54 protein-coding genes (2 of these 54 cut by a window edge) are annotated in these 56,471 nt (G+C 66.2%); 35 read left to right on the top strand and 19 right to left on the bottom strand.

The window, feature by feature from the left end:
- From ACSQ1X_RS09945 to ACSQ1X_RS09985, 9 genes are all read left to right on the top strand, one after another.
- Positions 1-1,187, top strand: partial view of an NAD(P)/FAD-dependent oxidoreductase gene (locus tag ACSQ1X_RS09945; RefSeq protein WP_436057548.1) — the 3' portion only. Its footprint begins 121 nt before the window's first position; only the last 1,187 of its 1,308 coding nucleotides appear in the window; its start codon lies off the left edge, out of view; the stop codon is at positions 1,185-1,187.
- 28 nt (positions 1,188-1,215) lie between these two features.
- Positions 1,216-1,953: an HD domain-containing protein gene (locus ACSQ1X_RS09950; RefSeq protein WP_436057549.1), complete on the top strand. Its 738-nt coding sequence runs from the start codon at positions 1,216-1,218 to the stop codon at positions 1,951-1,953.
- On the top strand, positions 1,950-3,476 hold the full coding sequence (locus ACSQ1X_RS09955) for an aldehyde dehydrogenase family protein (protein ID WP_436057550.1): 1,527 nt from the start codon (positions 1,950-1,952) through the stop codon (positions 3,474-3,476). The genes ACSQ1X_RS09950 and ACSQ1X_RS09955 overlap by 4 nt, the downstream gene beginning before the upstream one ends.
- Before the next feature lie 157 nt (positions 3,477-3,633).
- Complete coding sequence (locus ACSQ1X_RS09960; protein WP_436057551.1) at positions 3,634-4,809, top strand: acyltransferase family protein; 1,176 nt, start codon at positions 3,634-3,636, stop codon at positions 4,807-4,809.
- A 59-nt stretch (positions 4,810-4,868) separates the two neighbouring features.
- Positions 4,869-5,393 carry a hypothetical protein gene (locus tag ACSQ1X_RS09965; RefSeq protein WP_436057552.1) on the top strand — a complete coding sequence of 175 codons (525 nt, stop codon included), beginning with the start codon at positions 4,869-4,871 and terminating at the stop codon, positions 5,391-5,393.
- A gap of 110 nt (positions 5,394-5,503) precedes the next feature.
- A complete protein-coding gene (locus ACSQ1X_RS09970) occupies positions 5,504-7,558 on the top strand; it encodes a bifunctional polysaccharide deacetylase/glycosyltransferase family 2 protein (protein WP_436057553.1) in 2,055 nt (684 codons plus the stop codon).
- Between the two features lie 64 nt (positions 7,559-7,622).
- Positions 7,623-7,826 carry a hypothetical protein gene (locus ACSQ1X_RS09975; protein WP_055806157.1) on the top strand — a complete coding sequence of 68 codons (204 nt, stop codon included), beginning with the start codon at positions 7,623-7,625 and terminating at the stop codon, positions 7,824-7,826.
- 154 nt (positions 7,827-7,980) lie between these two features.
- A complete protein-coding gene (locus ACSQ1X_RS09980) occupies positions 7,981-8,385 on the top strand; it encodes a GNAT family N-acetyltransferase (protein WP_436059318.1) in 405 nt (134 codons plus the stop codon).
- A gap of 58 nt (positions 8,386-8,443) precedes the next feature.
- Positions 8,444-9,382, top strand: coding sequence for a 5'-3' exonuclease (locus ACSQ1X_RS09985; protein WP_436057554.1), 939 nt, complete (start codon positions 8,444-8,446; stop codon positions 9,380-9,382).
- On the opposite strand, the gene ACSQ1X_RS09990 is transcribed toward ACSQ1X_RS09985, so the two are convergent.
- From ACSQ1X_RS09990 to ACSQ1X_RS10000, 3 genes are all read right to left on the bottom strand, one after another.
- Positions 9,376-9,591 (bottom strand): helix-turn-helix domain-containing protein, encoded by a 216-nt coding sequence (locus tag ACSQ1X_RS09990; RefSeq protein WP_436057555.1) that lies wholly within the window; start codon positions 9,589-9,591, stop codon positions 9,376-9,378. The genes ACSQ1X_RS09985 and ACSQ1X_RS09990 overlap by 7 nt on opposite strands.
- Before the next feature lie 40 nt (positions 9,592-9,631).
- Positions 9,632-10,654 carry a LacI family DNA-binding transcriptional regulator gene (locus tag ACSQ1X_RS09995; RefSeq protein WP_436057556.1) on the bottom strand — a complete coding sequence of 341 codons (1,023 nt, stop codon included), beginning with the start codon at positions 10,652-10,654 and terminating at the stop codon, positions 9,632-9,634.
- 114 nt (positions 10,655-10,768) lie between these two features.
- Complete coding sequence (locus ACSQ1X_RS10000; protein WP_436057557.1) at positions 10,769-12,229, bottom strand: sugar porter family MFS transporter; 1,461 nt, start codon at positions 12,227-12,229, stop codon at positions 10,769-10,771.
- A gap of 267 nt (positions 12,230-12,496) precedes the next feature.
- Between ACSQ1X_RS10000 and ACSQ1X_RS10005 the strand changes: the two genes are divergently transcribed.
- From ACSQ1X_RS10005 to ACSQ1X_RS10035, 7 genes are all read left to right on the top strand, one after another.
- Complete coding sequence (locus tag ACSQ1X_RS10005) at positions 12,497-14,248, top strand: CHAT domain-containing protein (protein WP_436057558.1); 1,752 nt, start codon at positions 12,497-12,499, stop codon at positions 14,246-14,248.
- A gap of 159 nt (positions 14,249-14,407) precedes the next feature.
- Positions 14,408-14,872 carry a GatB/YqeY domain-containing protein gene (locus tag ACSQ1X_RS10010; protein ID WP_436057559.1) on the top strand — a complete coding sequence of 155 codons (465 nt, stop codon included), beginning with the start codon at positions 14,408-14,410 and terminating at the stop codon, positions 14,870-14,872.
- Positions 14,873-14,984: 112 nt separating this feature from the next.
- Positions 14,985-16,244, top strand: a complete 1,260-nt coding sequence (locus ACSQ1X_RS10015; RefSeq protein WP_436059319.1) for an MFS transporter — start codon at positions 14,985-14,987, stop codon at positions 16,242-16,244.
- Entirely contained in the window at positions 16,241-16,939 is a 699-nt protein-coding gene (locus ACSQ1X_RS10020) for a VOC family protein (RefSeq protein ID WP_436057560.1), read from the top strand. Before ACSQ1X_RS10015 ends, ACSQ1X_RS10020 begins: the two co-directional genes overlap by 4 nt.
- Before the next feature lie 93 nt (positions 16,940-17,032).
- The gene (ggt, locus tag ACSQ1X_RS10025; protein WP_436057561.1) at positions 17,033-18,874 is read left to right on the top strand and encodes a gamma-glutamyltransferase; all 1,842 of its coding nucleotides are present in this window, start codon (positions 17,033-17,035) and stop codon (positions 18,872-18,874) included.
- A 273-nt stretch (positions 18,875-19,147) separates the two neighbouring features.
- Complete coding sequence (locus tag ACSQ1X_RS10030) at positions 19,148-19,528, top strand: VOC family protein (protein WP_028269375.1); 381 nt, start codon at positions 19,148-19,150, stop codon at positions 19,526-19,528.
- Between the two features lie 134 nt (positions 19,529-19,662).
- A complete protein-coding gene (locus ACSQ1X_RS10035; protein ID WP_436057562.1) occupies positions 19,663-20,268 on the top strand; it encodes a DUF1326 domain-containing protein in 606 nt (201 codons plus the stop codon).
- A gap of 23 nt (positions 20,269-20,291) precedes the next feature.
- Here ACSQ1X_RS10035 and ACSQ1X_RS10040 read toward each other — a convergent pair whose 3' ends face one another.
- The 3 genes from ACSQ1X_RS10040 to ACSQ1X_RS10050 are packed head-to-tail and all read right to left on the bottom strand — an operon-like array spanning position 20,292 to position 22,290.
- The gene (locus ACSQ1X_RS10040; RefSeq protein ID WP_436057563.1) at positions 20,292-20,981 is read right to left on the bottom strand and encodes a flavodoxin; all 690 of its coding nucleotides are present in this window, start codon (positions 20,979-20,981) and stop codon (positions 20,292-20,294) included.
- 12 nt (positions 20,982-20,993) lie between these two features.
- On the bottom strand, positions 20,994-21,851 hold the full coding sequence (locus ACSQ1X_RS10045) for an aldo/keto reductase (protein WP_436057564.1): 858 nt from the start codon (positions 21,849-21,851) through the stop codon (positions 20,994-20,996).
- 28 nt (positions 21,852-21,879) lie between these two features.
- On the bottom strand, positions 21,880-22,290 hold the full coding sequence (locus tag ACSQ1X_RS10050) for a (R)-mandelonitrile lyase (RefSeq protein WP_436057565.1): 411 nt from the start codon (positions 22,288-22,290) through the stop codon (positions 21,880-21,882).
- Positions 22,291-22,421: 131 nt separating this feature from the next.
- Between ACSQ1X_RS10050 and ACSQ1X_RS10055 the strand changes: the two genes are divergently transcribed.
- The 3 genes from ACSQ1X_RS10055 to ACSQ1X_RS10065 are packed head-to-tail and all read left to right on the top strand — an operon-like array spanning position 22,422 to position 25,916.
- Positions 22,422-23,306 (top strand): helix-turn-helix transcriptional regulator, encoded by an 885-nt coding sequence (locus ACSQ1X_RS10055; RefSeq protein ID WP_436057566.1) that lies wholly within the window; start codon positions 22,422-22,424, stop codon positions 23,304-23,306.
- Between the two features lie 58 nt (positions 23,307-23,364).
- On the top strand, positions 23,365-24,327 hold the full coding sequence (locus ACSQ1X_RS10060) for a D-2-hydroxyacid dehydrogenase family protein (protein WP_436057567.1): 963 nt from the start codon (positions 23,365-23,367) through the stop codon (positions 24,325-24,327).
- Positions 24,327-25,916, top strand: coding sequence for an SLC13 family permease (locus tag ACSQ1X_RS10065; RefSeq protein WP_436057568.1), 1,590 nt, complete (start codon positions 24,327-24,329; stop codon positions 25,914-25,916). Before ACSQ1X_RS10060 ends, ACSQ1X_RS10065 begins: the two co-directional genes overlap by 1 nt.
- A gap of 24 nt (positions 25,917-25,940) precedes the next feature.
- On the opposite strand, the gene ACSQ1X_RS10070 is transcribed toward ACSQ1X_RS10065, so the two are convergent.
- The 4 genes from ACSQ1X_RS10070 to ACSQ1X_RS10085 form a co-directional block, all read right to left on the bottom strand.
- Positions 25,941-27,095, bottom strand: a complete 1,155-nt coding sequence (locus ACSQ1X_RS10070; protein WP_436057569.1) for a glycerate kinase — start codon at positions 27,093-27,095, stop codon at positions 25,941-25,943.
- A 1-nt stretch (position 27,096) separates the two neighbouring features.
- The gene (gene dctA, locus ACSQ1X_RS10075) at positions 27,097-28,584 is read right to left on the bottom strand and encodes a C4-dicarboxylate transporter DctA (protein ID WP_436057570.1); all 1,488 of its coding nucleotides are present in this window, start codon (positions 28,582-28,584) and stop codon (positions 27,097-27,099) included.
- A gap of 145 nt (positions 28,585-28,729) precedes the next feature.
- Positions 28,730-29,827 carry a tartrate dehydrogenase gene (locus tag ACSQ1X_RS10080; protein ID WP_436057571.1) on the bottom strand — a complete coding sequence of 366 codons (1,098 nt, stop codon included), beginning with the start codon at positions 29,825-29,827 and terminating at the stop codon, positions 28,730-28,732.
- Between the two features lie 116 nt (positions 29,828-29,943).
- A complete protein-coding gene (locus ACSQ1X_RS10085; protein WP_436057572.1) occupies positions 29,944-30,831 on the bottom strand; it encodes a LysR family transcriptional regulator in 888 nt (295 codons plus the stop codon).
- Between the two features lie 53 nt (positions 30,832-30,884).
- Here ACSQ1X_RS10085 and ACSQ1X_RS10090 point away from each other — a divergent pair, with 53 nt between their 5' ends.
- Positions 30,885-32,021, top strand: coding sequence for an alanine racemase (locus ACSQ1X_RS10090; RefSeq protein WP_436057573.1), 1,137 nt, complete (start codon positions 30,885-30,887; stop codon positions 32,019-32,021).
- On the opposite strand, the gene ACSQ1X_RS10095 is transcribed toward ACSQ1X_RS10090, so the two are convergent.
- From ACSQ1X_RS10095 to ACSQ1X_RS10105, 3 genes are read right to left on the bottom strand one after another with little or no spacing between them, the layout of a single operon-like run.
- Entirely contained in the window at positions 32,008-33,540 is a 1,533-nt protein-coding gene (locus tag ACSQ1X_RS10095) for a carboxyl transferase domain-containing protein (RefSeq protein ID WP_436059320.1), read from the bottom strand. The two genes, ACSQ1X_RS10090 and ACSQ1X_RS10095, sit on opposite strands and share 14 nt — an antisense overlap.
- Positions 33,541-33,542: 2 nt before the next feature.
- On the bottom strand, positions 33,543-34,766 hold the full coding sequence (locus ACSQ1X_RS10100) for a CaiB/BaiF CoA transferase family protein (RefSeq protein ID WP_436057574.1): 1,224 nt from the start codon (positions 34,764-34,766) through the stop codon (positions 33,543-33,545).
- Positions 34,767-34,824: 58 nt separating this feature from the next.
- Positions 34,825-36,237: an SLC13 family permease gene (locus ACSQ1X_RS10105; RefSeq protein WP_436057575.1), complete on the bottom strand. Its 1,413-nt coding sequence runs from the start codon at positions 36,235-36,237 to the stop codon at positions 34,825-34,827.
- 127 nt (positions 36,238-36,364) lie between these two features.
- Between ACSQ1X_RS10105 and ACSQ1X_RS10110 the strand changes: the two genes are divergently transcribed.
- A complete protein-coding gene (locus ACSQ1X_RS10110; protein ID WP_436057576.1) occupies positions 36,365-37,072 on the top strand; it encodes a FadR/GntR family transcriptional regulator in 708 nt (235 codons plus the stop codon).
- A 116-nt stretch (positions 37,073-37,188) separates the two neighbouring features.
- Positions 37,189-39,057, top strand: coding sequence for a GTP cyclohydrolase II RibA (gene ribA, locus ACSQ1X_RS10115; protein WP_436057577.1), 1,869 nt, complete (start codon positions 37,189-37,191; stop codon positions 39,055-39,057).
- Between the two features lie 18 nt (positions 39,058-39,075).
- Here the strand turns inward: ribA and ACSQ1X_RS10120 are convergent, their stop codons facing one another.
- The 3 genes from ACSQ1X_RS10120 to ACSQ1X_RS10130 form a co-directional block, all read right to left on the bottom strand.
- Complete coding sequence (locus ACSQ1X_RS10120; protein WP_055806088.1) at positions 39,076-39,660, bottom strand: hypothetical protein; 585 nt, start codon at positions 39,658-39,660, stop codon at positions 39,076-39,078.
- Positions 39,661-39,732: 72 nt separating this feature from the next.
- Positions 39,733-40,590 (bottom strand): SDR family oxidoreductase, encoded by an 858-nt coding sequence (locus tag ACSQ1X_RS10125; RefSeq protein ID WP_436057578.1) that lies wholly within the window; start codon positions 40,588-40,590, stop codon positions 39,733-39,735.
- Between the two features lie 238 nt (positions 40,591-40,828).
- Positions 40,829-41,290 carry a DUF6278 family protein gene (locus ACSQ1X_RS10130; protein ID WP_436057579.1) on the bottom strand — a complete coding sequence of 154 codons (462 nt, stop codon included), beginning with the start codon at positions 41,288-41,290 and terminating at the stop codon, positions 40,829-40,831.
- Between the two features lie 75 nt (positions 41,291-41,365).
- Between ACSQ1X_RS10130 and ACSQ1X_RS10135 the strand changes: the two genes are divergently transcribed.
- The 3 genes from ACSQ1X_RS10135 (at position 41,366) to ACSQ1X_RS10145 (ending at position 43,546) form a co-directional block, all read left to right on the top strand.
- A complete protein-coding gene (locus tag ACSQ1X_RS10135; protein ID WP_436057580.1) occupies positions 41,366-41,977 on the top strand; it encodes an RNA polymerase sigma factor in 612 nt (203 codons plus the stop codon).
- The gene (locus ACSQ1X_RS10140; protein ID WP_436057581.1) at positions 41,974-42,942 is read left to right on the top strand and encodes a CU044_5270 family protein; all 969 of its coding nucleotides are present in this window, start codon (positions 41,974-41,976) and stop codon (positions 42,940-42,942) included. The genes ACSQ1X_RS10135 and ACSQ1X_RS10140 overlap by 4 nt, the downstream gene beginning before the upstream one ends.
- A gap of 76 nt (positions 42,943-43,018) precedes the next feature.
- Positions 43,019-43,546, top strand: coding sequence for a hypothetical protein (locus ACSQ1X_RS10145; protein WP_436057582.1), 528 nt, complete (start codon positions 43,019-43,021; stop codon positions 43,544-43,546).
- On the opposite strand, the gene ACSQ1X_RS10150 is transcribed toward ACSQ1X_RS10145, so the two are convergent.
- Positions 43,543-44,703 (bottom strand): DUF6226 family protein, encoded by a 1,161-nt coding sequence (locus ACSQ1X_RS10150; protein ID WP_436057583.1) that lies wholly within the window; start codon positions 44,701-44,703, stop codon positions 43,543-43,545. The two genes, ACSQ1X_RS10145 and ACSQ1X_RS10150, sit on opposite strands and share 4 nt — an antisense overlap.
- Before the next feature lie 266 nt (positions 44,704-44,969).
- Between ACSQ1X_RS10150 and ACSQ1X_RS10155 the strand changes: the two genes are divergently transcribed.
- From ACSQ1X_RS10155 to hrpB, 3 genes are read left to right on the top strand one after another with little or no spacing between them, the layout of a single operon-like run.
- Complete coding sequence (locus tag ACSQ1X_RS10155; protein WP_436057584.1) at positions 44,970-45,317, top strand: hypothetical protein; 348 nt, start codon at positions 44,970-44,972, stop codon at positions 45,315-45,317.
- A 21-nt stretch (positions 45,318-45,338) separates the two neighbouring features.
- Positions 45,339-46,100 carry a VOC family protein gene (locus ACSQ1X_RS10160; protein WP_436057585.1) on the top strand — a complete coding sequence of 254 codons (762 nt, stop codon included), beginning with the start codon at positions 45,339-45,341 and terminating at the stop codon, positions 46,098-46,100.
- A gap of 56 nt (positions 46,101-46,156) precedes the next feature.
- Positions 46,157-48,832 (top strand): ATP-dependent helicase HrpB, encoded by a 2,676-nt coding sequence (hrpB, locus tag ACSQ1X_RS10165; protein WP_436057586.1) that lies wholly within the window; start codon positions 46,157-46,159, stop codon positions 48,830-48,832.
- Positions 48,833-48,854: 22 nt separating this feature from the next.
- Here the strand turns inward: hrpB and ACSQ1X_RS10170 are convergent, their stop codons facing one another.
- A complete protein-coding gene (locus tag ACSQ1X_RS10170) occupies positions 48,855-49,394 on the bottom strand; it encodes a hypothetical protein (protein ID WP_436057587.1) in 540 nt (179 codons plus the stop codon).
- A 293-nt stretch (positions 49,395-49,687) separates the two neighbouring features.
- Between ACSQ1X_RS10170 and ACSQ1X_RS10175 the strand changes: the two genes are divergently transcribed.
- The 7 genes from ACSQ1X_RS10175 to ACSQ1X_RS10205 all read left to right on the top strand — a co-directional run bounded on the left by ACSQ1X_RS10175 (position 49,688) and on the right by ACSQ1X_RS10205 (position 56,013).
- Entirely contained in the window at positions 49,688-50,293 is a 606-nt protein-coding gene (locus ACSQ1X_RS10175; RefSeq protein WP_269319482.1) for a phosphatase PAP2 family protein, read from the top strand.
- A 10-nt stretch (positions 50,294-50,303) separates the two neighbouring features.
- Complete coding sequence (locus ACSQ1X_RS10180; RefSeq protein ID WP_436057588.1) at positions 50,304-51,020, top strand: DedA family protein; 717 nt, start codon at positions 50,304-50,306, stop codon at positions 51,018-51,020.
- Between the two features lie 5 nt (positions 51,021-51,025).
- Positions 51,026-51,703 carry a response regulator transcription factor gene (locus tag ACSQ1X_RS10185; RefSeq protein WP_436057589.1) on the top strand — a complete coding sequence of 226 codons (678 nt, stop codon included), beginning with the start codon at positions 51,026-51,028 and terminating at the stop codon, positions 51,701-51,703.
- Between the two features lie 7 nt (positions 51,704-51,710).
- Complete coding sequence (locus ACSQ1X_RS10190; RefSeq protein WP_436057590.1) at positions 51,711-52,730, top strand: sensor histidine kinase; 1,020 nt, start codon at positions 51,711-51,713, stop codon at positions 52,728-52,730.
- An 85-nt stretch (positions 52,731-52,815) separates the two neighbouring features.
- Positions 52,816-53,430, top strand: coding sequence for a PadR family transcriptional regulator (locus ACSQ1X_RS10195; protein WP_436057591.1), 615 nt, complete (start codon positions 52,816-52,818; stop codon positions 53,428-53,430).
- A gap of 138 nt (positions 53,431-53,568) precedes the next feature.
- Entirely contained in the window at positions 53,569-53,721 is a 153-nt protein-coding gene (locus ACSQ1X_RS10200) for a hypothetical protein (protein ID WP_156037040.1), read from the top strand.
- A gap of 111 nt (positions 53,722-53,832) precedes the next feature.
- On the top strand, positions 53,833-56,013 hold the full coding sequence (locus tag ACSQ1X_RS10205; RefSeq protein ID WP_436057592.1) for an elongation factor G-like protein EF-G2: 2,181 nt from the start codon (positions 53,833-53,835) through the stop codon (positions 56,011-56,013).
- Between the two features lie 10 nt (positions 56,014-56,023).
- Here the strand turns inward: ACSQ1X_RS10205 and ACSQ1X_RS10210 are convergent, their stop codons facing one another.
- On the bottom strand, positions 56,024-56,471 hold the 3' portion of the coding sequence (locus ACSQ1X_RS10210; RefSeq protein WP_436057593.1) for an alpha/beta hydrolase family protein. 230 nt of this gene lie beyond the right edge of the window; only the last 448 of its 678 coding nucleotides appear in the window; the start codon falls outside the window, past its right edge; its stop codon occupies positions 56,024-56,026.

Genomic DNA, 56,471 nt, shown 5'->3' on the forward strand with positions numbered 1-56,471 from the left:
CGCTCGGTTTCGACGAGCACATCACCCTGCTCGGCGACGAGGACCACCGCCCCTACCAGCGCCCGGCACTGTCCAAGGAGTTCCTGCAGGGGACGGTGGAGAGCGAATCCCTGATCTTCCGCTCCAACGAGTACTGGGCTGAGCACAACGTGGACCTCGTCAAAGGCGAATATATCGTCCGGATCGACAGGGACGCGGACGGATCGGGAATCGCGCACGCTTCCTCGGGGAGGCACTTCCCGTTCAAACGGCTCGCCCTCACCGTGGGCGCCCGCGCCCGCAAGCTGGAGATCGACGGCGGCGACCTCGACGGCGTACTGTACCTTCGCAACGCCGACGACGCCCTGGCGCTCAAGGCCCGGGTGGGGGACGCGCAGGACGTCGTGGTGATCGGCGGCGGGTTCATCGGCCTCGAAGCCGCGTCCAGCCTGCAGAAGATGGGCAAGAACGTCACCGTGCTGGAATTCGGCCCGCGGCTGGTGGGCCGCGCTGTCGGCGAGGAAACTGCCGAGTACTTCCTCCAGGCCCACCGCGCCCGAGGCCTGGACATCCGGCTCAACACGAGTGCTGCGCGCTTTACCGCGGCCGACGGCGGGAGCTCAGTCGCCGGCGTCGAACTTCAGGACGGCACGGTGCTGCCCGCTCAGATCGTGCTGGTGGGCATCGGGGTCATCCCCAACACCCAACTGGCCGAACAGCTGGGCCTGACCGTGGACAACGGCATCGTCGTGGACCGCTACGCGTTGGCCTCGGACGGCACCACGGTGGCCATCGGCGACTGCGCCAACATGCCCAACCCGGTGCCCGGCACGGAACCCGGCGAGCGAATCCGGCTCGAAAGCGTCAACAACGCGATCGAACACGCCAAGGTTGCCGCTTACTCGCTCACCGGGAGGCGCGAGGAATACGCCGGCATCCCGTGGTTTTGGTCCAACCAGGCTGACCTTAAACTCCAGATCGCCGGGCTCTGCAACGGCTACGACCGTACCGTGCTGCGGAGCGACGAGGAACGCGGAAAATTCAGCGTCCTCTACTACCGCCGGGGCCAGGTCATCGCCGCGGACTGCGTCAACGCCCCGCTGGACTTCATGGCCGTCAAGAACGCCCTCGCCAAAGGCCGGAACATCCCCGCCGATGCCGCCGCGGACCCGGCCACACCCCTCAAGACGATCACCACGGACAGCTAGCCAGCCGGCCGGCCCCCGAAGGAGCATTATGACCACCCCCAAGACCCCGGTTGCCGAGGGCGTCACCGACGCCAGCACCAACCGCGCTGCTGCGGACTTCGCCGCCGCGTACCCGGTCCGGCCGGTGCCGGCACCCGGACCGGTGGACACCGCCCCGATTGCCACCACCCCGGCGGCACTCGAGGAACTCGACCAGCTCTGGCGGTCCGTGGTGCACGAGACCCGTACCCGCGGCAACGACATCCACCTGCCGATCTCGCTTGCCTTCGCTGAGCGGCTCTGCCGAGCCTATCCCGACGCCGACGCCGAACTGGTCCGTGTTGCCACCCTGCTGCACGACACCGGATGGGCCCACGTGGACGAGTCCCGCATCATCTCCGAGGGCTTCGCGGGGGATTGGCGCAAGGCCGCCATCCGCTACGAACATGAGAAGCAGGGCTGCGACGTGGCCCGCCGGGTGCTCCCGGACCTGGGCTACGCACCGGAATTCATCGAGCGCGTCTGCGCGATCATCGACGGCCACGACACCCGCCAGGTGGCCCACTCCCTGGAAGACGCGTTGATGCGCGACGCAGACCGGCTGTGGCGCTTCGACCAGGCCGGAATAGCCCTGGCCTCCACCTGGTTCAAGATGGACCCGGCCACCTACACCGACCGGCTGGCCGCGGAAATCGTGCCGGAACTCATCACGCAGGCCGCCCACGACATGGCCGCAGCCGACCTGAACCGGTCCACCGCCCTGCTCAAGACGGCAGTCATCCGATGACCGCGGCAACGCAGCACGTTCCGGCCCTGGCCGCCCGCGCCGCGCTCAACCTGCCGTACACGCATGTGGACGATATTTTCATCGACGGCGCCTGGACGCCGGCACACGGCACCGGCCGCAACCCGGTCACCGACCCGGCCACGGGGGAAGTCTGGGGCTCCGTCCCGGACGCAACCCCCGAAGACCTGGACGCCGCCGTCGGATCCGCCCGCAGGGCTTTCGACGACGGTGAGTGGCCCCGGCTGACGCCCTCCGAACGGGCGGCGTACCTCCTGCGCGTGGCCGAGGAAGTGGAGAAGCGGGCCGAGGAGCTCTCGCTGACCAACACTCGCGAGAACGGATCTCCGGTCTCCGAATCCGCCGGAGCCGCCGCCAACGCCGCGGGCATCTTCCGCTACTTCGCGACCCTCGCCGACTACCTGGAGCGCGAGGACGTCCGGGCCTTCCCCAAAGGCGGCGGCGAATCCGTGGTCCGGCGCGAACCGATCGGCGTGTGCGCCCTGATCGCGCCCTGGAACTTTCCGATCAACCTAGTGATGATCAAGCTGGCGCCGGCGCTGCTGGCCGGCTGCACGGTGGTCATCAAACCGGCGTCGCCCACGCCGCTGTCCCTCCGCGTGATCATCGACGCGGTGGCCGCGGCCGGCGTCCCGGCCGGCGTGGTCAACCTCGTCACCGGCTCCGGCCGGCTGGGGGATTCTCTCGTGAAGCACCCTGCCGTGGACAAAGTGGCGTTCACGGGTTCGACGCCGGTGGGCCGAAAGATCGCTGCGGCCTGCGGCGAGCTGCTGCGCCCCGTCACCCTCGAACTCGGCGGCAAATCCAGCGCGATTGTGCTGCCGGACGCGGACCTGGACGCGATGTCCGAGGTCCTGATCCGTTCCTCCATGCGCAACACCGGGCAGACCTGCTACATCTCGACCCGGATCCTGGCCCCGGCCAGCCGCTACGAGGACGTGGTGGACATGGTCACCCGGACCATCGCCGCAGGCAAGCAGGGCGACCCGTTGGACCCGGGCACGGTGTTCGGGCCCTGCGCCACGGAGTCCCAGTACAAGACCGTGCTGGAGTACGTGGAGTCGGGGCTGGCGGAAGGCGCCCGCGCCACTACCGGCGGGCGGGCCGCAGCGCTGGGCGCCGGGCTCGAAGGCGGGTATTTCGTGGAACCCACCGTGTTCGCCGACGTCACTCCGGACATGCGCATTTCCCGCGAGGAGATCTTCGGCCCGGTCATCTGCATCCTGAAGTACGACGACGCCGGCGGCAGTGTTGAGGAGGCCGTCGCGCTGGCGAACAATACGGAGTTCGGCCTGGGCGGCCTGGTGTTCGGGGGCGACCCTGAGGCGGCGCTGGCCGTGGCGGACCGGATGGACACCGGCTCGGTGGGCATCAACTTCTTCGCCTCCAACCACGCGGCACCCTTCGGCGGCCGGCACGACTCCGGACTGGGCACCGAATACGGGATCGAGGGACTCAACGCGTACCTAAGCTACAAGTCGATTCACCGCCGCGCCAAGGCCTAGGTGGTGACGACGAGTGAATTCCCGGAGCGCCTTCGATTGCATATGGCCGGAATCAGGTTTCATCCAGCTGGACCGGGGATAATGGGATGAGGTGCGGCGCCAGGAATCAGGTCCGGCGGCCGGAATAATCCATCAAAATCGAAACCGCGGAGGTCATTTGGCGTTGCTAGCTGAAGAAACGGTTGGGACTGCCGCGAAGCCGACTGCCGCGAAGGCCAGCAGGCAGGCCGGTGGGCAAGAACCCGGGCAAAATAGGCAGAGCCAGAGGCTGGACGGCCTGGATGTCCTTCGCGGAGCCGCCGTTGGTGCGGTTCTCCTCGGACACTCCTGGCCCGGGCTTTTCCAGGGTGCCGGCATTGTCGGCGTCATTGTCTTCTTCGTGCTGAGCGGCTACCTGATCACGGGCGTGCTGCTGCGGGACATCGAACGGCACCGGAAAGTCCGCTACGGCCGTTTCTATGCGCACCGGGCCTTCCGGCTGCTGCCCGCACTCATTTCCTTCCTTGGCATCTATGCCATCGTTGAACTGACGGCCGACGTCCTGGGGGACCGTTCCAAGGGAATCATCGGCTACACACTCCTTGCCGGTTTCGGCTATCTCAAAGACCTGCCCCTGCCATTCGATGTCAGCATGGCCATCGGACCGCTCTGGACGCTGGCGGTGGAGGAACAGTTCTACCTGGTCTGGCCGGCGCTGCTGGTGGTCGCCCTGCGGAAAAACCGTCAGTGGCGGCTGATCGGCTGGTCTGCCGCCGTCATCTTCGCGCTGATGACGGCCAGTGTGCTGGGGATGCTCATCCTGGCCCCGCACCTGCATTCCCTGGTCTATGCCCTTCCCACGACGTGGGGCCTCGGGCTGATCGTCGGTTCGGCGCTGCGCCTCTACAGGGTCCGGGTGTTCCGCTGGTTCTCCGGTCCCCGGCTCAGGAAGGCGGGCCTCTTCGGGTCGATCGTCGTCCTGGCAGCGTTGGTGTTCTTCCCCAAAGCCAACGAATCGCCGGCTTTCTTTTTCGTGGGAGGCCCGCTGGCCATGGCTGCCGCGGCTGTACTGGTGGTGCTGGCCGCTTCCCGTTCGCAGGCGATGCCTTCCTGGACGCGACCGCTGCAGCTGCTGGGCACCGTTTCCTACGCCGCGTACCTCTGGAATTATGTGGTCATTCTCTGGCTGAACGGCGGGTCCACGGCCGATTTGCCGCCGCTCGTGTCAGTGGCGGCCATCCTGCTGACCCTGCTGGTGGCGGTCATCAGCTGGCATACCGTCGAAAAGCTCGGACGCATCGGGCGGGATCGTTTCGACACGGTTTATCAGGCCAAAGCCGGCTCCCGGTCCTGATGAGGCCCCGGTCATACTTTTTGGGATGCGGATCGCGGATCCTCTAAGGTTGATGCCCGATGCTAGCTTTTGATGAAACGTCCGATCAGTCGGGGTCCGCGCAACAGCGCGGGCCGGTCTTTGTTGATGAATCAGGACGGCGCCTGCGGCTGGTGAAGCTCCTCGGCCTAGGGTCCCTCGGGCTCGTGGCGGGATACGTCGTTCTCCTCGTGGTGGCGTTCATCGGCGGACCCAATGTCGCCGCGCCATACCTGCCGCTGCCTCCCGCCGCAGCGGCTCCCGCGGCCCATGACGTTCCCTCTTCCCCTCCGGCACCGGCTTCCAGCGATCCCGCGCCCCCGGCCCCCCAGGTTGTGCCGGCCGAGCCTGCAGCACAATCCACTTTTCAGGCACCTGCAACCGGGCCGTCGGCCGCTCCGGTGACGACACCGACTGGTGGTACGGCCACTGGTACTGAAGTCCACAAGGCGCCGCCCTCCGACCCCGTGACGGAACCTGCACCGGGTACAGAGCCGTCGGCGCCAGGCAAGAGCGGTACGGCGCCGGGCCAGGCCACGCGTCCGTCTGCGCCGCCGCAGCCGTGAGCGTGAGTCGCCCCGTCAAGTCCGCAGGTCCCGTCAGCGTAAGGTCTCACTGGTTCGTCCTTATCGCAGTCCTGTTTGCGTTGGGAGTCGCCCTCGCGGTACAGGGATACATGCACCACCTCGCCGGGATTGGCGATGACTCCGTTACATCGGGCACGTCCGCGGGAAGCGTGCCGGATACCGTCTCCGGTGGCGGCCCGGTGGTCGATTCCCGTGGCGGAGCGGTCCGCACCGTGAGTCCGCCGGACCATACGCTCGCGCTGACGTTCGATGACGGACCAGACCCCGTCTGGACACCGCAGATCCTCGACGTCCTGCGGAAGCACCACGTTCGAGCGACCTTCTTCGTGGTTGGCTCGGCGGCGATCGACAACCCCGACCTCATGCGCCGCATCATTGCCGACGGTCACGAGATTGGTGTCCACACGCTCACCCACACAGACCTCGGCACTGCTCCGTCGTGGCGGCGCGACCTCGAAGTCCAGGGTGCCCAGGAAGCCATCGCCGGCATCACCGGCCATGCGACCTCGCTTCTGCGTCCGCCGTACAGCTCCGGGAACGATGCGATCAACGACAGTACCTGGTCAGCAATGCGAACGGCGGCGGACGAGGGCTACATCACGGTGCTGAGCACCGTTGACAGCGAGGATTGGCGGCGGCCGGGCGCCACGGCCATCGAACGGAATCTTGCCCTGTCCGGCCCGCAGGGGCAGGTGCTGCTGATGCACGACGGCGGTGGTGACAGGGAACAGACCGTTGCCGCGCTCGATTCCGCGTTGTCGCGTTACGCCGGGCAGGGCTATCGCGTCACAAGCATCGGTGACGCCATCGGTATTGACAGCATGCGGGAGGCCTCCGCCCCGGAGCGGATGACAGGAACGGCCTTCGTGCGGGGCATCCAGCTGAGCGACTTTGTCGTCACCGCCATATCGTGGGGGCTGGTCGCGGCAGGCATCGTGACACTTGTCCGCGCTTTCCTCGTGGTCGGGTTCGCGGCCCGCCACAGCCGGGCTGCACGGCGTCTGCAGACGGTCAGCCGGGGCAGGCGACGGATGGACGTGCCGGTCAGGCCGGAGATCACGGAGCCGGTCAGTGTGATCGTCCCCGCTTACAACGAGGCCGTCGGCATCGAAGCCGCGGTCCGGTCCATCGTCGCCTCGACCCATCCCGTTGAGGTCATCGTGGTCGACGACGGCTCAACCGATGGGACCGCGGGCATCGTGGAAGCTCTTGGACTGCCGGGAGTCACCGTCATCCGGAAGGAGAACGGGGGCAAGCCGTCCGCCCTCAATGCCGGGCTTGACGCCGCCAGCCACGAACTTGTGGTGATGGTCGACGGCGACACCGTCTTCGAGCCGGACACGGTTCGTGCCCTTATCCAGCCTTTCGCCGACCCGCGCGTGGGGGCAATTTCGGGTAACACCAAAGTGGCCAACCGCGGCGGCATCCTCGGCGCGTGGCAGCACATCGAGTACGTCGTCGGCTTCAATCTTGACCGCCGGCTGTTCGACGTCGCGGAGTGCATGCCAACTGTCCCCGGGGCCATTGGTGCCTTCCGCCGGGACGCCCTCCTGCGGGTCGGCGGAGTCAGCGACGACACGCTCGCCGAAGACACGGACCTCACCATGTCGCTGTGCCGCGACGGCTGGCGCGTCGTGTACCAGGATGACGCGCGGGCCTGGACCGAGGCCCCCGCTACCCTTGGCGCCTTGTGGCGCCAGCGGTACCGCTGGTGCTACGGCACGTTGCAGGCAATGTGGAAGCACCGCGGCGCGGTGGTGCAGCGGGGAGCGGCCGGCAAGCTCGGCCGGCGCGGGCTCGGCTACCTGCTTGTCCTCCAGGTATTGCTTCCCCTGTTCGCTCCTGTGGTCGATGTCTTTGCCGTCTACGGACTGATCTTCCTCGATCCGCTCCGGATCGGGGCACTCTGGATCGTCTTCCTTGTCGTTCAGTTGCTCATGGCCACCTACGCGTTCCGGCTCGACAAGGAACGGCTTGGGCCGCTGTGGACGCTTCCACTCCAGCAGTTCGTCTATCGGCAGCTGATGTATCTCGTGGTCATCCAGTCCGTGGTCACGGCGCTGGCGGGTGTGCACCTGGGCTGGCATCGAATGGAGAGGTACGGCAGCCTGCGTGTCCCGCCCGCCGCTGAGGGCCAATCGTAGCCGGAGCCGGACTTGGAGACCGGCCTAGGGAGTAGGGTGTGCCTTAGTCGACGAAGGAGTCAGCATGAGCTACAAATATCGAACCGTCCGGGTTCGCGGCACCGAACTGGTTGGAACAATTGCCCGGAAGCATGGCGGTGCGCCGGAAATTTACGAAACATCCAAGGATGCGAGCACGTCTGTGGTTCCGGTGTTCTTTGAGGCAACAGGCGAGATCCGGTTTTTCGACAGAACAGTTCTGGAGGACGTCGCGGCGCCCGCCCACTAGCACGCACGGCTGGCCCCCCGAGCCGTCATGCGGATAAGCCAGGGTGGACGCCGGCCGGTTCGCCGAGCATGATGAAGCCGTGACTGCTGATGACCCGGCCAACCTTCAAGCGCCCCGCCGGGCGAGTCCGGCCGACGCCGCAACCGTTGCCGGGATGCTCCACGATTTCAACACCGAGTTCGATACACCCAGCCCCGGCATCGACGTCTTGACGTCGCGGGTGGCCGAACTGTTGGCGGGGGAGGACGTAGTAGTGCTGCTCGTCGGCACACCGCCAGGCGGACTTGCGGTGCTGAGCTTCCGCTCCAATGTCTGGTACCCGGGTCCGGTAGCCATCCTGGACGAACTGTACGTCCGTCCGGGCCTGCGGGGCCGTCGACTGGGCAGCGCACTGCTCGCCGCCTCGTGCGAGCTGGTACGAGGCCGCGGCGGCGCATTGCTGGAAATCAACGTCGACGGCGAGGACACGGACGCGCGCCGGTTCTATGAGGCTCGCGGGTTCGCCAACACCGAACCCGGCGGCACAGAGCCGATGCTTTACTACTACCGGGAGCTCTGAAAGGCGGCCTGTACGCCAGCCGGATTTTCAACGGAGCGTTTCCGTGTGAGGATCAGGTATGCCCCACCGCCTGATGCTGCTGGACACTGCCTCCCTGTACTTCCGCGCGTTCTACGGTGTGCCGGACACGATACGCCGCGCCGACGGCACGCCGGTGAACGCGGTTCGCGGTTTGCTGGACATGATCGCCCGGCTCACCACCGACTTCGAAGCGACGCATCTCATTGCGTGCTGGGACGATGATTGGCGGCCGCAGTGGCGTGTCGACCTCATTCCCAGCTATAAGTCGCATCGGGTGGCAGAGGTGGTGGCGGGCGGTCCCGACATCGAAGTGGTGCCGGACGCGCTGGAGGCGCAGATCCCGATGATCCGGCGGGTGCTGGAGCTGGCCGGTGTCGCCGTCGTGGGAGCTGCTGAACATGAGGCCGACGACGTCGTCGGCACCTACGCCAGCCATGCCGGCTTGCCGGTGGACGTGGTCACGGGCGACCGCGACCTCTTCCAGATCGTCGATGACGACCGCAACGTGCGCGTGATCTACACCGCGCGCGGCATGAAGAACCTCGAAGTCGTCACCGACGCGGTCATCGTCGGCAAGTACCGCGTGCTGCCCGCGCAGTACGCGGACTACGCAATCCTCCGGGGTGACAGCTCCGACGGGCTGCCGGGCGTGGCCGGAATCGGTGAGAAGACCGCCGCGTCCCTGCTCGGGGAGTACGGCACGCTCGAACTGCTGCTCGAGGCGGCGACGGGCGCGGGAAGCGGGCTGTCCGCGTCCGTAAGGGCCAAGCTCGAAGCGGCGACGGACTATCTCAAGGTCGCACCCGCCGTCGTGAACGTGGTGCGCGACCTCGGGCTGCCGACGCTCGACGAGGCGGGCGCCCGGTTGCACCCCGTTGTAGGCGATCCGCGGTCAGAGCTTGAGCGCCTGGCCACTGAATGGAACCTCGGAGGTTCGGTCAGGCGGCTCCTCGAAGCGCTCGACCGGCGTCATTGAGGGGCAAGATCCATAGTGGTTAGGCGCAGCCAGAGCCAAAGCCGCTTTTGCGGGTCGTCGAGATCGAGGTTGAAGTCTTTGGCCAGCCGTGTGACCCGGTAGCGCACGGTGTTGTTGTGCACGTGGAGGCGTTCCGCCATCGCCGAGATGCTTCCGTTGGAAGCCAGGGAATGAAACCTGGCCCAGGGCTCCGCCGGACGTGCAACCACGCGTCAGGTGGAGCCCTGCTGGTATGTCCGGAGTAACGCGTCAGGACTTCGGGGCGGGCGCGGTGCTGTTCCGCACTACCAGGCGCGGGGTCAGTACTTCGGTGCGCTGGGGCAGGGCCGGGTCTGCCATGCGCTCGAGGAGCAGGCGGGCGGCGCGGATGCCGACCTCCCGGCTTACAGGGTCCACGCTGGTCAGCGAAAGATGCCTGATACCGGCCAGGTAGGTGTTGTCATAGCCGACGAGTGAGAGCTGGGAAGGGACGTTGATGCCGTGGTCATCGGCGGCAGAGAGAGCCCCGACGGCGAGGACGTCGTTGGTGGCCAGGACTGCCGTGGGGGGCCGCCCGCTGTCAATCAGGCTGTTCATTGCCTCGAAGCCGGAATGTTCGCTGAGGTCTGTCTGCACCACGCGGATATGGTCCTGCAGGCCGTGGCGGGCCATCGTGTCCCGGTAGGAGCCCGCCCGCAACGCGGCTGATCCGGTCGGGGCCGTGAGGTAGGCGATGTCGCGGTGGCCGAGGCCGATCAGGTGTTCGACAGCGGAACATGCTCCGGCGACGTCGTCGTTGGTGACGAGGTCCGCAGAGGGAAGCTCGAAGGTGCGGGCGCCGACCACGACGGTCGGTGTGTGCGCAGTGGCCCGCAGCAGATTGTCATCCGGCTGGACGTCGCCGGCAATGACGAGCCCGTCCACGCGGAGCTCCATGAACGCTGAAACCGGGCTCTCCCCGGGCCGGGCCAGGTAAGTGGGGTCGCTGAGGACCATGCGCAGGTTCTGTTCCCCGAGCACGCTCTGCAGGCCGTCGAGCAGTTCCACGAACCAGGGATTCGCAAGGTCGTCCAGCAGCACCCCGACAATCCGGGTGCGCCCGCTGGCGAGCCAGCGGGCGGCGTTGCTTGGCCGGTAATCGAGCTCGGCGATTGCTTCGGCAACCGCCTGCCGCTTTTCCGGGCTGACTTTGGGGGAGTCCCGCAGCACCAGCGAGACAAGGGCGCGGGAGACGCCTGCCACCCGCGCGACGTCGTAAATTGTGGGGCGTTTGGCCACTTCCTGGTGCTTCAATTCACTCCCCGACTATCGGCCGCATTCTGCAGGTAAGCGTATCGCGGCCGGGGCGGCAGTCTGCCGCCCCGGCCGCGTCGCCACACTGGCCTGGCTATGGAGACAGGCGAACTATTACTGGGCTCCGGCCTTCGCGCCGGACGTTTCCGCCGGCGTAATGACGGGAAGGCTGCCGGTGCGGAAGTGCACCTCCAGTTCTTCCAGCGACTGGCCCATGGTCTCGGGAACGCACTTGGACACGAACACCAGGGATGCGACATTCACCAGGACAAAGACCGCGAAGGTTCCCGTGGAGCCCAGTGCCACAACGAGGATCGGGAACAGAAAGGAGATGCCGGCATTGACAGTCCAGAGGGCAAAGACGGCGATACCCATGGCAAAGCCGCGGATGGCCATCGGGAAGATTTCCGAAAGGAGGAGCCAGACGCAGGTGCCGATGAAACACTGCACGAACGCGACGAACAGCATCATGGCGGCCAGGATGGTGTAGCTGACGAAATCCGACTGCGGCAGCATGAAGACGACGGCGAGGATCGACTGGGAGGCGACGACGCCGGAGAAGCCGATGACCAGCATGCGGCGCCGGCCGATGAAGCCGAGCAGGTAGATGCCAAGTACGGTCATCAGCACCGAGGTCACGCCCACCGCCACGGTGGCTACCAGTGATGCGCTGACGCCCAGTCCGCTGCGTTCCAGGATCGTGGGCGCGTAGTAGTTGACCGTGTTGATGCCGGTTGCCTGCTGAACCACGGCCAGGCCGATGCCGATCCACAGCAGCTTGCGCATCCACGGATTGTTCTTCAAATCACGCCATGCGTGCGAGCGCTCAGTCTTGGCAGTGGTGGCCGATTCGACAATTTCCTTGTATTCGAAATCGGCTTCCTCGGGGCTGCGGCTAAGGTCGAGGATGCGACGGCTGTCCGCAAACCGTTCCCGGATGGCGAACCAGCGGGGCGACTCAGGCAGGATGAGCATCCCGATCAGCAGGGCGATCGCGGGGATGGATGCCACTCCAAGCATGAGGCGCCAGACCTCAGGATCGTGGATCAGCGTGTCAAGAAGGGCGTTGATGGCGAAGGCAAGCATCTGGCCGGTCACGATCATCAGTTCGTTGATCGTAACCATGCGGCCGCGCAGGTGTGCCGGCGCCATTTCTGCCAGGTAAAGGGGGCAGGTGACGGCTGCGGCTCCAACGCCGAGGCCCAGGATCACTCGGGCCACCACCATGAAGCCGACGTTCGGTGCAATCGCACAGCCCAGGGCACCGACCAGGAAGAGCAGCGCGCAAATGAGGAGCGTGCCGCGGCGGCCGAGCGTATCGGCCAGCCGGCCGCCGCTCAGCGCGCCGACCGCCGCGCCCGGGAACAGCAGGGCGCTGACCACGGTGGCTTCTTCGACCGGGCTCATGCTTAGTGAATCCTGCATGTAGAGCAGTGCGCCGGAGATCACGCCGGTGTCGTAGCCGAACAGAAGGCCGCCGAGAGTGGAGATGACAGTAAGGCGGGTCAGATACCCGCGATGTTTGGAGCCGGGTTTGTTTCCCGGTGCGGTGGGGTGTGCTGCGTGCAACGACATTGTTGACTTCCTCGGATCGTTTGGCCCGTCCAACTGGACCGTCGGTGGGGTCCCGGCGAGTGCGCCAGGTCACGTGCTGCCACCAACGTTAGAGCGCTCTAACGGAAGAGTCAAGAGTTTGTACTGACATGAGGTCAAACTCGTGGGCTCTTTAGATACTTAACGGTCTTGTGGTCCATCGTTTCGTGGGCCAGTCTTATGAGACATCAGGATTTCCATGGAGGCCCTGATAGGGGAAAGTTCGCATGTGCGCATTAGAAGGTCGCTGTGGACGGAGACATTGAGCTGGAAATCACCAGCGGGGCCCGGAGAGGCAACTACTCCGTCCGAGTTGTCCACGCGCCTTCGGGAGGTGAAACTTCCTCAAAAATTCGGCTGGATGTCGATGCTATCCTTGCTCGCATTTCTGATTTGGAAGCCACCGTCCTGGCGTCGGCGGTCTCTGCTCGACGCACAATACCTATTTCGGAACAACCCCTGCGTGACGTGGGCGAGAGGATGTTCAACGCCCTATTTACGGGTGCCGTAAAGGGAACGTATCGGGCAAGTCTGGGTGCAGCCCAGAATAGTGGCCACCCGCTGCGTGTGGTACTCAGGCTAGGGGCCCCGGAGTTGGTGGCACTGCCGTGGGAGATGCTCTATGACCGTGAAACCGAATCCTATCTCTGTCATGAGTTGCCCCTGCTCCGACGCGTCCCCGCGGCTGATTACAGCTATCGTCCACTTGCCGTTGAGCCGCCACTGCGGATCCTCGGCATTGTCCCGGCCGTCCGTGACTTACCGGCACTCGACACGGAGGCAGAGAAGGCAAATCTCTCGACGGCGCTTTCCGCGCCGATTGCAGCCGGGCTAATCGAGCTCCGCTGGGTGCCCGTTGCGACCTGGGATGGGATCCAATCCGCGTTGCTGGACGGGCCGTGGCATGTTGTGCACCTTATTGGGCACGGCGACTATGACGTGGTCAGGCAGGAGGGCCTACTTGCGCTGGAATCTGCCGCAGGGCGTTCATCCATGGTCGAATCGTCACGTCTTTTGCAGCTACTGAGGGAAGCCGAGCCCACACCGCGCTTGGTGGTACTTAACTCCTGTTCCTCCGGGGAATCGGGAAAGGAAGATCTTTTCTCCGGCACTGCCGCGGCTTTGGTCCGCGGAGGAATCAGTGCCGTGGCAGCCATGCAGTTCACTGTTACTGACGGCGCCGCAATCGCCTTCTCGCGAGGCTTCTATGGTGCCCTCGCTCACGGCCGGGACATCGATAGGGCCGCCAATAGCGGACGCAGATCGATAATGGGACTCGGAACTTTTGAATGGGTAACCCCCGTACTGTACGTACGCGGTGATGCCACACGGCTTTTCAACCTCACCGGGGTGACCTCCGGCGCGGGGCCGATCCAGCCGGCTCCGAAGACTCCTCCGATCGGCCACGAGACGGAAGAGCCACGGAAACTGGCCTTGTACGAGCGAGCGCTCTCGTCGCTCGGCGAGAAGCATTATCCAACAGCCATCAGCCTCCTAGGTGAAGTGCTGGCGCTCGATGCGGAATTCCGCGACGCAGCTGCGCTTCTGGCCGGCGCCCGACAAAGCCAGGAGTTCGTCGACATCTACTACGCTGCCCGTCAAGCCCAGAATGTCGGTGAATGGGCAGCTGCAGCGCAGGGATACAAACGCATACAGGACGACCCGGACTTCCAGGACGCTGGTCCCCGCCGTGAATCATGTGAACGACGACAACGACTTGCGGATCTGGGCAAGATGATGTGGCAGCACGCCGAGATGGGTGACTGGCGCTCAGTCCTTGCCCTTCACCGGGATTTGTTGGCCTTGGATCCATCAGCCACGGATCCAAGCGGACTTGTTAGTCGTGCCCACAAAGAGATCATTTATGCGATGGCACGCAAGGCCGAAAGATCGGGACGGCTGACGGAGGCAGTCGGAGGATACAAAGAGGTCGTTCGAATAGATCCGGGATTTCGTGACGCCATGTCCAGGCTTAGACGGTATCGGCCATTTGCTGAATAATCACGTCGCGCGAAGCCACGTCAGCGAGCCGCAGCTCGAGGAAGCTGCGGCACGTCTGGGGCGTGCCCTGGGGAAGCAGGTGAAGTAGGGCCCGCAGAACGCAGCGAAGGTGGCGGCGAGCGGGGACAATGGAGGCAAAGCCAACGAAACGAGAACACCATGAGCACGCTCAAAGAACGCCTTCACGGCGACGTTGTGATCCACATGAAAGACCGGAACAAGGTAGCGCTGACCACGGTGCGCAACGTCCTCGGCGAGATCGAGACACGCGAGAAGTCGGGAAAGACCCCGATCGAACTGGACGATGCCCAGGTCACCGGGCTGCTCCAGAAGGAAGCCGCCAAACGCCGCGACACCGCGAAGATCTACACGGAAGCCGGCGAGGCTGAGCGTGCTGCCGCGGAAATCGCCGAGGCCGAGATCATTGAGGCGTACCTGCCTCAAGCCCTGACCCGTGACGAGGTCGAAGCGATTGTGGACGAAGCAATCGCAGCGCTGAAGGCCGACGGCCAGGAACCGTCCATGCGGCAGATGGGCGCCGTGATGAAGCCGGTCACCGCCAAGGTTGCAGGGCGGTATGACGGCAAGACTGTCAGCGAGATCGTCCGGAGCCGCCTCGCCTGATGCAGTAGCGGAGCGTGCCGGGGATCCGCCCTCATTTGCACTGGTGCGCGCACGCTAACCGGACGAGAATGGGCTCGTGCTCCTACCTCGCCCCAGCGGGGACGTCAACGCGATGAGCGCCGGCGCCCAAAAGATTCAGCGCATCTACCTGACGTTGACGCTGGGCAATACCGTTGCTGCGTCGTTTATCTGGGGCATCAACACGCTCTTCCTGCTGGATGCCGGGCTCAGCAACCTCGAGGCCTTTGCCGCCAATGCCTTCTTCACGGTGGGCATGGTGCTGTTCGAGGTGCCCACCGGAGTGGTTGCGGACAGTTGGGGGCGCCGCGTCTCATTCCTCCTCGGCACGGTGACCCTCGCCGTCTCCACCTACTTCTACTATCTGCTCTGGCAGCTGTCGGCTCCTTTCTGGTGGTGGGCACTGGTGTCGGTCTTGCTCGGCCTGGGTTTCACCTTCTTCTCGGGGGCCGTGGAGGCCTGGCTCGTCGACGCCTTGCGCTTCGAGGGCTACGAAGGAGGCATGGAAGCGGTGCTGGGCCGCGGGGTGATGGTTTCCGGGGTCGCGATGCTCGTCGGCTCGGTGGCCGGAGGCGTCATCGCCCAGGTCACCAACCTCGGCGTCCCGTTCCTGATCCGCGTGGGCGTGCTGTTGGCCATGTTCCTGGTGGCGTTCCGCCTGATGCACGACGTCGGGTTCACGCCCGAGCGCTCGGCCCGCCCGCTGCGGGCCGTCCGAACCGTACTCGCGGCCTCCATCGAGAACGGTTTGAAGAACCCGCCCGTGCGCTACGTGATGCTGGCCGGGCCGTTCAGTGCCGGCGTCGGGATCTATGTGTTCTATGCACTGCAGCCCTACCTGCTGGAGCTCTTCGGGGACCCGCGCGCCTACTCAGTGGCGGGGCTCGCGGCGGCAGTTGTGGCCGGGGCCGAAGTGCTTGGCGGCTGGCTGGCGCCCCGGATCCGGCGCCTTGTCCGCAAGCGCACCACCGTGCTGATTATCAGCGTCGGACTGGCCGCCGTGATTTTGGTGGTGCTCGGGTTCACCAGGGTGTTCTGGGCGGCGCTGGCTCTGCTGACCCTCTGGGCAGTAGTGGACGCCGCGGGCGTCCCCGTGCGGCAGGCCTACCTGAACGACATGATCGCCTCGAAGCAGCGGGCAACAGTGCTGAGTTTCGATTCACTCATTGGTTCAAGCGGCGGCGTGGTGGTCCAGCCGCTGCTCGGCCGGGCGGCCGATGCCTATGGATACGCGGCCTCGCTGGCAATCGGCGGCGTGATCCAGCTGATTGCAGTGCCGTTCCTGATAGCGAGCCGCCGGCAGGGATCGCCTGCCGATTCAGCCAACGCCCCCAGCGGTAAAGCTGAGTTGTGAACGCCCGCATCGACCACCTGGTCATCGCCGCAGATTCGCTGGAACAAGGCGCGGCGTGGTGCGCAGCCACGTTCGGCGTCCGGCCCGCAGGCGGCGGCAAGCACGCGTTTATGGGCACGCACAACCAAGTGATGGCCATCAGCAGCGGGAGCTTCCCCGACTGCTACCTCGAGGTCATCGCGATCGATCCCGATGCTCCGGCGCCGGGGAGGGCGCGCTGGTTCGCGCTCGACCACCCGGCACTGCGCGACGCCCTCCGCGACTCACCCCGGCTGGTGCACGCCGTGGCTCGAACACAGAAGATCGAGACGCTATGCCGGGAGCTCGACAGCCTGGCCCTCAACCCGGGCGAGCTGCTCGCAGCACAGCGGGAGACGCCCTATGGATTGTTGAAGTGGCGCATCACGGTCCGCCAGGACGGTCGCTTGGAATGCGCCGGTGCGCTGCCCAGTTTGATCCACTGGCAAGGGCAACATCCGTGCGCCCACCTGCCACCAACGGATCTCTCCCTGCGGCAGCTGGCGCTGCGCGGCATCCCGCGGCAGGCGGTCGACGTGCTCCAGCTTCCGGCCGTTGACACTGACCCGATTGACCGGAACGTCCCGCTGGACGCCGGCCAGCAGGCGCCGCTCACCGCGACGCTGGAATCGCCCCATGGCCGGGTGGTCCTCGACGCGTGGCACATCGGTGGCTGAACGCCGCACAATCCATTCAGTGTTGAGTGTCACTCCGGGCGGGAGTAACGTGACGATCACCCCACTCCGCACCACCCTGACTCGGGAGTCATCATGCCTAAGGTGAGACGTCGAATTGCCGCCCTCATGGCGGCCCTGGCCATGAGCGTGACGGGCGGCGCCGTCATGAACCCTGCGTTCGCTGATCCGGGGGAAATTAAGAAGGAGCCCACCGCCACTGGTTACGGCGGTGCGGTCAGCACCGTTGACCCGGACGCCTCCGCGGCGGCAATCGAGGTGCTCAGCAAGGGCGGCAATGCCGCGGATGCCGCCGTCGCCGCGGCCGCGACGCTGGGCGTGACCGAGCCCTACAGCGCAGGAATCGGCGGGGGCGGCTACTTCGTCTTCTACGACGCGAAGACCGGTGAAGTAGGCACCATCGACGGCCGGGAAACCGCACCTGCGAAGATGCCCAATGACGCGTTCATCGACCCCGCGACCGGCAAGCCCTACCCCTTCACCCCCGAGCTCGTCACCAGCGGCGTCTCCGTCGGCGTCCCCGGCACGCCCGCCACCTGGGAGCGCGCCCTCGAACGCTGGGGCACCCTGGACCTTGGCGACGCCCTCGAGCCGGCCATCGACGTCGCCACCCGCGGCTTCGTGGTGGACGAGACGTTCCGCCAGCAGACCCTCGACAACGAGAAGCGCTTTGCGGCGTTTACGTCCACGAGCAGCCTCTTCCTCCCCGGCGGCGACGCCCCCGCCGTCGGCAGTGTCTTCCAGAACCCGGACCTGGCCGCGACGTACGAGCTCCTTGCAGAGGAGGGCACGGATGGCTTCTACGAAGGCCCGGTGGCGGACGAGATCGTCGCTGCAGTGAAAGCACCGCCGAAGACCGCCACCACGACGCTGCCCGTCCCTGTCGGCCACATGACGACAAAGGACCTGGCTGCCTACGAAGCCCTGGACCAGGATCCTACGCACGTGGAGTACCGGGACCTGGACGTGTACGGCATGGCGCCCTCGAGCAGCGGCGGCACCACCGTGGGCGAGGCGTTGAACATCCTGGAGCCCTTCAACCTTTCGGAGCCGGGCAACGCCAACGGCAAGAATACGGCCGCCCTGCACCACTACCTTGAGGCAAGTGCCCTCGCCTTTGCCGACCGGGCCAAGTACGTGGGCGACCCCGCCTTTGTGGACGTCCCCACCGACGAGCTCACTGACCCGGTGTTCGGCAAGGAGCGCTCGTGCCGGATCAACCCGGCGAAGGCAGCATTGAAGCCCGTCGACCCGGGGGACATCTCCTCGTACGACGGCGCGTGCCCGGCCGCTGCTGCGGCGCCCGCCGCTGAGACGGATACGGAGAACATCTCCACGACCAACCTGACGGTCGCGGACCAGTGGGGCAACGTGGTGGAATACACCCTCACCATCGAGCAGACCGGCGGATCCGGCATCGTGGTGCCGGGGCGGGGGTTCCTGCTCAACAACGAGCTGACGGACTTCTCCACCGTGTATAAGGAGGACGATCCGAACCGCATCCAGCCGGGGAAGCGCCCCCGTTCCTCGATGTCTCCCACCATCATCCTGAAGGACGGAGATCCGTTCCTGGCGCTCGGTTCGCCCGGCGGATCGACCATCATCACCACCGTCCTGCAGACCATCCTGAACCGGGTGGACCTTGGAATGGACATCTCGAAGGCCATCGCGGCGCCACGCGCTGCCCAGCGGAACACGGCAAAGGTCACGGCCGAGCCCGGGTTTATTGAGGCATACGGTGAGCAGCTAAAAGAGTTCGGCCACGAATTCACGCCATCCGGTGACGCCTTCACGTCGGCAGCGGAAATCGGTGCTGCGACTGCAATCGAGTTCAAGCCGAACGGGCGCATGGTGGCCGCTGCTGAACCGGTGAGGCGCGGCGGCGGCTCCGCGATGGTGGTCAAACCTTCCCGGTGAGTACGGCCATTCCGGAGGCCGACGACGGGAGTGATGCCCGCCGTCGGCCTCCCTTTTCCTGGCTATATCCGTGAACGCGATCCGAGGCCATAATGGCGGTATGAACGCTGGGATGACCCAGGGCCGGCTGCCTATTTAGCCGCGACGCAGGCCTCCCGGCACCGTCCCGGAGCATCGAATACAGCCGGGAGCCGGCGGGAGCCGGCACAGCCGCCCCGCAGGCACGGCCTTCGGAGCGGGCATCTCGATCGCATCAAACTAGGAGAATTCGACATGCTCAAGGACAGTGAAGTCGCTGCGGTCCTCCCTGCCAAGGACATCGCCCGGGCACGTGACTTCTATCGGGACGTCGTGGGACTGGACGATCCGGAGGTCATGGACGCCGAAAATTTGATGTTCCGCTGCGGCAAGGGAACAGCTTTCCTGCTGTACCAATCCGACAACGCGGGCACCGCAAAGAACACCCAGCTGGGCTGGATGACGGACAACCTCGAAGCCGAGGTCGAAGAGCTGCGGGGCCGCGGAGCCACCTTCGAGGAGTACGACTTCCCGGGCCTGAAGACTGAGAACGGCATCGCTACCTTGCCGACAGGCAAGGGGGCCTGGTTCTTGGATACGGAGGGCAACATTCTCAACATCTTCCAGCGCACATAGTCGTACCTGTGGCCCCCGGCATCACACCCGGGGGCCGCCTGGGGTCTGTGACGAGTCATCTGAAGCCGTTGACCAGGGTTTTGGGCGGGAGGAGACTTTGTTTTGGGGGGTACCACTTCGAAGGGAGCCGCAAAATGTCGTGGCGTTTAGAGGGTACGTATTTCGAGAATTGCAACTGCGATATGGTCTGCCCGTGCGCGACCTCCGGGTTGACCGTGCCGGCGGATAACGAACGTTGCCAGGTGGCACTGGCCTTCCACGTTGACACCGGCGACGTTAACGGCGTCGACGTCGGTGGCCTCACCGTCTGCGTCGTCGCCGACACACCCGCCCTGATGGGTGGCGGGGGCTGGAAGGTCGGACTCCTGATGGACGCGGCCGCCTCAGCCGGGCAGGCCGAGGCGCTGGGCGCGGTCTTTGGTGGACAGCTTGGCGGGCCGATGGAGAATCTGGCCGCCTTGATCGGTGAGATGGCCGGCATGGAGTCCCTGGAGATGGCCTACGCCAACGATGGGCGCCGTCATCAAGTCAGGATCGGCAGTGCCGTGGACATGGCGGTCGAGGACTTCGTGTCTCCCATGGACCGTACGGAGCTCGGCGTGAAAGTCAGCGGGATCGGATTTCCTGCCGATACTTTGGCAGCCGGCACCGCCAGCACCGGCCGGGTCGATGTGTTCGGGATGACGTGGGACAACGCCGGGAAGAATTCCTTCTCGGCCCCCTTTGCCTGGTCGGCTTAGGTGCCGGGCCCGGAGCCGGCTGTTCAGGTAAGGAGGCCCGTCGCCTGCAGCCAGGCCTTGATGTCTGTTGCTGCGCCGCGCACTTCCTCGCCTTTCACCGCGAGGCCTTCGGCAATCGTTGCACCCGGGCAGGACTCCCTGTAGTCACGGGGCGCCGTGCCGAGTCCGCTCATGGCATGGGTGGTGACGGGGAAAACAGTCTTGCCGGTGAAGTCGTAGCTTTCGGTGAACGTGGCCATGATCATCGGTGCCCTGACGTTCCAGATCCCGCTGGCCAGGATGACCGAGCCGTACTGGTCGATGGCGGGCAGGGGGTTGGCGATGGCGGGACGGGCGTCCCCATTTTGTTCGCGGACGTTCCGGGCCACGGTGGCGTCGTACCCGTCCGGGTAGGGCTCTGCCGCCTCGATGCGGTGCACGTCGCAGGGAACCAGCGCGCTGATCATGCCGGCGAGCACTTCGGTGTTGCCGGCGTCGAGGTTGGTACGGCCTCCGTAGTAGTAGTTCTCGCCTGCCCGGGAGAAGTAAGCCAGCAGTATGCGCCGGCTGCTCTGTGGGGGACCGGCTGGCGCCGGAGAAGGCGTGGAGGCCACGGTGTTGTCTCTTCCTGGTGTGCAGCCTGCTGCTCCAGCAGTCAGCAGGGCACCGGTCAGGCCGGCGGCCGCCCCGCGAAGGGCGGACCGCCGGCTGATGCTCGACAGAGGGGTGGTCAAGGGTGTCCTGCGCTAGCTGTACCGGCGGCCGCCGAGCCAACTGACCATGGCGGGGTCCCGGTGGTCGAAGAAGAGGCTGGCGCCGGTATCCAGGGCGGTGATCCGGCTCATCTGCTCATCGGTAAGGGTGAAGCCGAAGACGTCGAAGTTCTGGGCCATGCGCTCCGGCCGGACGGATTTGGGGATGACGACGACGTCGCGTTGGATGAGCCAGCGCAGCACCACTTGCGCGACGGACTTGCCGTGGTCGGCGGCGACGGCGCTGAGGACAGGATCGGTGAAGAGGTTGTTCCTGCCTTCGGCGAACGGCCCCCAGGATTCGATCTGCACGCCGCGTTCGCGCATCAGCTCCTGATCGGCGGCCCGCTGGTGGAACGGGTGGGTTTCGATCTGGTTCACGGCCGGAACGATCTCGTTGTGGTCGATCAGGTCCACCAGCCGGTCGGAATGGAAATTTGAGACACCAATGGCCCGGGCCAGGCCTTCCTTGTTCAGGTCCTGCATGGCGCGCCATTCGCTGTAGTAGTCCCCAAAGGGCTGGTGGATCAGGTAGAGGTCCAAGTAATCCACGCCCAGCCGATGAAGCGAGTTATCAAAGGAGCGCTTGCTGTCCTCATAGACGCTGCCCGTAGGTGCGTGCTGGATCCAGAGTTTAGTAGTGATGAACAGTTCCTCGCGGGCGATGCCGCTGGCTTTGATGGCAGCTCCGACGGATGCTTCGTTACCGTAGGACGCGGCGGTGTCCAGATGCCGGTATCCGGCGGCCAGGGCCGCTTCGACCGCGGTCTGGGTTTCCTCTTCGGGGATTTGGAAGACACCAAAGCCCAGGATCGGCATTTCGACGCCGTTGTTGAGGGTGACACTTTTCACTGAGATTCCTTAGCGTTGTTCGGTGGAGTTAGCGGGTGTGTTTGGAGTGGGCGGCCTGGTATTCGAGCTCCGTGACGGGTTCCAACCACGTCGCGGTTTGACCGGATTCGTGCTCCACCAGGGCCAGGTGGCACATCAGGCTGTCCTGCGTCGCGCCGTGCCAGTGTTCCTCCCCGGCCGGGGTGTGCACGGTGTCTCCGGCACGCAGGAGGATGACCTCACCGTCACGGTTCGCCACCAGTCCCATGCCGTCGGTACAGTGCAAAGTCTGGCCGACGGGGTGCGAGTGCCAGTGTGTGCGGGCTCCGGGAGTAAACCGCACCATGGCCGATATCAGGCGTGAGGGCTGTTCGCCTGCGTGCAGCGAGTTGAGGTAGACGTCGCCGATGAATTTATCGGCGGGCCCCTTGGACGTGGGACCGGGAACTGCGAGATGCACGGTGTGCTCCTTGGATAGGCGTGAAGCTGCTGATTCAAGAAAACCAGTCCCGTTGCCAGGGTGGGAGTCTCTGCTGTGCGGTGTACTGGCAGTTCCTGTTAGGGCGGCCCTTCCCGCCGTAGCGTAGAGGCATGGACACTACGAAAGACGTCCGCGAGTTCCTCAGGAGCCGGCGGTCGCACATCACCCCTGCCCAGGCAGGGCTGCCCGCCTACGGAGGAACCCGGAGGGTGGCCGGACTCAAGCGCGAGGAAGTGGCCATGCTCGCCGGAGTGAGCACCGAGTACTACGCCCGCCTCGAACGCGGAAACCTGCGCGGAGTGTCCGAGTCCGTTCTCGACTCCCTCTCCCGCGCCCTGCAACTCGACGAGGCGGAACGCGCCCACCTGTTCGACCTCGCCAAAGCCGCCGCTCCGGCCGCGTCCTCCGGTGTCCGGCGGGCGCGGACTGAACTGCGCCCCAGCATCGGACGGCTCCTGGCCGGGATGACCGGAACACCTGCCTATGTCCGAAATTCCCGCATGGACGTCGTGGCCGCCAACAACCTCTGCTACGCCCTCTACACGGACATCCTCAGCCCCACCACACTGCCGCTGAACCTGGCGCGGTTCATGTTCCTGGACCCGCGTTCCCGCGATTTCTTCGTCGACTGGGAAACCCTCGCCGACGACTTCGCCGCGGCCATGCGCGCCGAATCCGGCCGGAGCCCGCGTGACCGGGTCCTTAACCACCTCATCGGCGACCTCGCCGCCGGCAGCATCGAGTTCTCCACGCGATGGGCCCGGCACAACGTCCGCTTCCACCGCACGGCCCGCAAAACCATGCACAACCCGCTGGTCGGCGACATCGAACTCACCGGCGACGCCCTCGAGCTCCCCGGCGAAGGACTGACACTGATCGCCTACACCGCCGAGGCCGGCAGCCATGCCCAGGACCAACTGGATTTTCTCGCCAGCTGGAGCACCAGCAACAGCAGCACCAACGAACCCTCGGCAGCTAAACCGCCAACGGGATGATCAGAAACGGTAGCCTGACAGCATTGACCGCACGCTGCCTATGCCGAAGGATTCCTCCATGCGCCTCGCCATCCTGGACGATTACCAGTCTGTCGCCCGGGATTACGCGTCCTGGGAGCAGCTTGCCGCCGACGGCGTCAGCGTCACCTTCTTCGACCGGCCCCTGAAGGACGATGCCGATGTCGTCGCCAGCCTGCGCGGCTTCGACATCATCATCGCCATGCGGGAACGGACCGTGTTCGGCCGCGAGCGGCTGGCGCAATTACCCGGACTCAAACTGCTGGTGACCACCGGGATGGCCAATCAGTCCATCGACGTTCCGGCGGCGGAGGAGCTGGGCATAGCCGTCTGCGGGACCGGCGGTTCTCCCACCGCGGCCCCGGAACTGACGTGGGCCCTGTTGCTCGCGCTTGCCCGGAGCATACCGTTTGAGGACCGGCGCCTCCGGGACGGGAACTGGCAGTCCACCGTCGGTTTTGAGCTCGCAGGCAGGACCCTGGGGGTCCTGGGCCTGGGCAAGATCGGGCGCCGTATCGCCGCCTACGGACAGGCGTTCGGCATGGACGTCATCGCCTGGAGCCCCAACCTCACGGCCGAGGCGGCCGCCGAGGTGGGCGTCAGGAGGGTCAGCAAGGACGCACTCTTCCGGGAGGCGGATGTGGTGTCGGTGCATGTGCGGCTTTCGGAACGCTCGCGCGGCGTCGTCGGGGAAGAGGAACTCCGTCTCCTGGGGGCCCGGGGCGTGCTGGTCAACACCTCCCGCGGGCCCCTGGTCGACGAAGACGCCCTCATCCGGGGACTGCACGAAGGCTGGCTCGCCGGAGCGGCCCTTGATGTCTACGACCTCGAACCGCTGCCCGCGGACCACCGGCTCCTATCCGCACCACGGACTGTCTTGACGCCGCATTTGGGCTACGTCACGGAGCAAAGCTACCGGGAGTTCTACGGCGGCGCGTTCGAAGACGTCAAGGCATGGCTCCGGGGGAGCCCCGTCCGGCTGCTTACTCCCCTGCACCGCTGATGACCGACCGAACCGACGTCCGCGCCGCCCTGCTCGGCGGAAAGACGTTCCGAAGCCTGAGCGAGCAGAGGCTTTCCCCCAAGGAAGAGAAGTTTGAGCGGGCACGGCAAACCCTGGGATTCTTCCTCGCCCCTGCTGCCGCGATCACCTTCGCGATCCTTCCCATGACGATGGACCGGACACAGCAGCTTCTGGCCGCGGTTCTGCTCGGCGTGATCGTCCTCTGGATCTGTGAGCCCGTCCCCATCCCCGTCGGAGGCCTGCTGGGAGTGGCCGCCGTGGTGATACTCGGCGTCGCTCCGGCCGCTGACGTCCTGGCTCCGTTCGGGTCGACGACGATCTTCACCTTCATCGGCGCGTTCATCCTCGCCCAGGCGATGCTCAAACACGGCATCGCCCAACGGCTTGCGTTCGCCGTGCTCTCCCTCCCCGGCGTGGCCACGTCCACCTACCGCGTGATCATCGCCTTCGGCGTCATCACCTGCCTGCTGTCCGCATTCGTGTCCAACACGGCAACCGTGGCCATGCTGATGCCCACGGCCCTCGGCATCCTCGCGGTCATCGGCCAACTGATGCAGGACCGCGGCATCGTCAGCGCGGACTTTGATCCGCTGCGCCTGCGGGTCGGTGCGGCATTGATGCTGATGCTGGCCTACGGCGCCAGCGTCGGGGGCCTGCTCACACCGGTCGGTTCGCCGCCCAACCTCATCGGCCGGGGACTCATCGAGGAGGCCACCGGGGAACGCATTTCCTTCGCCCAGTGGACTGCCGCCGCGGCCCCGCTCTGCCTGGCCATGTTCGTGGTCCTGGCCCTGGTCATGTTCCTGCTCAACAGGCCGGAGGTCCGCCGCATCGAGGGCGTCGGGGAGTACATCCGCGAACAGCGGACCGCCCACGGCAGGATGTCCAGGGCTGAAGTAAACACCCTGATCGCCTTCGGTTTCACGGTCTCGCTCTGGCTGCTTCCGGCCGCAGCCGGGCTTGTCACAGGGACGGACTCCGATATCTACGTTCTGCTGGACGACCGGCTGGACGAAGGCATAGTGGCCGTTCTGGGGGCGTCCCTGCTCTTCATCCTGCCCACGAACTGGAAAGAACGCCGGGCCACGCTTAACTGGTCGGACGCCGCCCGGATCGACTGGGGCACCATCATCCTCTTCGGCACCGGCATCATTTTCGGCTCGCTCCTCGCCGCCACCGGGCTGGCGGAGACCATCGGCACCGCAGCCTCCCGGAACCTGAACGTCACCAACGTGGTCGCGGTTACGGCCTTCTCCGCCGTTTTGGCCGTCCTCATTTCGGAGACGACCAGCAACACAGCATCCGCGGCGGTGGTGGTGCCCATCGTCATTCCGTTGTGCACCGCCATGGGGCTCGATCCGTTCGTGCCTGCACTGGCCGCCACCTTCGCCGCCTCCTTCGGATTTATGCTGCCTGTCTCAACACCGCAAAACGCGATCGTCTACGGTTCCGGCGCGGTGCCCATCATCAGGATGATCCGCACGGGGCTGGTCTTCGACGTCGCTGGAGCGCTCCTCATCATCGGCATCGTCCCGGTGATGGTGGCCATCACCGGGATCGGCCGGTAACCCGCGGCACCGGTCGGAACGGCGTTACAGCAGCGTCGCGCCGATGTCCTGTCCGATCCGGCGGAGCAGCGCTGCCGAAAGCCCGGGGTCCTTCGAAGAGTCCTGGTCGGTGTAGTCGGCCAGCGTGTAGACCCGGGCCAGGGCCATTTCCGGCCACCGCTCCGGCGGGAGGAGCGAGCGTCCTGCGACGGCGATGATCGGCCGGGTTCCCGAGCGGCGGGCGACGGCGGCGGGCAGCTTCCCGGCCAGGGTCTGTTCGTCGATGCTTCCCTCGCCGGTGATGACGACGTCGCAGTGCTCCTTGCGGGAGTTGAAGTCCAGCAGATCCAGGAAGTAGTCCGCCCCGGACACCTGCTTGGCTCCCAGCAGCAGGCAGGCGTAGCCGATTCCTCCGGCACTTCCGGCCCCTTCATGCGTGGCCTGGGACGCGGCGTCCTCGAATCCGGCGTCGGCCATCTTGCGGACGAAGTGCGCCAGGCCCTTGTCGAGCGAAGCGACGTCGTCAGGTCCGGCACCCTTCTGGGGGCCGAAGACTGCCGGCGCGCCCTGGGCGCCGAGCAGCGGATTGTGGACATCGCTGGCGACGATGAGCTCGGTGTCCGCCAGTTCGGGGAGTGCAGTCCGGTGGATGGAATGGATGCGGTCCAGCGCACGGCCGCTGCCGTAAAGCAGCCGGCCCTCCGCGTCACGGAAGCTGAATCCGAGGGCAGTGAGCATTCCCATGCCGCCGTCGGTGCTGGCGCTCCCGCCAAGGGCCAGCACGATTCTGGCCGGGTTCAGGCTGAGGGCAAACAGGATTGCTTCGCCGAAGCCCCTGCTGGAAGCATCCTGCGGCTCCAGCCTGCCGCCGGGCAGGAGCCCGAGGCCGCAGGTGTTTGCGACCTCGACGACGGCGGTGACGCCGTCGAACGCGATGCTGGCCGGAACGTGCTGGCCGGTGGGCCCCGCCACCGTGTACTGGCGCCGGGTGAAGCCGGAGGCGACGGCGGCGTCGACACTGCCGTCACCTCCGTCAGCCAGCGGGAGCAGTTCGCAGTGGACCGTCCCGACCCCCGCCCCGGCCGAGGCACGCAGCCCGGCCGCCAGGGCGTCGGCCACCTCGCCGGCAGTGAGGCTGCCTTTGAACTTGTCGGGAGCGATAAGCGTTCGCACGGTCTTCGGGGCGGTTGCGTTGGTCATGTCAGATGGATTCCGAGTAGGCGGGACGGCGGTCGGCAGCATTCACGTCGGCGGCGTTCACGTCGCCAGTGTGCCTGGGCGCATGGTGGCCGTATTCGGTGAGGTCGTCGTCGAGGTCCGTGACTTCGTCGAGGTGGATGGGGTCCTCGGCGGGCATAGGCTCAACGGTTTCGCCGGCGAAGACCCGGCGGGCGCGGTCCGCATCCAGGGTACGGTCCCACCAGGCGATGAAGAGGGTGGCGACGGCGTTGCCGGTGAAGTTCACCAGGGCCCGGCATTCGGACATGAATTTGTCGATGCCGAAGATGAGCATGATGCCGGCCGCCGGGATGGTGCCGATGGTGGTGAGGGTGGCGGTCAGGGCGATGAAGCCGCCACCGGCGACGCCTGCCGCGCCCTTGGAGGTCAGCAGCATGACCGCTAGGAGCCCGAGCTGCTGGCCGATGGTCAGGTCGGTGTTGGTGGCCTGGGCGATGTAGAGGGCGGCGAGGGAGAGGTAGATCGCGGCGCCGTCGAGGTTGAAGCTGTAGCCGGTGGGGACAACCAGCCCGACCGTTTCCTTCTTGACGCCGGCGTGCTCGAGCTTGCGCATCAGTCCCGGGAGGGCCGGTTCGGCGGTGGAGGTGCCCAGGATGAGCATGTATTCCTCTTTGAGGTGGCGGATCATCGTGAAGATGTTCAGCTTCAGGAAGGCCATGACGGATCCCAGGATCACGACCACGAAGAGGATGGACGTGACGTAGAAGAGGGCGATCAGGCCGCCCATGCTGGTCAGGGAGGAGACGCCGTACTTGCCCACGGCGTAGGCCATCGCACCGAAGGCTCCGATCGGGGCGGCTTTCATGATGAAGCCCAGGATCTTGAACATGACCCCGGTCAGGCGCTGCACGCCGTCCAGGACGGGGGCGCCGACCTTGCCCATGGCGTTCAGGGCGATGCCGAAGACGACGGCGATGAAGATGATCTGGAGGATGTCGCCTTCAACGAAGGGCCCGACGATGCTGTTGGGAATGATGTGGGTGAGGAACTGCCACCATTCCTGGTGTGCGCCGGCGTCGATGAGTTTGGCTGCGGAGTCCGAGGTCTTGATGCTGCTGGCGTCCGCGTTGACGCCGTCGCCGAGCCGGAAGATGTTGATGGCGACCAGGCCGAAGATCATCGCGAAGATGGTGCCGACCTGGAAGTACGTGAGGGCCTTCAGCCCTGTCATGCCGACTTTTTTGAGGTCCGCGACGCTGGCGATGCCGCCAACGATGGTCAGGAACACGATCGGGCCGATGAGCATCTTCATCGAGTTCACGAAGGTGGTGCCGATGGGTTCCATGGCGATGCCGACGGTGGGTGCGAGCCAGCCGACGAGGATGCCGATGAGGATGGCTGTCAGTACCCAGAAGTACAGCTGCCGGTACCAGCGGGTCTTTTGTGGCTTTTCCTTCGCTGGCTGCTTCTTGGCTGGGGCCGCAGCGCCGGCGGTGGTGATGTGTTCCATGATTCCTACCTCGTTGTGGAATGTAGCTGGAGGGTGCTTGATGTTGGGGGGCACGACGGAATGGACGGCGGCGGTGTGTTGAACCGCCGTCCATTCCGGGCCGTGTTTGACCGCCGGGACTGGGCCGGCTGGTCGCGCGTTCTGGCTAGACGGCAGCCAGGGTGTGGGTGAGGGCTTCGATGATTGCCTCGGTGACGTCGTCGGTGTTGGCGTCGCCGCCGACGTCGCGGGTCAGGTGTCCGGCGGCCGTGGTCTGCTCAATGGCGGCTTCGACCAGACGGGCTTCCTCATGCAGGCCGAAGTGGTCCAGCATCAGGGCGGCGCTGGCAATTGCGCCGATCGGGTTGCTGATGCCCTTGCCGGCGATGTCCGGTGCGGAACCGTGGACCGGTTCGAACATGGACGGGAAGCGGCGCTCCGGGTTCAGGTTCGCGCTGGCCGCCAGTCCCAGGCTGCCCGCGAGTGCCGAGCCGAGATCCGAGAGGATATCAGCGTTCAGGTTCGATGCGACCACGACGGAGAGGTCCTCGGGGTGCAGGATGAACTTGGCGCTCATGGCATCGACCAGGACGCTTTCGGTGGCCACGTCCGGGTAGTCCAGGGCCACGCGCTGGAAGGTTTCGTCCCAGAGGACCATGCCGTACTGCTGTGCATTGGACTTGGTTACAGAGGAGACCTTCTTGACCGTGCGGGTCCGGGCAAGGTCGAAGGCGAAGCGCATAATGCGCTCGCAGCCCTTTTCGGTGAACAGGGCAGTCTGCAGGGCCACCTCGTTGCCGGGGCCGCGGCCGCTGAGGTTGCGTCCGCCGAGGCCGGCGTATTCGCCTTCGCTGTTCTCGCGGACGACGATCCAGTCGAGTTCGGTGTTGTCGGCCTTGCGGAGCGGGGACTGGATGCCAGGCAGGAACTTCACCGGGCGGATGTTGGCCCACTGGTCAAAGTTCTGGGTGATGTTCAGGCGCAGGCCCCAGAGGCTGATGTGGTCCGGAACGTTCTCCCAACCCACGGCGCCGAAGTAGATGGCATCGAAGTCCTTGAGGGCTTCCAGGCCTTTGGGGTCCATCATCTGGCCGGTCTTTTCGTAGTAGCCGCAGCCCCAGGGGAACTCGGTCCATTCGAAGGCGAACTTGCCGTTGGAGTTGGCTGCCAGGGCGTCCAGGACGCGGCGGCCGGCGGAGACAACTTCCTTGCCGACTCCGTCTGCGGGGATTGAAGCGATGCTGAATTTCTGGGTGGCGCTCATGTGCCTACCTCCTCGTTGAGTCTGTTAGCAGCGTCACACTGCCTTCCTCTTCAAGTAGAAGGCCTGGGCACATTGGGCGTCCAAGACCAAGATTCGATACGGCAAATAGGCTCAGCCTATTGATCGGCGTGCAGTTCCGCGACCTTCAGGAAGGCGCGGGCGGCCGGCGTCAGGTCTTCCTTCCGGCTCAGGATGGCAACATCGAGGTGGGAGACAGGTTCGATGAGCAGGGTCCGCAGCCCGGCCTTGTGGGCCGTCGGCGCCCAGGACGAGGGCATCACTGCATGGCCCACTCCGGCAAGTACCAGCGGCAGGATCGAGGTCCGGTGGGCCACCTCGACGACGATCTCCACGTTAACGCCGTGCGCCAGCGCGTCGTCCACCAGCCAGCGCATCAGCGATCCGCGCTGGCTGGCGATCAGGCGGTGCCCGCCCAGGTCCTCCCGCTGGATCGCCGTTCCCGGGTTGAACGTGTCGGCCTGCGGGTTCACGATCAGGATCAGGGGCTGGCGTTCGAGCTCCAGGACCTGCACCCCCGGGACCCGGATGGGCGTTGAGGAACCGGCCAGTCCGATTTCGGTGCTGCCGGTTCGGATCGATTCGATGACTTCCTCGGGTGTGAACGCGGCGCTGACGTTGAGCCGGACGGAGGGGTGCAGCCGGGTAAAGCCGGCGATCATCGAGGTCAGGGGTTCGATGCCGGGGGAGGGCATGGTGATGATGTCCAGCCTGCCGCTGCGCACGCCCCGCAACGCTTGCACCGCGGACTGGGCGGCATCGAGGTCCCGCATTACCAGGCGTGCCGGTCCGACAAGTTCCTTGCCCGCCTCGCTGAGCACCGCCCTGCGGCCGATCCGGTGGAAGAGCGGCACGCCGAGGTCCTTCTCCAGTCCCGCGATGGTCTGGGACAGCGAGGGCTGGGCGATCAGGAGGTGCTCTGCGGCCCGGTTGAAACCATCATGGTCAACAACGGCCAGGAAATACTTCAGCTTTCGTGTGTCCACTCCGGCCCTTTCGCGAATTTGGTCCTGACAGCCTACGCCCGTGACAATCGACCATGCCCTATCCCCAGCTCAGGCTCAATGCCGGTGCCCTCGAAAACAATATCCGTGTCATGGCGTCCTGGTGCCGGGAACACCAGGTCGATCTTGCACCGCACGTCAAGACAACCATGTCCGCGCCGATCATCAGCCGCCAGGTGGCGGCCGGAGCAGTCGGCGTTACGGTTGCCACCGTGGACCAGGTGGCTGCCGCCCTGGGCTGGGGGCACCAACATGTCCTCATCGCCAATGAGGTGGTCGACCGGGACGGCCTCACACGCATCCGGACCTGGCTGGACGAGGATTCCGCGCGTGAGATCCGCTGCTTCGTGGACTCCGAGGCGGGCATCAACGCCGCGGCACAGGTGTTCACCGCCGATGGCGGCGTTCCGTTGGAGGTGATGCTCGACGTCGGGACTCCCGGCGGGCGCACGGGGGTCCGCACCCTTCAGGAGGCTGTCCGCCTCGCCGGGCTGGTCCGCGCCGCGGCCGGCCTGAGGCTCGTTGGAGTGGCCGGCTACGAGGGCGTGGTGCCCAACAGTCGTGCGGAGGACACCGTCACGGCGGTTGACCGGCACTGCCGGCTCGTACGGCAGGTGTTCCTGGAAGTCGCCCCGTTCTTCGAAACGTCCGCCCCCGTCTACTCCATGGGTGGATCGGCATTTCCGGACCGTGTGGTGGAATTCCTCCCGGACGCCGGCCAGGTGCCCGGAACAAGGCGGATCCTCCGGTCGGGCTGCTACGTCACCCACGATCACGGCACCTACGCCGGTGTCAGCCCGGTGCCGGGACTGATGCCCGCGCTGACCGTCCGCGCCGTGGTGCTCTCCACCCCCGAGGAGGGGATCGCCGTCGTCGGGTCCGGCAAACGGGACCTGCCGTACGACGCCGGGCTGCCGGTGGTCCTGGCTGTCCAAACCGCTGACGGTGCCCCGAAGGACGGGGCAACCGCTGTGGTGCGCAACCTCTACGACCACCACGCAGTCCTCACTGGCGTGACGGGCCTGGACGTCACAGACCTGGTGGACTTCGGCATCTCCCATCCCTGCTCCGCCTTCGACCGCTGGCCCGAATACGTCGTCACCGACGGAGACGGACGGGACATCGATGTGTGGCAGACCGATTTCCACCGGTCGGGAATCACCCGGCGATGATGCTGCCCAGGTTCCGGTACTTTGCCTGCCGCCGCGTCAGCAGCTCGCCGATCCCGGTGGCCGACAAGGTGGCGAGCTCGTATTCGATGGCCTGTCCCATGCGCTGGCAGAATGCTCGTGCTTCCGAGGCCGCGTCCCCGTGTGCTGCGTTGCCGCGTTCGTCCACGATGTGTTCCACCAGGGCGTTGGTGTAGAGGGCTGCAACGTTGACGCCCTGCGCTGCGGACATGGCCGGGGCGAAATCGGTGCTCCGATGGACGATGGCGCTGGCGCCTTCGGGCGGCAGCGGGGACAGCCACGCGTGCTGGGCGGCGATGGTGCGGTCTGCGGGCAGAAGTGCCAACGCCCCGCCTCCCGCCCCTTGGCCGAGCAGGACTGAAACGGTGGGGGAGTTCAGCCCGATCATGTCATGCAGTGACCGGGCAATCTCCCCGGCCAGCCCGCCTTCCTCGGCCTCCTTCGACAGCGCCGCGCCGCCTGTGTCAATGACTGTCAACAGCGGCAGCCCCAGTTCCTCGGCCAGGCGCATGCCGCGGCGGGCTTCCCGGAGCGACGCCGGTCCCATCGCCGTCTGCCGGGAGGGCCTGGGCCGGGTGTGGCCGATGACCACGCAGGATTCCTGGCCGAATCGCGCCAGGGCAAGCTGCAGCCCGGGGTCCTTTTCCCCCTGCCCGGTGCCGTTGAGGGGCAGCACATCGCGGGCGCCGTAGGCGAGCAACTGGCGGAGGTCCGGGCGGCGCGGGTTCCGGGAGATTTCGATCGATTCCCAGGCACCGGCGTCGGACGCTTTGACGGCGAGCGTGCGGGGCGGCGCAGGCCGCGGGTGCGCGCCCGGGACCACCATGCTCAGGGCGCGGTCCACGACGTCGGACAGTTGCCAGGGCGGGACCACCGCATCGACCAGGCCCTTGTCGAACAGGTTCTCGGCCACCTGGACGTTCTCCGGAAACGGCGCACCGTAGAGGGCCTCATAGACCCGCGGCCCGAGGAAGCCGAGCAGGGCCCCGGGCTCGGCCACGGTAATGTGGCCGAGCGATCCCCAGGACGCCATGACCCCTCCCGTGGTTGGGTGCCGCAGGTACACGAGGTAGGGCAGCCCGGCCTGGCGGTGGGCGCGGACGGCCGCGCTGATTTTCACCATGGACAGGAAGGCGATGGTGCCTTCCTGCATGCGCGTGCCGCCGGACGCAGGTCCCGCCAGAAGCGGCAGTCCCTCACGCGTGGCCCGTTCGACGGCGGTGACGATGCGTTCAGCGGCGGCGAGGCCGATGGAACCGGCGAGGAATCGGAACTCGCTGACGATCACGGCTACGCGCCGGCCCCGGATGCGGCCTTCGCCGGTGAGGACAGACTCGTCCACGCCTGTCTTGGCGCGGGCAGCTGCCAGTTCCTCCCGGTACTCGGGGCCGGGATCGGGGTCAACAACCGGCGCGTCCCAGCTCCGGTAGGAACCCGCGTCCAGCACGGCCGCGATGAGTCCGGCGGCGTCCAGGTGCCTGGCTTTCTGTTCTGTCAGCATGGTCACCGCCCCTCCTGCTTCGCGCCGGCGGCCAGTCCCAGCCACTGCCGGATCTGATCGCCGTCCTGGTCGAGCAGCGGCGGGGCCGTGTGGGTAGTGAGGGTCGTTTCAGCGGTGTCGGCAGCGCTGAAGAACCGCAGCGGCGGACCGGGCAGGCTTACGGTGCCCAGGAGCTTGTGCTCGACGTCGATCACCAGACCCTGCGAATGGACCTGCTCCCAGGCGTAGACCTCGTCCAGGGTGCGGACCTTGCCGGCCGGGATGCCGGCGTCGTTGAGTTTGCTGAGCAGCTCCTCGGCCCCGTAATCGGAGAACGCGTTCTCCACTTCCTCGATGACCTTCTCGCGGTTGCGCACCCGGTCCGCGTTGCTGGCGAACTCGGGCCGCGAGCCGTCGATTCCGAAGGTGGAAGCGAACGTGTTCCACAGCTTTTCGCTGCCCACGCTGATCTGGACGCGGCCCTGCCGGCAGTGGAACAGTCCGTAGGGGGCGATGGAGGGGTGGTGGTTGCCCTGGGCCTTCGGAATTTCACCGGCGACTGTAGCCCTGGTGCCTTGGAAGGCGTGCACCCCGATAAGGGCCGCGAGCAGTGAGGTGCGCACGATCTGTCCCTGCCCGGTCCGTTCGCGCTGCAGCAAGGCGGCCAGGGTGCCGAACGCGCCGTACATGCCGGACAGGAGATCAGCGATCGGAACGCCCACCCGCTGGGGGTCGTCCGGTCCGGAGCCGGTGAGGGACATCAGCCCGGTCTCGCCCTGCAGGATCTGGTCGTAGCCGCTGCGCCGGGATTCCGGCCCGTCATGCCCGAAGCCGGTGATGGACAGGATCACCAGTGCCGGGTTCAGGGCGTGCATTTCCGCGGCGGAGAAGCCCAGCCGGTCCAGCACGCCGGGGCGGAAGTTCTCGATGACGACGTCGGCGCGTTCCAGCAGTTCGCGCAGCACTGTCCGCCCGTCGTCGTTCTTCAGGTCCAGGGCGATGGACTCCTTGTTGCGGTTGCAGGACAGGAAGTACGTCGCCTGCGGGTCGTCGTCGGGACCTACAAAGGGGGGACCCCAGCCGCGGGTGTCATCTCCGGTGCCGGGGTTTTCCACCTTGATGACCCGGGCGCCGAGGTCAGCCAGCATCATGCCTGCGTGCGGGCCCGCCAAGGCTCGGCTCAGGTCCACCACGAGGTAGCCCGCCAGGGGCCCGTCGGTCCGGGGCGTGGATTCAGTGCTCTGCATGGGGTTCCTTCTGTTGCTCATGGATATCTGGGTTGAGGCCTGCTGGATGTCCGGGCGATTACAGCCAGCCCGGGACCACCATCACCAGCCAGGCGATGGCGGGTCCCGCCACGACGACGATCCCGCTGTAGGCCAGGATCTGCTTGTAGAACTTGTCCTTGTCCACGTCTTCGGGCGCGTTGGCCAGCACCAGTGCGCCGTTCGTGGAGAACGGGGAGACGTCAACGATCGTGGAGGCCACGGCGAGGGCGGCAATGACCCCGACGGCGCCGATCTCCCCGGAAGCCAGGAACGGCACTGCGAGGGGAATGAGGGCCGCCAGGATGGCGGTGGACGAGGCGAAGGCCGAGACCACGGCGCCGATGTAGCAGATCAGCAGGGCCGCAAGCAGCGGCATGCCCAGCTGGGCCACGCCGTCGGACACGAATTTGATGGTGCCGGCTTCCTCCAGGACCCCCACGAAGGTGAGCATGCCGCAGAGGAGCAGGACAGTGGACCAGCTGATCTTGTTGACGGCGCCTTTCTGGGCGGCCGGAGAGACCAGGGCCAGGACCATGGCGATGGTGATGGAGACGAAGCCGACGTCCACCTTGAACCCCAGCGAAATCACGGCCAAGGCGATCAGGCCAAGAATGGTGACCAGCTGCGGGATGGAGGCGCGGGGAGTGCCGGCCAGCTCTGCACCGGCCCCGGGCGAACCGTCTTTGCTGCCTTCCGGCGTGCTGCCTGATGTGCCCTTGGAGGCGACGCGGGCGGAGGAAATGTCGGTGCCCGAGCCCTGCAGGGTCACGCCGGCGGTCCGGGCTCCCACGCTCATGGCCATGCGCTTTTCGGCAGCCTGCTCCACGAACCGGCTTCCTGCAGAGGACCCGATCTTGTTTCCGCCGAGAACGATGAACAGCACCAGTGCAATAGCCAGGTTGAAGACGAAGCTCGCCAGGAAGATTGCCATGGGGCTGGCTTCCAGTTCCGTCTTGGCAATGATGCCGTTGACAGTGACACCGTAGACGGCGATGGGGGAGAAGCCGCCGGCCTGTGCCCCGTGGATCACCATCATGCCCATCATGAGCGGGTTGATCTTGTGCTTGGCCGCGAAGCTGAGCGCGATCGGGGCGATGATGGCGACGGCGGCGGGCGAGAGTGCGCCCACGGCCGTGATGACGGCGGTGATGGCGAACATGATCCACGGGATCAGGGCCACCTTGCTGCCAACCAGCCGTACGGCGCCCCGGACCATGAGATCGATGGTGCCGTTGTTCTGCGCGATGGCGAACAGGTAGGTGACCCCGACGATGGTCAGGAAAAGCCCTCCTGGAAAGTTGGCGAGGATGTCGTTGGTGGACATCCCCAGGACAACCGAGCCCAGCAGGAATGCCCCGACAAACGCCAGGGCGCCCATGTTGAGCGGGAGCACCGTGGCTAGCAGGAACATCACCGCCAGGATGATGATGGACAGGACAGGAGCGGACATCGTTGTTCCTCCGGATCGTTCGTTGGGGATTTAATTGGCTTAGTGGCCTAGCCTCCTAGACACCAGGTGTCTCTGTCAATAGTTCTCCGGTACTCTTGGGGTTGAGGACCATGCCGAAAGGACGCAGATGGCAAAGCAGGCGGCAGCGCAACAGATTTCCCGCGTTTCGCGGCCCAGGCTCTATGAGCAGCTCGTGGAGCAACTCATGGACTTCATTGAGGCGGCCCAGCTGGGCCCGGGTGACACCCTTCCCGCAGAGCGCGAACTGGCCGAGCGGCTGGGGGTATCCCGCGCAACGCTGGCGCAGGCCCTGGTGGCGCTTGAGGTGCTCGGAGTAATCGATGTCCAGCACGGCACCGGGGCGGTGCTGGTCTACCGCCCCAACGTCCCGTCCGTCATCAAGGGGCTGCGCGAACACCGTAACCGGCTGCCCGAGATCGTGGAGGCGCGAAGCACGCTCGAGGTCAAGCTGGCCGAACTGGCAGCGGCCAGGCGCAGCGACGCCGACATGAAGGCCATCGACAAGGCGCTCGACGTCATGGCCGAGGAGGTTGCCTCGGGTGGACGGGGTGCGCACGGCGACGAGCTCTTCCACCAGGCCGTGACGGCCGCCGCGCACTCCGCAGTGCTGGGGCAGTTGATGACCTTCATCGCCGGAATGGTGCTCGAAACGCGGCTCGAGTCGCTCGGGCAACCTGGCCGCCCGGAGCAGTCCCTCGCGTCGCACCGCAAGATTGCCGACGCCATCAGAGCCCAGGACTCCGCCGCGGCTTCCAGCGCTATGCTCGAGCACATCGACCTCGTCTCCGATGTGGCGCTGCTGAAGAACTCCTAAATCGCCCCCGCAGCAAGGCGTGGCAGGATGGCTTCGGCCAGGGTGCGACACTTGCAGGTTCAACTAACCGCCTGTACGGTTAACTTCAACCTTCAAGTAATTTGTACCCTTATCGAATGCTGAGGCACCAGATGACCATTGTGTCCGAGACCCTCATGCCGGCGGATACGGCACCATCCGCGGCTGCCGTGCGCAGCAGGGTCACAGTCCCGTTGCGCTTTCCCGATGGCTACACGGCCACGGCCGAGGTACTGACGTTCCACGGGCTGGCCGACGGCAAGGAACACCTGCTGCTGGCCCTGGGCGCGTGGGAGCAGGCGCTGCTGGATCCGGAAAAGCTGGACCCGGCGTTGCCGGATGCGGGGCCGCTGGTCCGGCTGCACAGCGAATGCCTGACCGGTGACGTGTTCGGCAGCCAGCGCTGTGACTGCGGTCCGCAGCTGCGGGAGGCGGTGGAAAAGATCAGCGCCACCGGCGGGTTCCTCCTGTACCTCCGTCAGGAAGGGCGCGGCATCGGCCTGTACTCCAAGCTTGACGCCTACGCCCTGCAGGATACCGGCCTGGACACTTACGAAGCCAACGTGGCGCTGGGGCACGGCGAGGACGAGCGCGACTACACCGCTGCCGCCCAGATGCTGGGTGCCCTCGGCGCCACCACCGTCCGTTTGCTCACGAACAACCCGGACAAGGCCGCACAGCTCACCGCCCTGGGCATCGGCGTTACTGAGCAGGTTCCCACCGAGGTCCACCTTTCACCGGCCAATCACGCGTATCTGGCCGCCAAACGGGACCACACCGCGCACACCCTCGACCTCGCGCAGCCAGCCGTTCCCAGCCACGACGAAATGCTGGCCCGTGTTGATGCGCTGATTCCCCGCCTGCGGGAGCGCGCTGAGGAAACCGAGCGAATCCGCCGCATACCTGAATCCACGATGGAGGATTTGAGGGAGGCTGGCGTCTTCCGCGTGCTCTCGCCGAAGGCTGTCGGGGGATTCGGCATGGGAGTGGAGACGTACGTCGAGGTTGTGCGCCGGCTCGGGCGTGGATGCCCCTCCACGGCATGGACGGTGGGGCACCTGATTGAGCACGTCTGGATGCTCGCCCGCTGGCCCCGCAAGGTTCAGGACGAGGTCTTCGCCGACGGAGCGGAGCCTCTGGCTGCCGCGACCGGCGCTCCGGTGGGGCAGGCCACCAAAGTTCCCGGGGGCTACTCCATCTCGGGCCGTTGGACCTTTGCCTCGGGAGTCATGCACTCGGAGTGGGTCCTCCTGGCTGTGCAGCACGGGGACGTCCGCCTGCAGTGCCTCGTGCCGATTTCCGACGTCGAACTGCTTGACGTGTGGCACACGGCAGGGTTGAGGGGAACCGGCAGCAACGACGTCCGGGCAGAGGAGCTTTTCGTGCCGGCCTACCGGACGCTTGACTGGGCCCTCCTGGGTGCGGCGGACAATCCGGGCAGCCGGATCCATCCGGACCCGATCATCCACACCCCCATGGCGACGCTTCTGAACCTAGTGGCGCCGGCCGCCGCCCTGGGAGCTGCCGAGCACGCCGTCGAAATGTTCCGTGAGCGGGTTCTGGTACGCAGGGTCAAGAACACGCTGGAGGACCGTCAGGCGGATTCCCCCCTCGCGCAGGCCCGGTTCTCGCACGCCTACGGGCTCGTTGCCACGGCCCGCCTGCAGTGGGAGGAAGCGATCCGGGTGGTCACTGCCTCGTATCAGCGACGGCCCATGACCATGACGGACCACGAGCGGGCAGCCTACCGCCTCTCGCTCGGCCTCAGCGGGACGGCGTCTGCCGAAGCGGTTCGCGTCATCATGGCGGGATCGGGTGGAAGCGCGCACCGACTTTCAAATCCGCTCCAGCGGATCCAGCGCGACGTCGACGTTCTGCTCAACCATCCGACGTTGACCCTGGACCCGATCCTTGAGCAGGCGGGCCGCGGCCTGCTGGGCCTCGGGATTACTGTTCCGTCGTTCTAGCTATTGAAGGTCGCCCCGCTACTGCCCCACGACGGGGAGCAGCTGACGGTTCCTGATCCGTGACTCGCCGAACTGGAGCGCCAGCGGTTCGACTTCCCACGACCTGCCGCTCCGCGCCCTCGGGCTGCCGACGGCAACGTGCGGTGTCCAGTGCGGAGACCGGAAGCCGAGGGCGCGGGAGCTGAGGATGAAGTCATCGACGTTGTCCACCAGCAGCCCGTCCAGCAGGTCATGGAGGGCCTGGACGAGTGAAACCTGGTAGTCGTGGACCCGCTCCGGGACGTCGACTTCAAGACATGACACGCTGCCGCCGCCCAGCACGATCAGCCGTTCGGTGCTGCACGAAAAACCTTCCAGCACAGGCAGGCCGTGCAGCCAGGCAACCGTGCTGCGGGCGGCGGCCGACGCGCTGGTGATACCCCTGGTCCACTCCGAGACATCCTGGCAGAAGTCATCGAGCACTCCGAGGTGCAGCAGGGTCATGTGCAGGCCCCGCGGCCGGCGCAGGGCGCGGACATAGCGGCCGAGTCCCTCGTAGTCCGAGGGGCCGGAACCGACGCTGACCACCGGCGCCTCCACCGTGATGCGTGCAACCGGGTACATTCCGGCCCCCTCCTGACCGCGCTAACAGCTGGCTGTGAATGCCATTATCCGCCTGCCCGCCCGCCGACGGGCTCAGCCCGCCAGTGGGCGCAGGCCGTCGACCAGGGGAGTGGTGGGCCGCCCGGCCAGCCGTGCGAGATCTCCGGTGGTCAGGGCAAGTGCTCCCTCCCGGATATTGCCGTCCAGGGCTGCGAGGAATCCGGCCGTGGCAGGGTCAAGGCCGGCGGCCTCCAGGGCGCTGACGTGCTCTGCTGAACTCACGGGCAGGTAGCTGACGTTGCGCTCCAGGACCGTCGAGAACGCAGACGCCAGTTCCCCAAACGTCCAGGCGTAGTCGCCGGACAATTCATACACGCGGCCTTCGTGACCGGGCGTGGTCAGGACTGCGGCGATGGCTGCGGCGTAGTCCGCCCGGGTGGCGCTGGCAACGCGTCCCTCGCCTGCGCTGGCCAGCAGCGTGCCGGTCTCGCGGGCCGTGAGCAAGGCCGCGGCGTAGTTCTCCGTGTACCAGCCGTTGCGCAGGAAGGTGAACGGAAGGCCGCTGGCGCGGATGGCCTCCTCGGCCTTCGCGTGGTCAGGGGCCAGAACGAGCTCGGTGGTGTCAGCGGCCAGGACGCTGGTGTACAGAATGTGGGCAACCTTGGCCCGGACAGCCGCGCCGATGACGGTTTCGTGCTGGGTTGACCGGTTCTGGATATCGCTGCCGGAAATGAGAAGGAGGGTGTCGCCTTCGTCGAGGGCGGCGTCAACGGTGGCCGGATCGTCGTAATCCACTGTCGCTGTCCTGACGCCGTAAGCCGCCAGTTCCGCCAGCTGCTGAGCGGAACGCCCCGCGGCCACGATCTGCTCTGCCGGTACGCCGCGTCCCAGCAATTCCCTGACGACAAGGCGCCCCAGCTGGCCGGTGGCTCCTGCAATGACAATGGACATGAGATTCTCCTTGATTACCTTGGTTACCGGACGCCCCATTCGGGCGCCCTCCGTTATGGGCAACCGCCCCCGAACGGGAACAATTCCGGCGCCGGATGATGCACTTTGAAGTGCAATAGGCACCTTCAGGTAAGTAATGGAAGGGCAGGTCGAAGCTTTCACCTGACCTCGACTGAGTGGTCTCAACTTCCACTGTTGTCGCGATTGAGCGCACGACCCCTCACCGGGCAGTCTTCGGTTAGGCCTCTAACGCCACGATTTCCAACACGTGCGCATAGTTTTGCTGGAGAGTTGGTATCCCCACGGTTAGGCGCCTTTCGGCGACGTAAACCACCGAAACGGCGGTGCCCCGGGTGACGCGGACGCACGGGTCCCCCTCCACAACCACTTCCCAATGCGCGCCTGGAACAGTGTGCGTGAGAAGGTCACCATAGAACATGCCAATGGCGCGGACCAGCTTTGCCAGAGCAGCTCGGTCAGTGTGGCCATCCATGAGGTGGTCGACGGCGGCGAGGCCCTCTTTGGAGCGTGGGAGCTGTTTCCCGAGAGAACGGAAGAGAGCCAGTAGATCGTCGTAACCACCAACGTTGGTGGGAGGAATAGCTGGCTCGGCCGGTGCCGGTTTGTATTCGGCGTATCGGCGAGGAAGGCCTGCCGGAAGTTGTTGCAGAGGTTCGTCGGAGTCGCCGGGGTCCGTCATCTCGAAAGACTACGCTCGTGGTCATTGGATCGGGAACCTTTTCGGGTCCTGCGGACACTACAAGGCATGAGGCTAATGGGGGAAACCGACGAAGACCTGTGGCGTGACTGCATCACAGGCAACGCTGATGCCTTCGGGGCTCTGTTCGACAGGCATGCCGATGCGGTCTTCCGCTACTGCCTGTCCCGGTGCGGATCCTGGCATGATGCAGAGGAACTCGTCTCGATCACTTTTTTGGAGGCGTGGCGGCAGCGGGACAGGCTCAGGCCGGAGAAGGACACGGTCCTTCCGTGGCTGCTCGGGGTGGCCACGAACGCGAACCGCAACCGCGCCAGGGGATCCCGGCGGCACGCTGATTTCCTGGCCAGGCTGCCGCACTCCGATCCCCGGCACGGCCAACATGAAGCGGACCATGCGGAAGCGGTCGCCTCGCGGCTCGATGCTGAACGCGCCGTCCGCGAATTGCTTGACACGACCGCTGGACTGAACGACGGCGAACGGGACGTCGTTGTCCTGTGCCTGATGAACGGAATCGGCCAGGAAGAAGCCGCCAAGACCCTCGGTGTACGGACCGGGACCGTGAAATCGAGACTGCACCGCGCACGGGCCAAGCTGGCCGCCATGAACCGGGACCTAGTGCCCAACGAACAACTCGACACGACAATCGTTGAAGCGAGGCTCCCATGAACCTGTCTGAAGTGACCTACCCGAAAGACACGAAGAACCGCGTCCAGAATCTCCTCGTCCAGGAGGCGCGGCGGAAACCGAACCTGCTCCGCCGTCCCCGTCGAACGCGAGTATGGCTCGTAACAGCGGCTGCCGCCGCGGTCGCGGCACTGATTGCGGGAGACGTCGTCGGACTCGCCGGCTGGCGTGGTGGAGCAACCGCGCAGGCCGCAGAAGTCCTCAACAATGCGGCGGAGACGGCGATCATGACGGCTGATCCAGTCGTGAACCCGGGCCAGTATTTGAGGGTCAAAAGCACCAATGTCTGGAGCAGCGCCTCAACCGAGGCAGATGGTTCCACCTACGAGTGGCTGGACACGGAAAAACTCGATTTGTATATTCCGGCTGATCGCTCTGATGAGTGGGTCTGGCTACGCTCAGGACGAGTACCCACGACATTCTTTGACGCCAAGTCCAAGGAGTACGTCGAAAAGAACGGCTACCAGCCATTTCCTGAGCTGCTGCGCGCACCCAACGGATCCTTCTATGGCAGCCCCGGCGGGTGGGTTCATACGGACATGTCCGCCCTTCCCCGCGATCCCTACCGGTTGCTGAACAGCATCTACAAACAAACTCTGGGGAAAGGCCAGTCCGTCGACGGCGAAGCCCTGGTGTTCATAGCTGACCTCCTCAGAACAGGTGTTGTGCCGGCCGACCTGCGGGCCGCCCTCTATAGGGCCGCGGCCATGATCCCTGGCGTGACCATCACAGAAAACCAGGCAAATCTGGACGGCCGCACCGGCATAGCCATCGGACGAACCGAGGAGGGCCCGTCCAAGACGCGTCAGGAGATCATTATCGACGCCGCAACAGGGCACCTGATCGGTGAACGGGCAATCCTTACTGAGCCTCAAGGATCAATACCGGCAGGAACGGCCATCGGCTGGACTGCCATTGAAACATCCGTTACCAACGCGGCACCCTGAACCGCCTCATCCAACTTCGTCAGCGTGCGTGTGTGTCGCGGACCACGCCGTTCCTGCGTGGCCGTACTCTATGGCTGTGAAACGAGTCCTCCTAGACCAGGTAATCGACACCGACTACGGACAGCGTGACCTCGTCTGGACCGAAGAGGGTGGCTTTGATGGAGACTTTGACCGCTTCTTCGACGGTCAGGTCAACGGCCTGGTCGGCGCGTCCGACTCGGATGGCGTGTACATCAACCTATCCCGCAGGTCAGGGGGATCGTCGGTTCGCGTCGTGCTGTTGGATGAGCCGCCCGCGGGAGAGGATGCCGCATGGGAGGACGTCGTCGAGGTGTCATTCTTTCTTCCGGCTGACCATTCGATGCGGTGGAGCTCCTGGGCGGGCGAGAGCGGCGGAACGCTAAGCGGCGTCCCCTCCGGCAGTCATAGATTGCGCGTCAGCACGAGGGGGCGAGATCAGGGAAGTGACGGCGAGTTCTCCGAAGACCTCGTCGATTTCTATCTCCTGGAGTTGTGGCCCGCCCCTCTGCAACCCGACATCGTTGTGCGCACCGGGAGCGAGGACGGTCGATACTGGCACAACGAGGTGGGGCATCGTCGCTAAAGCTGGTCCGGCCGCAACGGCCACGGACGCCAGCCGCCGGACACTTCACGCAACCGGTCTTCCGCGTCCTGGAGGCGCACGGCGTCGACCGGAGCGGGTTCACCGCTCCCGCTTTCAGACCCGGAGCCGTCCACCGCGGTCAGCGCGTACTCGCTCCATTTCCGGCCGCCCACCGGATAGCGTTCGCGATAGCCTCCCGCCGCCACGGTGAGCACCAACATCTCCATCCGGTCAGCCGCGGACCCGGCCGTTTCATCGCAGGCATCGCAGCCGCACACCGGAAACGGGAAGTCATGCATCACGCCGGCGTGGATCAGAACGCCCGGATATCCGGTGAACAGAAACGTCAGCGGTGCTGCATCGGCCCTGCGCGGGGTGACCCTGACAGCCTGCAGCGTCTCCCGGGCCTTCATGAACACGTCCCCGGAGTTTACGGGATCCCTGTCGACCTCGACGTCGTAGACGGCAGACAGGTGATCGATCAGGGCCGCCGCGACGGCGTGTAGACCCGCGAAGCGCTCGGGATGGCTGTCGACGCTGTAAGACTCCGGGGCAGGACCCTCGGCGCCCCATTGCCGGCCGTAGGGGATCAGTGCACCGTCCGGTGAGTAATATGCCGTCGTCGGCAGAAGCGGCCGGACATAGGGCGGCTGGCCTGCGGACGGCGGGACCGGCAGGGGTGGGACGGAAGATGATTCCACCTCTTCCCCAGCCCAGTCCGACAACGCCGACACGAGGCCGCGAACGGACTCGGCGTCGGCGCTTCGCAACGCCACGAGCAGGCGACCGACGTCGAACTGCCTCTGCCGGTTGCCCACGAGCGGAGACCCGCTTTGGTACGCAGTCCACCGCGCATCCGGCCTGAGCCGCGCGATGGTGTTTCCGGCGAACACGGCCGCCGCGGCACTCATGGCGCTGTCGCTATCAATCTCGGCAGCCCATTGGTGCAGGAACCACATGAGCCTCGCAGGGTCCACGGCGAGCTCCTCCGCCTTCACGCCATGGTCGGCGCAGAACCCGATGAACGCGGAGTAACCTGCCAGATGCCGGACCTCGGCATCACGGACTGGCCCCTGCGCATACAGGGCTCCGGCGCGTGAGACCGGTTCGGGCAAGCCGGTGGCCGCACCCTCGAACAAATCCTCTGTACGCCCCATATCGAGATCCTAGCCCCGGACCAGGCAACGAACGGAGGCGTGCCTGAGGAAGCCGGTCTACCATAGGCTCCTCGACGTCGTTCCGGCTCCGGGACAGCCACAGCCGGACGCGAGAACCTGAAGGGGAGGCGGCAGTGCCGTACCGCATGGGCAGGCGTGTTTCGGCTTGCGCCGGCCTGGGTGCGATCATTGTGTCCGCGTCGTTGTCTGCTTGTGGGGTTTCCCCCAGGAACGGAGAACCGCCCTGCCTTCCGCCCGCCTATTCGGTGGCCCCGCCCAGTGCCAGGGCGGGCGACCCGGTGACGGTCCAGGCGCCGGATGCTGACTGCAATCCCCGGTACGGCAAGGACGCCCGCATCCAGGTCACCCTCACGGATGCGGCCGGCATAAAGGTCATCAACACCACGGCCCCCATGACAGACGGAGGCGCCTTCACTTATACGTTTGTTGTCCCGGCGACTGCAGCTGCCGGACCTGCTGCGGTGGAGGCGGTGCCCTACGGCGTTGATTGGTGTGATGATACCGGCAGGAACAACCGCGCCGGCGGAACCGGGACTACCCTCGAACGAACGTCGTGTGCCGCACGAACAGAGCCCCTAACCATCATCCGCTAACCACAACGGGAAGGCGCATCAATGACAGCCCGCAACACACGTTCCGCCGGTGCCCCGTGCCGGGTGGACACATTCCAGCCCGATCCCCACGCCGCCATGGACTTTTACGGTCCGCTCTTCGGCTGGAGTTTCGACGATCCAGCGCCGATGCCGTCCGGGCTCGACGGCGACTACTTCACTGCCCGTCTCGGCGGGCAGCCGGTGGCCGGAATCGGCCAGGCTCCGGCGTCGTCCCGGCCGTCGTGGAACACCCACATCCGCGTCGAAGACATCGGGCTGAGCCTCGTCCGCGCTGAACAAGCCGGCGGCAGGCTCCTGGCCGGGCCGTTTGGCGCTGGCTCGGGAGCCGCCCTTGCCGTGGTGGCCGACTCCACCGGGGTTCCATTCATCCTTGAGGAAAGCGGCCGGGGCGACGAAGCCGTGCTGGCCGATGTCCCGGACTCCTGGGCGATGAGTTCGCTGCACACGACGGATATTGAAGCAGCAGCGTCGTTCTACGGCACCATGTTCGGCTGGGAACTCGATTCCGTGCCGGACGCCGGCTTCGCGCTCTGGCGCCTTTCGGGTGACGTCGTTGCCGTCGTGACGGCCACCGACGGCGTGGCAGTCCCTCCGCACTGGAGCGTCAATTTCGCCGTCAGCGACGCGGACGCCCTGGCTGAGCACGCCGCCGCCCTGGGCGGCACCATCCTGCTGCCGCCGATGACCACGCCGGGGTTTCGCAACGCCGTGATCGGCGACCCGCAGGGCGCGTTCATTGCGGTCAGCGCACCGGCAGGCTGACGCTTCCTGTTTTCGATTGGGACAATCCCGGCCGCGAGAGTGGGCACAATGGAGGCGTGACTTCTCCGCTCCTCCCGCCAGCCGCCGGACCCAACCCGCCCTTCGCTGTGGACGCCATCGGCGCGGGCCTGGCCTTTGCCGCGTCGCTGGGGGAGCTGGCGGACGCCCTGCGTTCCGGAGGACCGGGCGGGACTGCCGTGGTCCAGGCACCTCCCGGAACGGGCAAGACCACCCTCGTTCCGCCGTTGCTCGCCAACATCGCTTCCGCCGGGTCCGTTCCCGCACCGGCCGCCGCCGGACGGAATGCCCGGAGCCCGCGCGTGGTGGTGACCCAGCCGCGCCGTGTCGCAGCACGGTCGGCGGCACGACGGTTGGCGGCCCTGGATGGCAGCCGGCTCGGGGACCGCATCGGCTACACGGTACGCGGCGAACGGGTTTGCGGGGCGGGCACCCTGATCGAGTTCGTCACGCCGGGCATCCTGCTGCAGCGGTTGCTGTCAGACCCGGGACTGGAGACAGTGGACGCCGTGATCCTCGATGAGGTGCACGAGCGCGGGCTGGAGACCGACCTGCTCGTGGGCATGCTCGCCGAGGTCCGTGAGCTGCGCGGCGACCTCATGCTGGTGGCCATGTCCGCCACCCTGGATGCGCCGCGCTTCGCTGCCCTGCTCGGGGCGGGAAACGGCGGGAACGACGACGGCGGCCCGGCCCGCGTGGTCGACTGTCCTTCCGCGCTGTTTCCCCTGGAAACCAGCTGGGCTCCGGCTGCCGTCGCGCGGCTGGATACGCGTGGAGTGACCCGGGCGTTCCTGGACCACGTGGCGGACACCGCGGCGGCATCACATGCCGAGGCCCTCGTGGCGGACGCAGACGTGGACGCCCTGGTATTTGTGCCCGGCGCATGGGAAGTTTCGTATGTCGCCGCCCGCCTCCGCAGCCGGGCGGATGCCGAGGTGCTGGAGCTCCACGGCCAGGCAAGCCCGGCAGAACAGGACCGTGCAGTGTCGGGGCGGGAACCCGGCGGGCGGGCCAGGATCATCGTCTCCACGGCGCTGGCCGAATCTTCCCTGACCGTCCCGGGAGTCCGGCTGGTCATTGATTCCGGACTGTCCCGCGAGCCCCGGCGCGACACGAACCGCGGTATGTCCGGGCTGGTAACCGTGTCCTGCTCCCGCGCCTCTGCCGTGCAGCGAGCCGGACGCGCAGCACGCCAGGGCCCCGGCCAGGTGGTCCGGTGCTATGACCAGAAGACGTTCGGAGCAGCCCCTGCCCACCAGGTCCCGGAGATCGCGGTGGCAGACCTGACCGGAGCAGCCCTGGTCCTGGCTTGCTGGGGATCACCCGGCGGGCGCGGCCTGGCCCTCCCTGACGCCCCGCCCGTGGCGGCCATGGAGGAAGCGGTTGAGGTCCTCCGCGAGCTGGGTGCCGTAGGTCCTGACGGTCTCGCGACGGAGCTGGGCAAGATTTTGGCGCGGGTTCCCGCCGACCCGCGCCTGGCCCGCGCCCTGTTCGAGGGCGCCGCAAGCGCCGGCCACCGTGCTGCGGCTGAGACCGTCGCCGTCGTGGCCGGAGACCAGCGCGCTCCGGGCGCTGACCTGACCCGGCTGCCGGCCATGCTGCGTTCGGGCAGCGATCCGGCGGCCCGGCGCTGGAAGGAGGACGTCCGGCGGATGGAAGCGATCGTCCGCACCGAAGGTGCCGCCGTCGGTAAATCCCAAGCCGTGCCTCAGGTGACCGGCGCGGAGGCCGTCGGGTTCGTCGTCGGCCTCGCTTTCCCGGACCGCGTTGCGCGCCGCGTCCCGGGTGCGGGGGAGCGGTATCTGCTCTCGTCCGGAACCCGGGCCGGCCTTCCGGCAGGCAGCCCGCTGTCAGGACACGAGTGGCTGGCGGTCGCTGAGGTGTCACGTGCTGAAGGCCGCGATGCCGCGGGTACCGGGGCCGTTATCCGTTCCGCGGCTCCACTGTCGGCTGACACGGCGGAGGCTGCGGCCCGGCACCTGATGAGTGAAACCGTGGAGGCCGGATTCGACCAGGGCCGGGTCAAGGCCCGGCGCGAGCGCCGGTTGGGTGCGATCCCGCTTTCCTCGACGCCGGTTCGGCCGTCAGCCGCCGAGGGCCGCGCAGCCGTTGCCCGGGCGCTGGCGAAGGAAGGGCTGGGAACCATCGGATGGTCGACGGCGGCGGACGCCTTGCGCCGCCGCCTCGCGCTGCTGCACCGGGAATTGGGCGCACCCTGGCCGGACGTTTCCGAGCAAGCGCTGCTGGCCCGCCTTGACGTCTGGCTGGCGCCCGAACTCGAGGCGCTCGCCGGCGGGAAGGCCACAGCCGGCATCGACCTCACCGATCCGCTGCGGCGGCTCCTGCCGTGGCCCGATGCCGCCCGGCTGGGGGAATTGGCGCCGGAGACGCTGGAGGTGCCGAGCGGTTCGCGCGTGAGGATCGATTATCCAGACGCAGGGCACGACGACGGCAGGCCGGTGGTGGCGGTCAAGCTCCAGGAATGCTTCGGCTGGGCAGAAACACCGCGGTTGGCGGGCGGACGCGTCCCGGTGCTGTTTCATCTCCTGTCACCGGCGCGGCGCCCCCTCGCGGTGACGGATGACCTAGCGTCGTTCTGGTCCGGACCTTACGCGCAGGTGCGGGCTGAGATGCGCGGCCGCTACCCGAAGCATCCCTGGCCGGAGGACCCCTGGACGGCCCCGGCCACCGCCCGGACCAAGAACAGGATGTAGCGCTGACGCAGGCAGCCCGGCCTCAGTCGACCGTGATGCGTATCCCGGCCACAGCCCCGGTCCAGGGACCGCCGGGGTCCTGCCGCGTCAGATGGACTCCGACATATCCGGGCTGGAGTTCCACCACCTGGGACAGCACTCCTGAGCAGTCCAGAACGAGCGCCGGCAGCTCCGGACCGGTCCGCGGATCCTGGGAAAGTGAAATCTGGACGTCGTCGAGACCCACACAAGCCGCCGTGACCGTGTGCGCACCCGCAGCCTTGACCGTGGCGGTCTTGCTGAAGCCCACGCCAGGTCCGTCGGCCGGGCCGGACTCGTCAAGAAGCACAGACCCGGCCGCCACCGAGAGACGCTTCTTCAGCTCGGCGTAATTTCGCGTTTCGATGTCCAGAATCTTCGGGCCCTTCGCCGGGACGGACGGCGCAGGACGGCCGCTGAAAACGGAAGCGGCTGTTGGCGGGGGATTGGCGGCGTCCTCGTACGCACAGCCGGCCATCAACACACTCAGCACTGCCAGCCCCGCGGTACAGCGGCCCGGCCCCGTTCCCCCACGACGCGACATGGGCCGAGTCTACGGACAGTTCGCTCATCGGCAAGGCAGGCCGGTCCGGTTTCTTACGGATTCCTTAAGGGCAGGAGGCGAAGCTTGTCCTGGCGGCAACCGTCCGCCGTGCCCAGAAGGGAAGTGGCCCATTGACCGAAGTCCACCGAGTCCGAAACGAACCACGTCCGGTAAACACAACCGGCACAGGCCAGGCGGCAGCCCGTCGTGGTCTGCTGGAGCTTCCCCAGGTTCGGCATTGGATCATTTCAGCAGTCCTCCTGGCCGCCGCGGTTCTCGCGCTGGGTCTGACCGTGCAATCGCTTCCTGGGGAGAGCGCCGTTGAACTGGGCGTTGACCAGGACCTCAGCCGGCACCATGCCGCCGTCCTGACGGTTGCAGCGATGGTCCTGAACGTGGCCTTTGGTCCTGTTTTCGGTCTGGTTGCCATTGTTCTGATCGCCCTGGCGGTGCTCCTGGTCCGCAGGTCGTTGGTGGATGCGGCCACCTTCGGTGTGTTGGCGGCGTCGGGTTGGGTGGCGAGCGAATTCTTCAAGCTCCTTGTCCGGCGGGACCGGCCCAACCCCGGCATGTTGTTCGACCCACTGGCGCCCGAAACCGGCTCCGACAGCCTCCCGAGCGGTCATGTCTCGTTCGCCATCACCCTTGCTTTCGCCCTGTATTCCCTGGCCCGCGGGACACGCTGGGCGCGTACGGTGGCCGCCCTGGGTGTGGCCCTGGCCCTGGTCGTTGCGTGGTCGCGGGTGTATATCGGGGTCCATTACCCGTCTGATGTGGCTGCATCGTTCCTCGCGGCCGGCGCCGTCCTCATACTACTCACGGGGCTCTGGAACCGATTCGCTGGCCGGATGTTTCAGCTTTTGCGCATCAACACAGCAACCCCGCAGCAACTGTCCTGAGGAGGGCCCTGTGAATATTCTTCAGGCACTTACTGGCTCCCCGGCCTTCGACGCTTCAGCCGGCGTTCTTTTCCTTTTTGACCCGGCAAGCATGCTGCAAGGCATGGGACCGGCGGCCATTGGCGTGATCGCCGCGATGGTCTTCGTCGAATCCGGAGTCCTGTTCCCTTTCCTGCCCGGGGACTCGCTGCTGTTCACCGCCGGGCTGCTGCACCAACAGCTGCAACTCACCCTGCCGGTGCTGATCGGCGTCGTTACGGCGGCGGCAGTTGGCGGTGACCAAGTGGGCTACCTGCTGGGCCGCAGATTCGGCAGGCGGTGGTTCACAGATGATGCCAGGGTGCTGAAAACTGCACACCTGACCCGGACTGAGGAATTCTTCGACCGCCACGGTGGGCCGGCCATCGTGCTGGCCAGGTTCGTTCCGATCGTCCGCACGTACGCACCCCTGACCGCCGGCATCGCCCGCTACGGGTACAAGGCCTTCACTGCGTGGAACATCATAGGTGCGCTGGCCTGGGCCGCCTCCGTGACCCTGTTGGGCTCCTGGCTCGGCCACTTCGAAATCATTGCCCGGAACATCGATGTGATCGCCATTGCCATGGTGCTTCTGTCCGTGGTGCCGTGGGGAGTGGAACTTCTCAAACGGCGGCACAAATCCCGGGCCACGGAACCAGACGCAGCCGGGGACGAAATGCCTGCGAGGGAACCGGCCACGGAAGAATAGCCATTATGAGTTCAACAGAGGATGTCCCTTCCCTGCTTCTGGTCGAAGACGACGCCGTCCTGGGACCGCTCGTGGCCGAGCTCCTTGGCATCGACTACCGGATCCGCCTTGTTGCCAATGGCAGGGACGGCCTTCACACCGGTCTGACTGAAGTGTGGGATGTGATGATCATCGACCGCGGGCTGCCCGGCATGGACGGCGTCGAACTCATAAAGGCCCTGCGTTCGAAGGGCATCACCGTTCCGATCCTCATTTTGACGGCCCTCGGTTCCACGCAGGACAAAGTCGACGGGCTGGACGCCGGTGCCAACGACTACATGACCAAGCCGTTCGACGCCGCGGAACTGAACGCACGGCTCCGCGCATTGACCCGCAGCTTTACCCTGCCCCGGACATCACTCGGCATCGGGGATTGGGAGCTGGACACCGCTTCCAGGTCCATCCGCTCGGTGTACGGGCCACTGGTTTCGCTCACTGCGAAGGAGACCGAACTCCTGGCCGCGCTGGCCAGCGAGCCGGAACGGGTCTTTACCCGCGACGAACTGATCACATCCCTGTTCCAGCCCACTGACCAGCCCGGCGTCATCGACACCTACGTCCATCACCTTCGCAGGAAGATCTCCAAAGCGGTGGTCCGCACCGTCCACGGTGTGGGCTACCAGATCGGCGACGCCCATGAATGAGGCGAACATGAATGAGACGACGCCCCCCGGCGACAGCCCCGACCATGCCACTCTCCGAACGGCCTCGCTCAAAGTGGCCCTCCGGATAAGCGCAGCATGTGCAGTGATGGTTCTGTGCCTGCTCTCCGGAGCCGCCCTGTACCTGATGAACCAGCTGGCCCACCCGGAACTGCCTGGTTCGGGAGCGCCCGCGGCGGACTATGCCTATCTCGACGCGAAGGACCTGCTCAAAGCCCTGATCATGGCGGGCGCCGCCGGGATTGTTCTTGCCGGGGGCATCGGCTGGGCAAGCGCACGCAGCGCCATCCGGCCATTGGCGGAGGCGCTGGCATTGCAGCGGAGGTTTATCCAGGATGCCAGCCACGAACTGCGCACGCCTTTGGCAATCCTGGATGCCCGGATCCAGCTCGCCCAGCGCGACGCTGTCCCGGACTCGACGGAGGGCCGGGCACTGGACCGGATCCGTGGGGACACTGCCGCATTGACCAGCATTGTCAATGAACTCCTGCTGGCCGCGACCGGGGCTCCACCGGAACCATCGACCGAACCGGTTGACCTTACCGCCATCACTGCCTCCGTGGCCGAGAGCCTTCAGCAGCTGGCAGGACAGCGGGACATCAGCGTCGTGGTCCGCAGCGAGGGCCGGCCCCTGGCCCGGATTGACGAGGGCAGCCTGCGCCGGGCCGTGCTTGCGCTCGGCGACAACGCCTTGGCCCATACGCCCGCCGGCGGCCGGATCACGCTCACGGCGTCAGCTGAGAAGCAACTCGCGGTAATAAAGGTGGCGGACACCGGCACCGGCGTAAGCGGGGTGGACCAGTCTCGGATCTTTGATCGATTTGTCAGGGCGCAGAGCCCGCAGGGAGCGCAGCGGAGCTTCGGCATCGGACTGGCTCTGGTCCGCGATATCGCTACCAGTGCCGGCGGCACCGTACAGATCGCACGGACCGGGCCGGACGGAACCACCATGCGTTTGGCGCTCCCATTGGCCGGAAAGCCGAATTCGCCCATTCCGGGATCCTTCTGAAAACCCTTGACCGGCGATACTTACCGATATATCGTTAAGTATCGCCGATGGTCGGCGACCGTAATATACAAAGGAGGATGCCCTCATGAGAGGCATTCACGACAAATTTTCAGACAACGGCCCGGAACGTGGACGTTTCGAGCGCGGACGCAGCCGGCGCGGACCCCACGGGCACGGCGGTGGCGGTTTCGGGAAGGGCTTCGGCGCGGGTTTCGGCGCCGGCTTTGGGCCGGGCTTCGGGCCGGGCTTTGGACCGGGCGGCCCGCGCCGAGCGAACAGGGGCGATGTCCGCGCCGCCATTCTTTCGCTCTTGGCCGAAGCGCCGTCCAACGGGTACGGCCTGATCAAGACGATCGCGGAGAAGACGTCCGGCGCCTGGCGTCCGAGTCCAGGTTCTGTGTACCCGACGCTGCAGCAGCTAGTCGACGAAGAGCTCATCACGCCCGTCGGTGAGGGTCGGCGCACCGAATTCACACTCACCGATGCCGGCACGGCGTACGTGGCCGAACATGCCGAGGAGCTGGGGAACGCGTGGAACACCGATCCCGAGGGCACCGGACCCGCCTTTCACCAGAGCGTCGGCAAGCTCATGGGCGTCATCCACCAGTTCCGGGTCGCGGCCACCGACGAACAGCGTCTGGCCGCCGTCGAAAAGATTGATGAAGCCCGCCGGGCGCTGTACCTGATCCTTGCGGAGTGAACCCGGCAAGGACCCGGAGTGCCATGTGAGGTAACCGATACACACCGGAAACCTTGCGTCGTTGCCGCGAAACATTGCACCGTTAGGCTCATTCCTACTTGGACACAGCGGTCCACGCAGCGAACGGAAGGACACACCATGATGACTCTTTTGAGCACGTTGACACTCTCCCTTCATTCCGGCTGGAAGGACAAGGACCCGCATGCCGGCGGTGCGGGTTCCATGGGCGCTTTCCCGAGCGGGCAGCTCTCATCCACCCCCTGGGAAGGGTGGTGGCACGACGAACCCTAGCCCCGGAGGCCAGGGCCAGCATCTCCCTCTTGAAGTTCGGTCGCTTCAGGGTGTCGAATCGTCTTACAGAGGCCGCATGGCGGCTCACGACTAAGACGCCTGGAGTTGCTCATGTCGGTAAAAAGCTCAAATGGCCGGTCCAAGAGCCCGGCCCGCGGCATCTCTGATGCCCGGCGGGCGGACGCCTCCGCCGGGGCTCCCGCCGATTCGCCGGAGAAGGTCCGCAACGTTGTCCTCGTAGGCCACTCCGGTGCGGGCAAGACGATGCTGGTGGAAGCGCTGCTGGCAGCGACCGGCGTCATCTCCCGGATGGGATCGATCACGGACGGGAACACCGTCAGCGACGCCGAACCCTCCGAGGTGCACCAACAGCGCTCCGTGGTGCTGTCCGTTGCCCCGCTGGTGGTGGACGGCATCAAGGTCAACCTGCTCGATACGCCGGGCTACGGTGATTTCACCGGCGAACTCCGCGCCGGGCTGCGCGGAGCGGACGCGGCTTTGTTCGTGGTCTCGGCCATCGACGGCATCGACGCTGCCACCACGGCGCTCTGGGCCGAGTGCGACCAGGTCGGGATGCCCCGGGCGGTGGTGATCAGCCGGCTGGACCACCCCCGGGCGAACTTCGAGGCCACGGTTGCCGCCTGCCAGCGCTCCTTCGGCGACTCGGTGGTGCCGGCCTACCTCCCCGTGCGCAGCGGCGACGCAACCACGGGGCTCCTGGGCCTCCTCACGCAGACAGTGTCAGACTATTCCGCAGGATCCGCGGCTCCGCAGGTACGCGAAGCCACCGCGGAGGAGCTCACCGCGGCCGAAGGTGCCCGCGGCACGCTCATTGAGGGAATCATTTCGGAGAGCGAGGACGAGACCCTCATGGACCGCTATCTCGGCGGTGAGGAGATCGACGTCGGCGCGCTCGTCAGCGACCTGGAGACAGCCGTCGCCGGGGGAACTTTCTTTCCGGTGCTGGCAACGTCTGCCGAAACGGGCCTCGGCCTGACCGAACTGCTGGAAATGCTGACCCGTGCGTTCCCTTCCCCGCTGGAGCGCAGCGTGCCGCAGGTAAGCGGCCTGGCCGGCGAACCGGCCGCGCCGCTGGAGTGCGATCCGGCGGGCCCCCTGGCCGGCGAGGTCGTTCGGACCACCATCGATCCGTTCCTTGGCCGCGTCTGCCTGGTGCGGGTCTTCTCCGGCACGCTGCGGGAGGATTCCGCGGTACACGTCAGCGGCCGGGGGCTGGCCGAGCGGGGCCATGAGGACCACGACAGCGACGAGCGGCTCACCCACCTTTACTCCCCGGTGGGGTCCAGCCTCCGGCCCGTGCCCTATTGCGTGGCGGGGGACATCTGCGCGATCGCCAAGCTGGCGAATGCAGAGACCGGCGACACCGTGTCCGCCAAGGAGGCGCCGCTGCTCGTTGTTTCGTGGGACATGCCGGAGCCGCTGATGCCCGTCGCGGTGGAAGCAGCAACCCGCAGCGACGAGGATGCCCTCGCCAAGAGCCTGGGGAAGGTGGCCGCCGGAGACCCCACGCTGCGGGTGGAGCGGAACCCAGAAACCCACCAGCTGATCCTCTGGTGCATGGGTGAAGCCCACGGCGAAGTGGTGCTGGACAGGCTGCGCGAGCAGGGGGTCAAGCTGCAGACCGTCGACGTGATTACGCCGCTGCGGGAAACGTTTGCGGCGCCGGCCACGGGCCATGGACGCCACGTCAAACAGTCCGGCGGCCACGGCCAGTACGCCATCTGCGACATCGACGTGGAGCCCCTCGACCGGGGCGCGGGCTTCGAGTTCGTCGACAAGACCGTGGGCGGGGTCATTCCGGGGCAATACATCGGTTCCGTGGAGAAGGGCGTCCGGGCCCAGATGCAGAAGGGCGTGTCAGCCGGGTTCCCGGTGGTGGACATCCGGGTGACGCTCACCGGCGGCAAGGCGCACAGCGTCGACTCCTCGGACGCGGCGTTCCAGGCAGCAGGTGCGCTGGCGTTGCGGGAGGCGGCGGCCGCGGGGCGGATCCAGCTCCTCGAACCCGTCCTGGCCGTCACCATCAGCGTCGCTGACGACTATGTGGGGGCGGTGATGAGCGACCTCTCGTCCCGCCGCGGCCGGCTGACCGGAACAGCCGCGGCCGACGGCAGCGGTACCGAGATCAGCGCGGAGATCCCGGAGCAGGAACTGCTGCGCTACGCGGTGGAACTGCGGGCACTGACAGCCGGTACCGGCCGTTTCCGGCGCACGTATCTTCGCCACGAGCCCGTACCCCCGAACATGGTCCACACGGCCCCAAGGCAGTGAATTTCCAGCTTCAGGAGTGTGATCTCAGATAGGCCGCGACCGGGGCCGCCACGGAGGCGCCGATCTCCCCGGCCTCACGCTTCTTGCCCGCAACCGCAAACGAATGGTCGCCGCCCTCGTACCAGTGGAGCGTGGCCGTGGGCCCGATCCGGGCCACCACCCCTTCCAGGAGTTCCGGGGTGGCAAAGGTGTCCCGCGTTCCCTGCATGAACAGCATCGGAAGGGTGAGCCCGTAGAGGTGCTCATCGCGCAGTTTCTCCGGTTTGCCCGGGGGATGCAGCGGATAGCCGAGGTAGACCAGGCCGGCCGCCGGCATTCCCTCGGCGACAGCCATGGACGCCATCCGTCCGCCGAACGACTTGCCGGCCGCCCACACCGGACCGGCGTCGGAGTGGGCAGCGGCCCTCGCGGCGGCATCCTCCATGACGGCCCGCCAGGTGGCTATTGCCAGGGGCGGG

The organism is Arthrobacter sp. LjRoot78 (genome assembly GCF_964254335.1).
Classification (GTDB): Bacteria; Actinomycetota; Actinomycetes; order Actinomycetales; family Micrococcaceae; genus Arthrobacter.

Coding starts and splice junctions, on each gene's coding strand:
- ACSQ1X_RS09950 (WP_436057549.1), top strand. CDS start 1,216: ATGACCACCCCCAAGACCCCGGTTGCCGAGGGCGTCACCGACGCCAGC.
- ACSQ1X_RS09955 (WP_436057550.1), top strand. CDS start 1,950: ATGACCGCGGCAACGCAGCACGTTCCGGCCCTGGCCGCCCGCGCCGCG.
- ACSQ1X_RS09965 (WP_436057552.1), top strand. CDS start 4,869: ATGCTAGCTTTTGATGAAACGTCCGATCAGTCGGGGTCCGCGCAACAG.
- ACSQ1X_RS09970 (WP_436057553.1), top strand. CDS start 5,504: ATGCACCACCTCGCCGGGATTGGCGATGACTCCGTTACATCGGGCACG.
- ACSQ1X_RS09975 (WP_055806157.1), top strand. CDS start 7,623: ATGAGCTACAAATATCGAACCGTCCGGGTTCGCGGCACCGAACTGGTT.
- ACSQ1X_RS09980 (WP_436059318.1), top strand. CDS start 7,981: ATGCTCCACGATTTCAACACCGAGTTCGATACACCCAGCCCCGGCATC.
- ACSQ1X_RS09985 (WP_436057554.1), top strand. CDS start 8,444: ATGCCCCACCGCCTGATGCTGCTGGACACTGCCTCCCTGTACTTCCGC.
- ACSQ1X_RS10000 (WP_436057557.1), bottom strand. CDS start 12,229: ATGTCGTTGCACGCAGCACACCCCACCGCACCGGGAAACAAACCCGGC.
- ACSQ1X_RS10010 (WP_436057559.1), top strand. CDS start 14,408: ATGAGCACGCTCAAAGAACGCCTTCACGGCGACGTTGTGATCCACATG.
- ACSQ1X_RS10015 (WP_436059319.1), top strand. CDS start 14,985: ATGAGCGCCGGCGCCCAAAAGATTCAGCGCATCTACCTGACGTTGACG.
- ggt (WP_436057561.1), top strand. CDS start 17,033: ATGCCTAAGGTGAGACGTCGAATTGCCGCCCTCATGGCGGCCCTGGCC.
- ACSQ1X_RS10030 (WP_028269375.1), top strand. CDS start 19,148: ATGCTCAAGGACAGTGAAGTCGCTGCGGTCCTCCCTGCCAAGGACATC.
- ACSQ1X_RS10035 (WP_436057562.1), top strand. CDS start 19,663: ATGTCGTGGCGTTTAGAGGGTACGTATTTCGAGAATTGCAACTGCGAT.
- ACSQ1X_RS10055 (WP_436057566.1), top strand. CDS start 22,422: ATGGACACTACGAAAGACGTCCGCGAGTTCCTCAGGAGCCGGCGGTCG.
- ACSQ1X_RS10060 (WP_436057567.1), top strand. CDS start 23,365: ATGCGCCTCGCCATCCTGGACGATTACCAGTCTGTCGCCCGGGATTAC.
- ACSQ1X_RS10065 (WP_436057568.1), top strand. CDS start 24,327: ATGACCGACCGAACCGACGTCCGCGCCGCCCTGCTCGGCGGAAAGACG.
- ACSQ1X_RS10070 (WP_436057569.1), bottom strand. CDS start 27,095: ATGACCAACGCAACCGCCCCGAAGACCGTGCGAACGCTTATCGCTCCC.
- dctA (WP_436057570.1), bottom strand. CDS start 28,584: ATGGAACACATCACCACCGCCGGCGCTGCGGCCCCAGCCAAGAAGCAG.
- ACSQ1X_RS10080 (WP_436057571.1), bottom strand. CDS start 29,827: ATGAGCGCCACCCAGAAATTCAGCATCGCTTCAATCCCCGCAGACGGA.
- ACSQ1X_RS10090 (WP_436057573.1), top strand. CDS start 30,885: ATGCCCTATCCCCAGCTCAGGCTCAATGCCGGTGCCCTCGAAAACAAT.
- ACSQ1X_RS10095 (WP_436059320.1), bottom strand. CDS start 33,540: ATGCTGACAGAACAGAAAGCCAGGCACCTGGACGCCGCCGGACTCATC.
- ACSQ1X_RS10100 (WP_436057574.1), bottom strand. CDS start 34,766: ATGCAGAGCACTGAATCCACGCCCCGGACCGACGGGCCCCTGGCGGGC.
- ACSQ1X_RS10105 (WP_436057575.1), bottom strand. CDS start 36,237: ATGTCCGCTCCTGTCCTGTCCATCATCATCCTGGCGGTGATGTTCCTG.
- ACSQ1X_RS10110 (WP_436057576.1), top strand. CDS start 36,365: ATGGCAAAGCAGGCGGCAGCGCAACAGATTTCCCGCGTTTCGCGGCCC.
- ribA (WP_436057577.1), top strand. CDS start 37,189: ATGCTGAGGCACCAGATGACCATTGTGTCCGAGACCCTCATGCCGGCG.
- ACSQ1X_RS10120 (WP_055806088.1), bottom strand. CDS start 39,660: ATGTACCCGGTTGCACGCATCACGGTGGAGGCGCCGGTGGTCAGCGTC.
- ACSQ1X_RS10125 (WP_436057578.1), bottom strand. CDS start 40,590: ATGTCCATTGTCATTGCAGGAGCCACCGGCCAGCTGGGGCGCCTTGTC.
- ACSQ1X_RS10130 (WP_436057579.1), bottom strand. CDS start 41,290: ATGACGGACCCCGGCGACTCCGACGAACCTCTGCAACAACTTCCGGCA.
- ACSQ1X_RS10135 (WP_436057580.1), top strand. CDS start 41,366: ATGGGGGAAACCGACGAAGACCTGTGGCGTGACTGCATCACAGGCAAC.
- ACSQ1X_RS10140 (WP_436057581.1), top strand. CDS start 41,974: ATGAACCTGTCTGAAGTGACCTACCCGAAAGACACGAAGAACCGCGTC.
- ACSQ1X_RS10150 (WP_436057583.1), bottom strand. CDS start 44,703: ATGGGGCGTACAGAGGATTTGTTCGAGGGTGCGGCCACCGGCTTGCCC.
- ACSQ1X_RS10160 (WP_436057585.1), top strand. CDS start 45,339: ATGACAGCCCGCAACACACGTTCCGCCGGTGCCCCGTGCCGGGTGGAC.
- ACSQ1X_RS10170 (WP_436057587.1), bottom strand. CDS start 49,394: ATGTCGCGTCGTGGGGGAACGGGGCCGGGCCGCTGTACCGCGGGGCTG.
- ACSQ1X_RS10185 (WP_436057589.1), top strand. CDS start 51,026: ATGAGTTCAACAGAGGATGTCCCTTCCCTGCTTCTGGTCGAAGACGAC.
- ACSQ1X_RS10190 (WP_436057590.1), top strand. CDS start 51,711: ATGAATGAGACGACGCCCCCCGGCGACAGCCCCGACCATGCCACTCTC.
- ACSQ1X_RS10195 (WP_436057591.1), top strand. CDS start 52,816: ATGAGAGGCATTCACGACAAATTTTCAGACAACGGCCCGGAACGTGGA.
- ACSQ1X_RS10200 (WP_156037040.1), top strand. CDS start 53,569: ATGATGACTCTTTTGAGCACGTTGACACTCTCCCTTCATTCCGGCTGG.
- ACSQ1X_RS10205 (WP_436057592.1), top strand. CDS start 53,833: ATGTCGGTAAAAAGCTCAAATGGCCGGTCCAAGAGCCCGGCCCGCGGC.